Below are 57,671 nucleotides of genomic sequence, written 5' to 3'. Positions count from 1 at the left end.
CCGCGACCCGTCACGTGACCTTCACGGTGCTGGGCAACGACCGCCCGGGCATCGTCCGCGACGTCACCGGGACCCTTGCCGCGCGGGGTCTCAGCATCGACAGCTTGACCAGCCGCACCCTCGACGCACCGATGGCAGGGGGCACGCTGTTCGAAGCGATCCTCGCGGTACGGGTGCCGCCCGGCGTCGAGACCGCCACGATCACCGAGGACCTCGAGCGGCTCGCCGGGGAGATCCAGGTGGATCTCGCCGTCACCGACGTCTGACCCCGCGTCGGCCCCGTCGCGCACCCGGCTAGAATCATGCCCATGGAACTGAGCCGGACGACCGTTGCGACCGTCGTCGCGGCCACCGGCACGCGAACGCTTCAGGCCTGAGCGGGCAGGGCGCGCGTCGTCCGAAGCTGAGCAGCCATTGTTCCGAGCCACCTTCTGGAGAAGTTCCTGTGACTGACGTGTCTAGCCCCGTCGACGGTTTCGCCCTGTTCCCCGACCGCTCCGTCGTCGCGCTGCGCGTGAACGGCGAGCTCAAGGACCTCGCGACGGTCGTATCCGACAGCGACGATGTGGAACCGGTCCACATCGACAGTCCCGATGGCCTGGCGATCCTGCGCCACTCCACGGCGCACGTGCTCGCCCAGGCGGTGCAGCGGATCAACCCGCAGGCCAACCTCGGCATCGGCCCGCCGATCGAGAACGGCTTCTACTACGACTTCGGTGTCGCCGAGCCCTTCACCCCGGAAGACATCAAGGCCATCGACAAGGAGATGCAGCGCATCGTCCGCGAGGGCCAGCGGTTCGTCCGCCGTGTCGTCACCGACGAGGAGGCCCGTGTCGAACTCGTCGACGAGCCGTTCAAGCTCGAGCTGATCGGCCTCAAGGGCGGATCGAAGGATGCCGCCGAGGGCGCGTCCGTCGAGGTCGGCGCCGGCGAGCTGACGATCTACGACAACGTCAACCGCGACGGCGAGACGGTCTGGAAGGACCTCTGCCGCGGCCCGCACCTGCCCAGCACCCGCATGATCGGCAACGGCTGGGCACTGCAGCGCATCGCCGGCGCCTACTGGCGCGGCAGCGAGAAGAACCCGCAGCTGCAGCGCATCTACGGCACCGCGTGGCCGACCAAGGACGAGCTGCGCGCGTATCAGCAGCGCCTCGAAGAGGCCGCCAAGCGCGACCACCGCAAGCTCGGCAAGGAGCTGGACCTGTTCTCGTTCCCCGACGAGATCGGGTCGGGCCTGTCGGTGTGGCATCCCAAGGGCGGTGTCATCCGCGGCGAGATGGAACAGCACGCCCGCCGCCGGCACATCGAGGGCGGCTACACCTACGTGTACACCCCGCACATCTCCAAGGAAGACCTCTTCCTGCAGTCCAATCACCTCGTCACGTACCGCGAGGGGATGTTCCCGCCCATCCACATGGATGAGGAGCGGGATGCCGACGGCAACATCACCAAGCACGGCCAGGACTACTACCTGAAGCCGATGAACTGCCCGATGCACATCCTCATCTACAAGGAGCGGGCACGCAGCTACCGCGACCTGCCGATGCGGCTCGCCGAGAACGGCACCGTCTACCGCAACGAGCTCTCCGGGGCGCTGCACGGCCTCACCCGGGTGCGCGGGTTCACGCAGGACGACTCGCACCTGTTCGTCACGCCCGACCAGCTCGAGTCGGAGACGACCCGCGTGCTGGAGTTCGTCATCTCGATGCTGCGCGACTTCGGTCTGACCGATTTCGAGCTCGAGCTGTCGATGCGCGACGACGAGAAGGAGAAGTGGATCGGCAGCGAGGAGTTCTGGGAGTACTCCACCAACGCCCTCCGCAACGTCGCGCTGGCCAGCGGGCTCAAGCTCACCGAGGTCCCCGGCGAAGCCGCGTTCTACGGCCCCAAGATCGATCTGAAGACCCGCGATGCGATCGGCCGCACATGGCAGCTGTCCACCGTGCAGGTGGACCCCAACCTGCCCGAGCGCTTCGGCCTGGAATACACCGGGCCCGACGGCGAGAAGCACCGCCCGATCATGATCCACCGCGCCCTGTTCGGGTCGATCGAGCGCTTCTTCGCGATCCTGCTGGAGCACTTCGCCGGAGCCTTCCCGGTGTGGCTGGCTCCCGTGCAGGTCGTGGGCATCCCCGTCGCCGCCGAGTACGGCGACTATCTCGGCGGAATCGTCGACCAGCTGCGCCTGCAGGGCGTGCGGGCCGAGGTCGACCACTCCGACGACCGGATGCAGAAGAAGATCCGCACCCACACCACGCAGAAGGTGCCGCTGCAGCTGATCGCGGGGGAGCAGGACCGCTCCGCAGGCACCGTGTCGTTCCGCTTCCGCGACGGCACGCAGACCAACGGGGTCCCCGTCGACGACGCGATCGCCCTGGTGCTGCGCGCCATCGCCGAGCGGACCCTCGTCGACACGGCGGAGGACCTGGCGTGAGCGACGAGGAACTCGTCGACGCGGCGACCCTCCCGGGCGTGCCCGACGAGTTCCAGCGGCTGTGGACGCCGCACCGGATGGCGTACATCCGGGCCGGTGCCGACGCGATGCGCGCCGCGTGCCCCTTCTGCGCCGCCCCGGACATGTCGGATGCCGATGGCCTCATCGTGCACCGCGGGCGCACCGCGTACGTGCTGCTGAACCTGTTCCCGTACAACTCCGGTCACCTGCTGGTGTGCCCCTATCGCCACGTCGCCACGTACGACCAGGCGACGGCGGAGGAGGTCGCCGAGATCGCCGAGCTGACCCAGACGGGCATGCGGGTGCTGCGAGAGGTGTCGCGCTGCGACGGCTTCAACATCGGAATGAACCAGGGCGCCGTCGCCGGTGCCGGGGTGGACGAGCACCTGCATCAGCACATCGTGCCGCGGTGGGCGACGGATGCGAACTTCTTCCCGATCATCGCCAAGACCAAGGCCCTGCCACAGCTGCTCGGCGAGGTGCGCGAGGCGGTTTCCACAGCGTGGTCAAGCGGTAGCGGCGAACGCCGCTAGCCTGGCGGGACGCCCTCGAGAGGAAACCGCTTTCATGAAGTCCCACCGTCTACTCGCCACCGCGGCCGCCACGATGCTCGCGCTGTCGCTCGCCTCGTGCGCCTCGTTCCCCACCGAAGGTGCCGAGCGCGTCGACGGGCCCGGCAGCGATGCCGCCACGCCGACGGCCGAGGCGCCCGAGACCGAGGCCACCCCCGAAGCGGGCGCCGACGACGGTCTCGGCGATGCCCTCGGGGAGCGCGATCAGTTCTTCGTCGACCAGCAGCAGCCGCTGGACGGCTCGGCGCTGGTGGCCAAGACCCCCGAGCAGACGGAACTCGTCGCGCAGCAGCGCGCGTACGTCGAGTCGCAGGGCGGTACCTGGAATGCGGAGGCCGAGACGATCACCCTCGCCCTCGCCCTGGACGCCTGCGAGACGTCGATCCTCAACGGCCACGCGGTGGACCTGGACGTCTTCCGCACCCACGTCACGTCATCGCCGCTCGTCTCCGCCGTCTCCGGTGGCGACCCCGGAGCCATCGAAGGCGCCGTGAGCATCATGGTCTTCGGCACCGGGTTCATCTGCCCCGACGACGCACCGCAGTGGGAAGCCGCCTGGAGCGAATCCGGCGGGGTCTACTGACCCGCCTCTGACGGCGTCTCCGGTCAGCGCAGCTGACGCACCTCGAACTGCATGCGCGGGTGGGCATAGAACTCCTGCGCAGGAACGAGTGCCAGTTCGCGCTGACCGGATTCGTGCGTCGCCTGCAGCAGGTCGTACACACTCGACGTGGTGCGGGCCAGTGCCTCGGCGGCGCTGCCGGTGCGGCGGTAGTGCGCAGTGAACAGCGCCGCCGTGACATCGCCCGACCCGTTGGCCTTCATCGGCAGCAGCGGGGTCTGCACGATCCACGCGCCCGCGTCGTCGACGACAAGCATCTCGATGGTGCCCGCCTCCCGGTCGGGCCGCTCGACGCTCGTGACGAGGACCGTCCGCGGTCCCATCGCGCGTGCGCGGTCAGCGGCATCCAGTGTCTGCTCGATCGTCGCCGGCTCCGTGCCGGTGAGAAAGCCCAGTTCGAACTGGTTCGGCGTGATGATGTCGGCAACCGGCACCACCTTCTCCCGCAGCAGCACCGGGATCGACGGGGCCACGAAGCAACCCGACTTGGCGTTTCCCATCACCGGGTCGCAGGCGTAGACGGCACCCGGGTTGGCTGCCTTCACGCGCGCCACGGTGTCGATGATGACCTCGCCGATACCCTCGCCGCCCTGGTAACCCGACAGCACGACATCGATCTCGCCGAAGACACCGCGCTCCTCGATGCCGGCGATGACGTCCCTGACGTCGTCGGGGGAGATGAGGGGTCCGCGCCACGAGCCGTAACCGGTGTGGTTGGAGAAATTGACGGTGTACACCGGCAGCACCTCGACGCCGATGCGCTGCAGCGGGAACACAGCCGCGGAGTTGCCCACATGGCCGTAGGCGACGGCGGACTGGATCGACAGGATCTTCACGGCAGGGAACCTTCTCTCATCGGGTTGCCATCGCACGGACGGCGGCGGCGATGTCGGTGGCGAGCGTCTCGGCGTCGGCATCGGACAGGGTGTGGACGGTCAGGCGCAGCCGATGGGCCGCGCTCTCATCGGCGAGCACGAACTCGTCGCCGGGACGGGCGAGCCAGCCGCGGCGCATGAGCTGCTCGGTGACGGCGCGCGCCGGGGAGCCCACCTCGACCCACAGGCTCAGCCCGTCGCCGGGCGCGCAGGGGACCCCGTGCGCGGTGAGCCGGTCGGCGAACGCCCGGTTGCGCGCCAGGTAGTGCTCGCCGGCGGCATCGATCGCCGCCATCACGTCGGGATCGGTCACGAGCGCCACGGTCAGCCGCTGCAGCAGATGGCTGACCCAGGTGCTGCCGGGGCTCAGCCGCATCGCGAGGCGGTCGGCGGTGTCGGGGTCGGAGGCGAGGATCGCCAGGCACATGTCGGGCCCGAGGAACTTCGACACCGACCGCACCAGCGCCCAGCGCCGATGCGTCGGGCCGATGATCGAGTGGTACGGGCGCCGCGTGAGCAGTGACGAGTGATCGTCGATGATCACCAGGACATGCGGATGCTCGGCCATCACCTCCCGCAGGTCGGCGGCGCGGCGGGCCGAAAGGCTGACACCCGTGGGGTTCTGTGCCCGCGGGGTGCAGATGACGGCGCGTACGCCTTCGGCGAGCGCGGCGCGCAGCCCCTCGACGGTCATCCCTTCCTCATCGACCGGCACCGCCACCGGGCGGTAGCCGCCCAGGCGCACGGTACGGATGCTGGAGAGGAAACAGGGATCCTCCATGGCCACCGCATCGTCACGGACCAGCGCCTGCGCGAGCAGACGCTCCATCGCGTCGACGGCGCCGCCGGTGACCGTCACGCGCAGCGCGTCCGGGTCGGCGACGTCGGGAGCCATCCAGGCGCGAGCCCATCGCTCCAGGTCGGGGTCGATGACCGGCTCCCCGTACAGCACCGGACGGCCGCCGAGCGCGGCGAGGGCGCGCGAGAGGTCGGGGATGAGTGCGGGGTCGGGGTTGCCGTCGCCGACATCGCGCAGCACGCTGTTCTGCGCGTATCCCTCTGCCGGCATCGGCCCGGGGGCAGCCACGCGCGTGCCGCCCCGACCGAGCGAGGCCACCAGGCCGGCCTGGCCGAGCAGCCGGTACGCCGCGACGACGGTGTTGCGATTGACACCCAGGCGGTCGGCGAGCGCACGCACCGAGGGGAGTGCGTCGCCGGGGGACACCCGGCCGCTGTCGACGAGGTCCCGGATGCTCTCTGCGATCTCTGCCGCAGAGGCTCCCGTGATCGCCTCGTCCACGCCCGTGTTCTCCATCCCTCTGAACCTACAGCTCAGGACATGCTAGCTTCTGGCATAGGTCAAAGATCAAGCGGTGCGTCGACGCGCCGGAGGGGAGCCGGCCATGTCCACCACCACCACCGGGAGTGCCCGCGTCAAGCGCGGTCTCGCCGAAATGCTCAAGGGCGGCGTCATCATGGATGTCGTCACCGCGGAGCAGGCCCGCCTGGCCGAGGATGCCGGCGCCGTCGCCGTGATGGCCCTCGAGCGCGTCCCCGCCGACATCCGCGCGCAGGGGGGAGTGGCCCGCATGAGCGACCCCGACCTCATCGACGACATCATCGCGTCGGTGTCCATCCCGGTGATGGCCAAGGCCCGCATCGGCCACTTCGTCGAGGCGCAGGTCCTGCAGCACCTCGGTGTCGACTACATCGACGAGTCCGAGGTGCTCTCACCCGCCGACTACGCCAACCACATCGACAAGTGGGGCTTCACGGTGCCGTTCGTCTGCGGCGCGACGAACCTGGGCGAGGCGCTGCGACGCATCACCGAGGGTGCGGCGATGATCCGGTCCAAGGGTGAGGCGGGCACCGGCGACGTATCAGAGGCCACCAAGCACATCCGCAAGATCAAGGGGGAAATCGCCGCGCTGCGTTCGATGAGCCGGGATGAGCTGTATGTCGCGGCGAAGGAGCTGCAGGCACCGTACGACCTGGTGGCCGAAGTCGCCGAGACGGGGCAGCTGCCCGTCGTGCTGTTCGTCGCCGGTGGCGTGGCCACCCCTGCCGACGCCGCGATGATGATGCAACTGGGCGCCGACGGCGTGTTCGTGGGATCCGGCATCTTCAAGAGCGGCAACCCGGCAGAGCGGGCAGCGGCGATCGTCAAGGCCACGACGTTCTACGACGACGCCAAGGTCGTCGCGGAGGTGTCGCGGGGCCTGGGTGAGGCGATGGTGGGCATCAACGTCGCCGACCTGGCGGCGCCGCACCGCCTGGCCGACCGCGGCTGGTAGTCGTGGCCCGACCCCGCGCCGGCGTGCTCGCCCTGCAGGGCGACGTGCGCGAGCACCTGCGGGTGCTGACTCTCCTGGGAGCGGAGGCGGTGCCGGTGCGGACCCCCGCCGAACTGGCATCCGTCGACGGTCTCGTGGTGCCCGGCGGCGAATCGAGCGTCATCGACAAGCTGTCGCGGGCGTTCGGCCTCTTTCAGCCGCTGCGTGAGCGCATCGCCGAGCGGATGCCGGTGTACGGCACGTGCGCCGGGCTGATCCTGCTGGCCGATCGCATCACCGACGGCGCCCCGGGGCAGCAGACCTTCGGCGGCATCGACGTGACGGTGCAGCGCAACGCGTTCGGTGGTCAGGTCGACTCCTTCGAGACCGACCTCGACGTGCCGGCGCTGGGGGACCGCCCCGTGCACGCGGTGTTCATCCGCGCGCCGCGGGTGACCCAGGCGGGCCCGGGGGTGGAGCCGCTGGCGACGCTCGAGGACGGCAGCGTCGTCGCGGTGCGCCAGGGCACGCTGCTGGGCACCGCGTTCCACCCCGAGATGACGGGGGAGCACCGCTTCCACGCACTGCTGCTGGAGCTGATGCGCGCCGCCTGACCCGCACCGGGCTCAGGCGCCCGCGGCGACCTCCCGCGCGAGGCGCGCGATCGCAGCGAGGGTGCGATCGACGTCTTCGGGGGTGGTGGCCCAGCTCGACATCGAGCAGCGCAGCACGGCCCTGCCGCGCCACTGCGCGCCGGTGAGCGCCGCGGTGCCATCGGCGAGGATCGCGGCCCCGAGTGCGCGGGTGGCCTCGTCGGCATCGAGGCGGAACATCACCTGCGTGTAGACCACGTCGTTGATGACGGTGATCCCAGGGATGGCGCGCAGCCCCTGCTCAAGCTGCTTGGCGCGGCGATGCAGCCGCTCGACGAGCTCCGCCACACCGCGCCTGCCCAGCGCACGCAGCGCGGCCCACGCCGGCACGCCCCGGCCGCGACGTGACAGCTCGGGCGTGACGTCCCACGGGTCCAGGCTCGTGTGTATGAGGTAGTCACCGCCGGCGTGGAACATCGCGATCGAGTCGGCCGAGTCCCGCACGATCGCCATGCCGCAGTCATACGGCACGTTGAGGGTCTTGTGCGCGTCGGTCGACCACGAGTCGGCGCCGCCGACACCGGCAGTCAGGTCCCGCAGCGCCGGGGCGGCAGCCGCCCACAACCCGAACGCGCCGTCGACGTGCACCCAGGCACCCGACCGGCGCGCGATCGGGATGAGCTCAGCGAACGGGTCGAACGCGCCGGTGTGCACCTCACCGGCCTGCAGGCACACCACCGCCGGTCCGTCCCCTGTCGCGAGCGCCTCGGCAAGCGCGTCGGGGAGCATCCGTCCTTCCTCGTCGGATGCCACGACGGTGATTTCGTCCGAGCCGACTCCGCCGAAGCGCAACGAGCGATCGACGGCCCCGTGTCGATCGGCTCCCACGACGAACCGCACCGGCGGTGCCCCGCGCAACCCCTGCCGGGCCATGTCCCACCCGGCATCGCGCAGCACGGCGTTGTGAGCCGCGGCCAGACACACGTAGTTCGACATCTGCGCCCCGGTGACGAATCCCACCGACGATGCCGGCGGCAGTCCCAGCAACTCGCACACCCACAACCCCGCGGTGCGCTCCAGCGCCACGATGGACGTGGTCATGGTGGAGGAGCCGGAGTTCTGGTCCCACACCGACACCAACCAGTCCGCGGCCAATGCAGCCGGAAGCGTCGCCCCGATCACGAATCCGAAGAACCGCCCGCCGGGGATCGCTACCAGACCGGGATCGGCCTTGGCCGCGAGCTCGGCCACGACATCGGCGGCATCCGTCCCGTCCTCCGGCAACGGGCCGGAGAACGTCTCGAGCATCTCGTCCAGGCTCGCCCGCGGCCACACCGGTCGCTCGTCCAGTCCGTCGAAGAAGGCGTCCGCCGCGGCGTGCGCGGCGGCAAGGGCCCGCTGCCTCTCGTCCATGACGAAAGTGTCCTCCGGTCGGGGCAGCGCCACCACCCTCCCGGTTGCGCACGGATGGGCGATGCGGTGACGGCCGCGCCCCGTAGACTTGGCGCATGTCCGGCCACTCCAAGTGGGCGACGACGAAGCACAAGAAGGCCGTCATCGACAGTCGCCGCGCCAAGTCGTTCGCCAAGCTCATCAAGAACATCGAGGTCGCTGCCAAGCTCGGCGGTGCGGATCTCGCAGGCAACCCGACGCTCTACGACGCCATTCAGAAGGCGAAGAAGACGTCCGTCCCCAACGACAACATCGACCGCGCCATCAAGCGCGGTGCGGGCATCGGGGGAGAGGCCGTCGAGTACACCTCGATCATGTACGAGGGCTACGGCCCCAACGGGGTGGCACTCATGATCGAGTGTCTGACCGACAACAAGAACCGCGCCGCGGCCGAAGTGCGCACGGCACTGTCGCGCAACGGCGGCAATCTCGCCGACCCCGGCAGCGTCGCCTACAACTTCACCCGCAAGGGCGTCATCGTGGTGTCCTCGGAGAACACGTCCGAGGACGACGTCATGCTGGCCGTCCTCGACGCCGGCGCCGAGGAGATCCTGCCCCACGGGCAGGGGTTCGAGGTCATCACCGAGGCCTCCGACCTCGTGAAGGTGCGCACGGCGCTGCAGGACGCCGGCATCGACTATGAGTCGGCCGATGTGGAGTTCGTCCCGAACCTCAAGGTCGAGATCGACGCCGACACCGCACGCAAGGTCTTCCGCCTCATCGACGCGCTCGAAGACAGCGACGACGTGCAGAACGTGTTCAGCAACTTCGATCTGACCCCCGAGGTGCAGGCGGAGCTGGAGAGCGCGCACGAGGAGTGATCGCACCTGGGCGCCTGCGGTGCGCCTGGAACGGATGCCGAGACGGGCGGGTTAGCGTGATCCGGTGGCATCCTCCGGCATCCTCCGCGTGCTCGGCGTCGACCCCGGCCTGACCCGCTGCGGCGTCGGTGTCGTCGACGTGGCGCGCAACCGCTCCGCGACGCTCGTGCACGTGGGCGTCGTGCGCACCGAGCCGTCGATGCCGATCGAGCAGCGCCTCGCGGCGATCGCGGCGGGGCTGCGCGCCGTCATGGACGAGCACCTGCCCGATGTCGTCGCTGTGGAGCGCGTCTTCGCGCAGCAGAACCGCAGCACCGTCATGGGCACTGCGCAGGCCAGCGGCATCGCGCTCCTGCTGGCGGGGGAGCGGGGCCTGCCCGCCGCCACCCATACGCCCTCCGAGGTGAAGGCAGCCGTCACCGGCTACGGCTCCGCCGACAAGCTGCAGGTGCAGACGATGGTCGCCCGCGTCCTGCGGCTGGACGCGCTGCCGCAGCCCGCCGACGCCGCCGACGCCCTCGCGCTGGCGCTGTGTCACGCGTGGCGAGGTGGGGCATCGTCCGGCGGCGGCGCACCGGCGGCTGCGCTCACCCCGGCGCAGCGCGCCTGGGCGGATGCCGCACGCCTCGCGAAGCGGTAACCCCCAGGCGGCGGGTGTGCGTGTCGCTCGAACAAACGTCCGAACCCGGCCGTAGGCTCGGGGCATGATCTCCTCCGCCCGCGGCCGCGTGCTGCACCTCGATTCCGACACCGTCATCGTCGACGTCGGCGGCGTCGGCTTCTCCATCGCGGTGACCCCGCAGCTGTCCCGCGGATTCCATGTGGGTGACGAGATCGTGTTGCACACGCACCTGGTGGTGCGCGAAGACGCGCTGGCGCTGTTCGGGTTCCAGTCCCGCGACGAGCTCGCCGTCTTCCTGCAGCTGATCAGCGTCTCCGGCGTCGGGCCGAAGTCGGCGCTGGGTGTGCTCGCCGCCCTCACCGTGTCCCAGATCGCCCAGGCCGTCGCCGATGAGGACGATGCGCCGTTCCGCCGGGTGTCGGGCATCGGGCCGAAGACCGCGAAGCTCATCGTGGTGCAGCTGGCAGGCAAGCTGCAGGACATCGCCCTCGTGGCGGGAGCCACAGCCGCCCCGGGTGCCGGCACGCCGCACGAGAAGGTGCTCGCCCAGGTGGTGGCCGCCCTCGTCGGTCTCGGCTGGAGCGAGCGGATCGCGGCGGAAGCCGCCGGTCCCGTCGCCGATGCGGCATCCGATGGCGACCGCACCAATGTCTCCACCCTGCTGCGGCTGACTCTCGCCCACCTGGGTCCCGCCCGCAAGGAGCCTGCCGGTGGATGACGTGATCGACCCCGCCGAGCCGCAGGACGACATCGAACTCGCCGTCGAGGGCGCGCTGCGCCCGGCGTCACTGGCCGAGTTCGTCGGCCAGCAGAAGGTGCGCGGCCAGCTGCAGCTGCTGCTGGAAGCCGCGCGCATCCAGCAGCGCCCCGCCGACCACATCCTGCTTTCCGGGCCGCCGGGGCTCGGCAAAACGACGCTGGCGATGATCGTCGCGCACGAGAGCGAACGGCCGCTGCGGCTGTCGTCGGGTCCTGCCATCCAGCACGCCGGCGACATGGCGGCGCTGCTGTCGAGCCTCACACCAGGCGAAGTGCTGTTCATCGACGAGATCCACCGCATGGCCCGCTCCGCCGAAGAGATGCTGTACCTCGCGATGGAGGACTTCCGCATCGACATCATGGTGGGAAAGGGCGCCGGCGCCACCAGCATCCCGCTGGAGCTGGCGCCGTTCACCCTCGTGGGGGCGACCACCCGCTCCGGCATGCTTCCCAACCCGCTGCGCGACCGCTTCGGCTTCACCGCCCATCTGGAGTACTACGAGCCCGAAGAGCTGGAGCGCGTCATCGAGCGCTCCGCGATGGTACTGGGCCTGGGGCTGCCGCAGCAGGCGCGTTCCGAGATCGCCCGCCGTTCGCGCGGCACCCCCCGCATCGCCAACCGGCTGCTGCGCCGCGTGCGGGACTACGTGATCGTGCACGGCGAGTCGGGTCGCACCAGCGCCGCCGATGGGGGACCGGCTGCCACCCACGCCGATGTCCAGGCGGCGCTGGAGCTGTACGACGTCGACCCGATCGGTCTGGATCGACTGGACCGCGCGGTGCTCGACGCCGTCGTGCGACGGTTCCGCGGTGGCCCGGTGGGGCTGAGCACACTGGCGGTCACCGTCGGTGAAGAAGCCGAGACCATCGAGTCGGTCGTGGAGCCGTATCTCGTGCGTATCGGATTCATGGGACGCACCCCGCGTGGTCGCATCGCGACGCCCGAGGCATACGCGCATCTTCGTGTGCCGCACGCCGACGGGGTGCTGCGCGTCGATGACCTATAATCACTGAAGGCTCTCGCCGCATTCTCCCTTGCTGGGCTGCCCCCACCGGCAGACCCGAACCGAAAGTGATCCCACCTCCATGGACTTCGCTGTCTTTTTCGCCGAGTACGGCCTCATCATCCTCCTCGGCCTGCTGCTGGTCTTCATGTTCTGGAGCTCGCGTCGCCGCATGCAGAAGCAGAAGGCGGAGCAGGAGGCCAAGGCCCAGCAGACCGTCCCCGGTGCCGAGGTGCTGCTGCAGGGCGGCCTGTACGGCACGATCGTCGCGTACGACCCCGAGAACCTCGACCAGCCCGCGATCGTCGAGATCGCCCCCGGCGTCGACATCAAGGTCCACAGCCAGGCCATCCTGCGGGTCATCGATCCTGCCGACGGCGTCGTCACCGAAGACGAGTTCGCCGTAGCCGAGGCTGACGAGGCCGAGTACATCGCCGATGTCGCCGACGGCGAGATCACTTCGATCGACGACGACCGCAAGCGCGCTTCGGGTGAGTCGACCGACACCGACCCGGGCACCAAGCCCCAGGCCTGATCCGCCTCGCCGCCTCGGCGGCGTCCGAGAAAGCTGACCACTCGTGGCCACTCCCACTCCCGTCCGGCATGCCTGGCGCGCACTGACCGGACTCCTGGTCATCACCGCCATCATGTTCGGCATCAACGCGCTCGGCGTGCACGTGTTCGGCAAGAGCTCCTGGCTCCCCGAACTCGCCCTCGACCTGCAGGGCGGCACCCAGATCGTCCTGGAGGCGCAGACCGAGGACGGCGCCAATCCCACTGCCGAGCAGATGGACCAGGCGGTGACGATCATCCGTCAGCGCGTGGATGCCTCCGGCGTCGGCGAGGCGGATGTGACCACCGAGGGTGGCCGCAACATCGTGGTGCAGATCCCCGGTGAGGCCGACGAGGCGACACGGGAGCGCATCGAGCGCTCCGCTCAGCTGCAGTTGCGCGCCGTGCTGTACACCGGCGCGCCGGCGAACACGTTCGTCGGCGAAGACGGCGCCGAGACGCCCTATCCCACTCCGGACCCGGCACTGCCGTCCGAACCCACCACCGAGCCCACAAACGGTAGCGACATGGCGTGGGTGACCCCGGCCCTGGAGGCCGCGTTCCTCGCCTACGACTGCGCGGATCCGGCGAACGACCCCGCGTCGGCGCCGGCGAACGAGCCGCTGATCACCTGTGACCCGTCGGGCACGGTCAAGTACCTCCTGGGCCCGGTAGAGCTGGACGGTTCGGCGATCTCCGACGCGAGTCACGGCATCGTGCAGCAGAACGGCCAGTGGGCCGTGAACCTCGTCTTCGACAACGAGGGCACCGACACGTTCGGCAAGATCAGCCAGCGGCTGTACAACCAGACCGCACCGCTGAACCAGTTCGCGTTCGTGCTGGACGGCGACGTGCTGTCTGCTCCGTCGATGAACGCCGTGATCCTCGACGGCAAGCCGCAGATCACCGGCAGCTTCACGCAGGAGTCGGCCCAGACCCTCGCCGACCAGCTCAAGTACGGCGCCCTGCCGCTGAGCTTCGAGGTGCAAAGCTCCAGCACGATCTCGGCCACGCTCGGCTCGCAGCAACTGCAGATCGGTCTGATCGCCGGCCTGATCGGTCTGGCGCTCGTGGCGCTGTACTCGGTCGTGGTCTACCGCGCGCTCGGGTTCATCATCATCGCTTCCCTGCTGGTCATGGGCGTGCTCACCTACCTCGCCCTGTGCATCCTGGCGTGGCGGATGGGCTTCCGCCTGTCGCTGGCCGGCGTCGCGGGTGTGATCGTCTCGATCGGCTTCACCGCCGACTCGTTCATCGTGTACTTCGAACGAATCCGTGACGAGTTGCGCGACGGCAAGAGCATCACCGGCGCGGTGGAAGACGGCTGGGGCCGCGCGAAGCGCACGATCTACATCTCCAAGTCGATCAACATCCTCGCCGCCGTCGTGCTGTACGTGCTTGCCGATGCCACGGTCAAGGGCTTCGCCTTCACGCTGGGGCTGACCACCGTCATCGACATCGTCATCTTCATCCTGTTCACCCACCCGGTGCTGCAACTGCTCGCCCGCACCCGGTTCTTCGGGTCCGGCCATCCGCTTTCCGGGCTCGATCCCGAAGCGCTCGGCGCGGTCTACCGGGGGCGCGCGCAGTTCCGCAATCCCACGATCGCGGCCAAGGGCGCGGCCGGGAAGCGCGCGAGCCGCGCCAAGGGCGAGGCGGAGCGGCGGCAGACGATCGCCGAGCGCAAGCAAGCCGAGTTGGCTGCCAGCAAGCGCGGAAGCGATTCGATCCGCACGAAGGAGGGCGACCACTGATGCGCACCATGAGCAGCGTCGGCAACGACCTCTACACCGGCAAGACCTCGTTCCCGTTCGTCGGCAAGCGTCGCGTGTGGTTCATCCTCGCGGCCATCCTGGTGATCGGTTCGGCCCTCGTGCCGCTGCTGCGCCCCATCCAGTTCTCGATCGAGTTCACCGGCGGCTCGCAGTTCACCGTCTCCAACGTCGCCGAGACCGACCAGGCGCTGGCAACCGAAGCAGTGCAGTCGGTCGTCCCCGACGCCACGACGAAGGTCACGACCATCGGCGGCGAAGCGATCCGCGTGCAGACCGACCAGATGACGGATGCCGAGACGTTCGATGTCTCCGCCGCCCTCGCGCAGGCCTACGGCGTCGATGCGGCCGAGGTGACTTCCTCGTTCATCGGTCCCAGCTGGGGCGCCGATGTCACCCGCCAGTCGCTGTGGGGCCTGGCGATCTTCCTCGCGCTGACCTTCCTGATCCTCGCGCTGTACTTCCGCACCTGGAAGATGTCGGCCGCGGCCATCATCGGCCTGGTCGACGTGCTGATCATCACGGTGGGCGTCTACGCCCTCTGCGGGTTCGAGATCTCCCCGGCGGCGGTGATCGGGTTCCTCACGATCCTCTCCTACGCGCTGTACGACACGACGGTGGTGTTCGACAAGATCAGGGAGAACACGCTGGAGGACGGCGAGATGTCCGGGCGCCTCTTCGGCGAATCGGTCAACCTCGCGGTGAACCAGACCCTGGTGCGCTCGATCAACACCACGATCGTGGCGATCCTCCCCACCGGCGCGATCCTGTTCATCGGTGCGCTGTGGCTCGGTGCGCAGACCCTCACCGACATCTCGCTGTCGATCTTCGTCGGCACGATCGTCGCGGCATACTCCACCCTGTTCGTCGCTGCTCCGCTTTACTCGCTGCTGCGCGAGAGCGAGCCGGCGATCAAGGAACGCGATGCCCGGACGCGCGCAGCGCGTGCCCTCGCTCTCGGCGAAGAGTGACGTTCAGGCGTTCGCCAACCGGCCGGACGTAGAATAAGCGGGTTGACAGTTAACCGGAGGTGAGCACATGACAGAGACGGTGCCTGCCGCCCAAACGTCGTCACTGCGCCGCCTCGTACCCCGCATCTTCTCGCGCGCGGCGCGTCGCGATGACGTCAACCAACTGCTGCGCACGGTGCGGACGCATCACCCCAAGGGTGATCTGGCGATCATCGAACGCGCCTACGCGACCGCCGATCAGGCCCACGAGGGTCAGAAGCGGCAGAGTGGCGAGCCGTACATCACCCACCCCCTCGCCGTCGCGCAGATCCTCGCCGACCTGGGTCTAGGACCTCGCGCGATCGCCGCCGCCCTGCTGCACGACACCGTCGAGGACACCGACTACCCGCTTGACCAGCTCACCGCCGACTTCGGCGACGAAGTCGCGATGCTCGTGGACGGCGTCACCAAGCTCGACAAGGTCAAGTACGGCGATGCGGCACAGGCCGAGACCGTGCGCAAGATGATCGTCGCGATGTCGCGCGACATCCGCGTGCTGCTGATCAAGCTGGCCGACCGCCTGCACAACGCGCGCACGTGGGGGTTCGTCCCGCCCGAGAAGGCGCAGAAGAAGGCGACCGAGACTCTCGAGATCTACGCTCCGCTGGCACATCGGCTCGGCATCCAGGCTGTGAAGTCAGAGCTGGAAGACCTCTCGTTCGCGGTGCTGCACCCGAAGCTCTACGCCGAGATCGACAGTCTCGTCAAACAGCGCACCCCGCAGCGCGAGCAGTACGTGCAGTCCGTGATCGAAGCCGTCGAGTCGGATCTGCGGGAACTGCGCATCCGCGGCCGCATCATGGGCCGCCCCAAGCAGCTGTACTCCGTGTACCAGAAGATGGTCGTCCGAGGTCGCGAGTTCGACGACATCTACGACCTCATCGGCATCCGCGTTCTGGTGAACACCGTGCGCGACTGCTATGCCGTGCTCGGCGCCCTGCATGCCCGCTGGACGCCGCTGCCCGGCCGGTTCAAGGACTACATCGCCACGCCCAAGTTCAATCTCTATCAGTCGCTGCACACGACCGTCATCGGTCCTGGCGGACGCACGGTGGAGATCCAGATCCGCACCAACGAGATGCACCAGCAGGCCGAGTACGGCGTTGCGGCGCATTGGAAGTACAAGGAGCGGATGGCCGGCGGGAAGATCGACCCCAAGTCGGTCGAATCCGACATGGCGTGGCTCGCCCACATCTCCGACTGGCAGGCCGAGACGGCCGACCCGGGGGAGTTCCTGGACTCGCTGCGCTTCGAGATCGGCGCGAAAGAGGTCTACGTCTTCACGCCCAAGGGTCGTGTGATCGGACTGACCGCCGGGGCCACCCCGGTCGACTTCGCGTACGCCGTGCACACGGAAGTGGGCCACCGCACCATGGGTGCGAAGGTCAACGGCCGCCTGGTGCCGCTGGAGTCCGAGCTCAAGAGCGGCGACGTGGTCGAGGTGTTCACCTCGAAGAACCCCGATGCCGGCCCCAGCCAAGACTGGCTGAGCTTCGTCAAGAGCACGCGTGCGCGCAGCAAGATCCGCGGCTGGTTCACCAAGGAGCGCCGCGAAGAGGCGATCGAGCAGGGCAAGGAGGCCATCGCACGGGCGATGCGCCGCCAGAACCTGCCGCTGCAGCGTCTGATGAGTCAGGACTCGTTCGCCGATGTCGCGCACCAGCTGCGCTACGAGGACGTGTCGGCACTGTACGCCGCTGTCGGCGAGGGGCATGTCTCCACCCAGTCGGTGATCGAGAAGGTCACCTCGCTGGTCAGCCACGACACCACGACCGGTCCCATCGACCTACCGCACGTCGGTCGGTCCCGCCAGCCGCGCAGCAGTGACTCCGGCATCCTCGTACGCGGCGCACCGGACATCCTCGTCAAGCTGGCGAAGTGCTGCACTCCGGTGCCCGGCGATCAGGTCATCGGCTTCGTCACGCGCGGCAGCGGGGTCTCGGTGCACCGGGCGGACTGCACGAACGTGCAGGCGCTCATGGCCGATCGCGAGCGACTCATCGATGTCGAGTGGGCCCCCACGACCAAGAGCCTGTTCCTGGTGCACATCCAGGTGGAGGCCCTCGATCGCTCCGGCCTGCTCAGCGACGTGACCCGTGTGCTCAGCGAGCATCACGTCAACATCCTCTCGGCGAGCGTCTCGACGACCAACGACCGGCTGGCGATCAGCCGCTTCGTGTTCGAGATGGGCGACACCGTGCATCTGGACCGCGTACTGAACGCGGTTCGCCGCATCGACGCCGTCTACGACGTCTACCGCGTCACCTCGTCCTGACCATCGGGCACCCGACGTTCGCGTCCTCCCGACGCTCGCGCAGGAACTGAGCTGCCGGTCGTTTGTCGTGCACCGGTCCGCTCAGGGCCAGCCACGCCAGCGCGGCGTCGATGAGGGCGGGTCGATGGGCGATCATGCGCAGCGCTCCGGCACGGTCGGCGTCGTCGCGGGAGCGGACGAGGTCCGCCAGCGTGCGCGCGGGAGTGGTGACGGCGACGCCGCAGATGACCGTGACGTCCTCGGGCGGCAGCCGCAGGTCACGGTAACGCACCCGCAGATCGATCACCTGCGACAGGCGACGCACCGTGATGCGCTGCACGGCGTGGCGGGTCGGCGGGTCGTCCAGTGCACCGTGCACCCAGGCCGCGCTGAGGTGGGTCGCGGCGAGAGCGTCGCCCACCAGCGGGGCGAGCGAACCGGCACGCAGTTCGTAGGTCTCGACAGCATCGGCGGGCATGTAGCCCTCGCCGACTTCCACGACGTCGCCGTCCAGGCGCGCCGCCGCCAGTTCGGCAGCCGACAGCGGCCCACCGGGGAAGTAGAGGAACGGCGACGCCATGTCGCCATCGTCGCGCATCGGGCCGCTGCCCGGACGCGCAACGGCCCCGACTGTGGACAGTCGGGGCCGTGTGAGCGCTGTGCGGGAAGCGTCAGCCGCCGAGTGCCGACAACCACGCCTTGCGGGCGGCCAGCGCCTCGGTGGCGGCGGCCTCGGCACGGGCGTCGCCGGCCTTGCGGGCAGCCTCGACCTCGGCCTCGAGCTTCTCGATGGCGTCGTTGAGCTGACGCGTCATGTCGTTGGCACGCGCCTTCGTCTCGGGGTTGTTGCGCTTCCAGTCGGTCTGCTCGCGGGTCTGCAACGCCTGCTCGATCTTGCGGAGGTCGTCGTCGAGGGCCCGTTCCGCTTCGCGCGGGAAGATGCGCCCGATGTCGTCCCAGCGGCGCTGGATGGCGGTGAGCAACTGGCGGGCCTTGGCGATGTTCTTCTCGTCGGACACCGCTGCAGCCTCGACCAGCAGGGCGCGACGGGCGTCGATCTTCTCCCGCGATGCCTCGACATCCGCGTGCTCACGCTCGGCGCGGGCGCCGTACAGCGCGTCACCGGCGGCCTTGAACCGTGCCCACAGCGCGTCGTCGACCTTCTTGCCGGCACGACCGGAGTTCTTCCACTCGTCGAGCAGGTCGCGGTAGGCGGCGATGCCGTCTTCACCACGCGGGGCGAGCGCTTCGGCGCGCTCCACCAGCCGGGTCTTCCGGTCGCGGGCGACCTTGTGCGTCTCATCGAGCTCGGCGTAGAACTCGCGGCGGTGCTTGTCGACGATCGCACGTGCGTCGCGGAATCGCTTCCACAGGGCCTGCGCCTGCGACTTGGGAAGCCGCGGACCGGTCTGCTGGTGCGCCTGCCACTTGTCGAACAGCTCCGACATCTCGCTTGTGGCCTGCTTCCACTGCACCGACCGGGGGTCGCGGGCAGCGAGGGCCTCGGCCTGCTCCACGAGATGGGTGCGGTGGACCACCGCCTGATCGACGGCTTCGCGGGCTGCGGCGACTTCGGACTCGGATGCCTCGGCCAGCTCGGCATCCAACGCGTCCACGCGGGCGTTCAGCGCGGCGAGGTCGCCGACGGCCATGGCATCGGTCAGCTTGCCGCGCACCAGCGCCACGGCCGAGCGCAGGTCAGCAGCGGATGCGCCGCCGCGGCGGTGACGCACCTCCAGCAGCGTGACTTCGCTGGCCAGGTCGGTGAACTTGCGCTCGAAGTAGGCCAGGGCCTCTTCGTGCGTGCCGTCAGGGTACTGGCCGACGACGCGCCAGGATTCGCCCTCGCGCACCGACACGGTGCCGTCATCGTCGACGCGGCCCCACGCGGCGGCCGGAGCCGACGGGGTGGTGACGGGCTTGACGGCCGTCTGGGGTCCGCGGGGCATCGGACGCGGTCCCGGAGCAGGAGTCGGGGCGGGCGCTGCCGACTCGTCAGCCGCGGGCTCTTCGGCTGCGGGCTCTTCAGCCGCAGGCTCTTCAGCCGCAGGCTCTTCGGCTGCGGGCTCGTCGCCTGCGGGCTCTTCAGCCGCGGGCTCGTCGGCGGCGGGCTCTTCAGCCGCGGGCTCTTCAGCCGCGGGCTCTTCAGCCGCAGGCTCTTCAGCCGCAGGCTCTTCAGCCGCAGGCTCTTCAGCCGCGGGCTCTTCGGCGGGCGTTTCGGCGACCGCGGCTTCCACGGTCTGAGGAGGCTCGGTGGCTTCGGGCTCGGCCACAGCCGGCGCCTCGGGCGCGACGGCTTCACCCGTCTCGGGTGCGTCACTGGTGGGCGCGTCGGTGTCGGGGGTGTCGGTGGGCTCTGCTGCGGCGTTCACGGAATAGTCCTCGTCGCGGCTTACGCCGCCTTCGCTGGTGGTCGGCTCACAGCCTAGTACGGCAGGGGGCCCGGGTCAGGGGGTGGTTGTCGGCTCAGGGGTAGGCGTCGGCTCGGGCGTCGGCGGCATGGGGGTCTGTGTCGGGGTGGGGGTCGGCTCCGGCTCGGGTACGCCGGGGCCTGCGGTGTAGTACAGCACCTGTCCGCCGATGATGGCCAGCACGAGGGCGCCGCCCGCGACGCCGGCGATCACGTTGTCGCGAACACGGCGGCGAGCCTGCCCGCGGTGGTACTCCTGGCGTGCCTGATAGACCCGCGCTCGCTCCCGTGCGGCACGATCGACGTGCCCCTTCGCCGCAGCTGCCACGGAACCCTCCCTCTATCCCGGGTGCCCGGGCTGCGCCTGAGCCTACGCGGCCCTGAAAGCGTGCCGCAAAACGGCGCGCGGCGCCGGCGTCGGCGGGCGCGATTAGCCTGGAGGAGTGACAACCCCCACGGCGCTCTTCCAGGGCCAGACGCCGCTGCCCGTCCGCATGCGCCCTATCTCGCTCGACGAGGTCGCCGGGCAGCGCCATCTGCTGCGCCCCGGCTCGCCGCTGGTCGCGCTCGCATCGACGGAGACCCGCGGCGCTGCGGCATCCTCCGTCATCCTCTGGGGCCCTCCCGGCACCGGCAAGACGACGCTTGCGCAGGCGGTGGCCCGGTCCTCCGGCCGCCGCTTCGTGGAGCTGTCGGCCGTGACCGCCGGCGTCAAGGACGTGCGCGAGGTGATGCAGGAGGCGCTGACCCAACGCGACCTCTACGGCCAGTCCACGATCCTGTTCCTCGATGAGATCCACCGCTTCACCAAGGCGCAGCAGGACGCGCTGCTGCCCGGCGTGGAGAACGGCTGGGTCGTGCTCATCGCGGCGACCACCGAGAACCCGTCGTTCTCGGTGATCTCGCCGCTGCTGTCGCGGTCGCTGCTGCTGACCCTGCAGCCGCTTACCGACGAGGACCTCGGGCTGCTCGTGGACCGCGCCGTGACCGACGCGCGCGGGCTCGCCGGGGCCGTCACGCTGAACGACGACGCCCGCGCCGCGCTCATCCGGCTGGCCTCAGGCGACGCACGCCGCGCGCTGACGGCGCTGGAGGCTGCGGCATCCATGGCTGAGCCCGACGGTGACGGCCCTGCCGAGATCACTTCCGAGCACGTCGCGCAGGCGGTCGACCGGGCGCTGCTGCGGTACGACCGACAGGGCGACGAGCACTACGACGTCATCAGCGCGTTCATCAAATCGATCCGCGGCTCCGATGTGGATGCCTCGCTGCACTACCTCGCCCGCATGATCGAGGCGGGGGAGGACCCCCGGTTCATCGCGCGGCGGCTGGTGATCTCCGCCGCCGAGGACATCGGCCTGGCCGACCCGCAGGCGCTGCGCATAGCGGTCGCCGCCGCCGACGCCGTCGCCTTCATCGGGATGCCGGAAGGCCGCATCCCGCTCGCCGAGGCGACCGCGTACCTTGCGACCACGGCGAAGTCCAACGCGGCATACCTCGCGATCGACAAGGCCATCGCGGACGTCCGCGCCGGCGGGTTCGGCCGGGTGCCGCTGCACCTGCGCGACGCCCACTACCCCGGCGCCAAGCGCCTCGGCCACGGCAAGGGGTACGTGTACCCGCACGACACCGAGGTGGGGGTGGCCCGCCAGCAGTACCTGCCCGATGAGCTGCGAGGGCGGCGCTACTACGAGCCGACCGCCCGCGGCCAGGAACGCGACATCGCCGCGCGCGTGGAGAAGATCCGCAAGATCCTCGGCGAGTAGCCGCTGGCCCGCGCGCCGTGGCATCCGCCCGCCGCTCGCGCTCAGGTGGCAGTTCGTGCCGCTTGCGCGCACGACAAGCGACCACAACTGCCACCTGAACCGGGTCCTGCATTGTTCAGGTGGCAGTTCGTGCCGCTGCCGCGCGCCCGCAGCGACAACAGCTGCCACTCGAAGCGCGGGCACTAACCGCGCCAGCCGTGGCGACGCAGGACGCCGGCCACGATGTCGACGGCGCGAGGATGCCGCCCGCGGATGTGCAGGGACGTGAGCCTGACCACCTCCCACCCCTCGGCGACGTAGGCCGCGTACTTCTCGATGTCGCGGTTCCACTGCCGGCGATTGGTGCGGTGGTGGTCGCCCTCGACCTCCACGACGGTACAGAACTGCGGATACGCGAACTCGCTGATGCCGAGCAGGCGCCCACGCCGGTCGCGGATCTCGACGTCCAACTCAGGCTCGGGAAGCCCCGCCGCGGCGGCATCGAGGCGGAAGTCGGTCTCCAGCGGTGAGCTGCTGCCCACCCGGATGAGCGTCAGCGCCTCCCGCAGGCTGGCCGCGCCGCGTCGCCGGCCTGCGGCCGCCGCGGCGGTCAGTTGCGCCAGGCTGCCGAGGCGCTCCTGCGGCAGGGGAGCGCCGCCCGCGTCGCGGGGGACCCGCACGATCGCGTCGCCCAGACGCACGAGCTCGCGCACACCCAGTTCGGCACCGAGCATGGCCCAGGTCGATGCGGGACTGGTGACCCGCAGCCCGGCGTGCTCGCGCACCGCGACCAACGCGGCATCCACCTTCGTGCCGCGGATGCCGCGCCGCCGCGGCGCCCGGTGCGGGGCGACGACGGCGACGTCGAGGTCCTCGCCGGGCTCCAGCGGGAGCCCGTGGATCACCGCCGCGGTGCGGGCCGCGAAGAACGCGTGCGGCGCCATGACCGGCACGTAGGCGCGAGCGCACCGCAGCACCTGCTCACGAAACACGACGTCCAGCGTCGCTGGTTCGACCTCGGATGCCGCCGCCTCGCGGTCGGGCGCCGGCGGCATCCGTTCCCGGCTGCCGCGAAAGGGCGCCTGCAGATCCCTCGCCCGCAGGCGGCGCGCGGTGACTCCCGCTGCGACGGCGTCGGCGCGCGCGAACACGTCCCCGAGGCCGGGTGGGAGCGGTGCGGGGAGTGGCATCCGCCCACTCTCGTCGGCCGGGCGACCCACCCGTCACCCGAGCACCCCGCATCGTGGAGAACCTGTCACATCCTGCCCCTGTGCAGAGCACGCCCGCACTCAGATCGCTCCGCGGGCTGATCTGTTAGGCTTGACCGGCTCGAAACCCAGTTTTCGGGCATCCCCTCTTCTCTTGAACACCTACCGGCGTGCCCCGGCGTGCAGTCCGGATAGGGCGAGGAGAGGCGATACGTCCGTGAGCCGCGAAAGACGCGGCCACGTCATCGGAAGGATCACTTCGTGGCTACGAAGTCCCAGGACCGCCGTAAGGTGCGTCTGTCACGCGCCCTCGGCATCGCTCTGACCCCGAAGGCCGCCCGCTACCTCGAGAAGCGTCCCTACGCTCCCGGTGAGCACGGCCGCACCAAGCGCAAGCAGGACAGCGACTACGCCGTCCGTCTCCGCGAGAAGCAGCGTCTGCGCGAGCAGTACGGCATCCGCGAGAAGCAGATGCGCAACACGTTCAACGAGGCCCGTCGCAAGGACGGCCTGACGGGTGAGAACCTCGTCGAGCTGCTCGAAATGCGACTGGATGCCCTCGTCGTGCGTGCCGGCTTCGCCCGCACCACCGCACAGGCCCGCCAGCTCGTCGTGCACCGCCACATCCTGGTCGACGGCCAGACCGTGGACCGCCCGTCGTTCCGCGTGAAGCCGGGTCAGCTCATCCACGTCCGTGCCAAGAGCGAGAGCATCGAGCCTTTCCAGGTCGCTGCCGCCGGCGGCCACGCCGAGGTTCTGCCCCCCGTTCCGGGCTACCTCGAGGTTGAACTCGACAAGCTGCAGGCGCGCCTCGTGCGTCGCCCGAAGCGCGCTGAGGTGCCCGTCACGTGTGACGTGCAGCTCGTCGTCGAGTACTACGCCGCGCGCTGACCCCCGGTCAGACCGCGAAGGTTACGAGTGGAGGGCGTCGGGGCAACCCGGCGCCCTTCGCCGTTTGCACCTAACATTGAACCGCGCCACCGAACGCGGCGCGTAAAACGAGGATGTGGTGACGTGAAGAAACTGGTGTGGTTCGTCCTGGGAATCGCCGGTGGCTTCGTCCTGGCGCACCTGATCGACAAGGACCCGCGCGGGCACGAGGTGATGGCCGACCTCGACGCCCGCGTCTCGGAGTTCACCGACCGCATCGGCGACGCCTACCGCGAGCAGGAGGCGCGCCTGACAGAGGTCGTCGACGCCGCCACGTCCGCCGCCGTCTCCGCCGTCTCTGCCGCAACGCCTGCTGCCGCCACGCCGGCCGCTGACTGACTTCCCCCACCCGTCCGACCTCCGTTGCGGGGCTGGACCCTGCCTTCGAGGACACCCGAATGAAGACCGCTGAGATCGCCCAGCGTTACCTCGACTACTTCGAGAAGAACGGCCACGTCATCGTGCCGTCCGCCTCGCTCGTGACCGACGACCCCGCCCTGCTGTTCACCGTGGCGGGAATGGTGCCGTTCATCCCGTACCTCAGCGGTGACGTCCCCGCTCCGTACACGCGCGTCGCCGACGTGCAGAAGTGCCTGCGCACGAACGACATCGAAGAGGTCGGCAAGACTCCTCGTCACGGCACGTTCTTCCAGATGCTCGGCAACTGGTCGTTCGGCGACTACTTCAAGGAAGGCGCGATCCGCTACGCCTGGGAGCTGCTGACGACGTCTGAGGCCGACGGCGGCCTGGGTTTCGACGCGAAGGACCTCTGGGTCACCGTCTACGAAGAAGACGACGAGGCGTTCGCCCTGTGGCAGCAGATCGCCGGCCTGCCCGCGGATCGCATCCAGCGGCTGGGCAAGGACACGAACTACTGGAGCACGGGCCTGCCCGGTCCGGCCGGACCCTGCTCGGAGATCTTCTTCGACCGGGGCCCCGCCTACGGGATCGACGGCGGCCCCGCCACCGATGACGACCGGTACGTGGAGATCTGGAACCTCGTGTTCATGCAGTACGAGATCACCAACGTCCGCTCGAAGTACGACTTCGATATCGTCGGCGACCTGCCCAACAAGAACATCGACACCGGCATGGGCCTGGAGCGCATCGCGTTCATCAAGCAGGGCGTCGACAACATGTACGAGACCGACCAGGTCCGTCCGGTGCTCGACAAGGCGGTCGCCCTGTCGGGCCGCACGTACGGCGCGAACCACGAGGACGATGTGCGCTTCCGCGTCATCGCCGACCACGTCCGCTCGTCGCTCATGCTGCTCGCCGACGGGGTCACCCCCGCCAACGACGGCCGTGGCTACATCCTGCGCCGGCTCATGCGCCGCGCCATCCGCTCGATGCGCCTGCTGGGCGTCGAAGGTCCCACCTTCGCCGACCTGTTCGCCGCCTCCCGCGACGCGATGAAGGACGCCTACCCCGAGGTCCAGACCGACTGGGCTCGCATCTCGCAGTACGCCCTCGCCGAAGAGGCGACGTTCCTGCGGACGCTGGCAGCGGGGGAGAGCATTCTCGACGACTCGCTCGCGCAGACCCGCGCGGCCGGCGGCACGACGATGGCCGGTGCCGAGGCGTTCCTGCTGCATGACACCTACGGCTTCCCGATCGACCTCACCCTCGAGGTCGCCGAAGAGGCGGGGCTGACCGTCGACCGTGCCGCGTTCGACTCCCTCATGAAGGAGCAGCGCGACCGTGCCAAGGCAGACGCGCGGTCCCGCAAGCGCCTCCTGGCGGACACCAGCATCTACCGCAGCTTCCGTGCGCACGGCGAGACGGTCTTCACCGGCTACACGGACCTCGAGACGGAGTCGAGCGTGCTCGGCATCCTCGTCGACGGCACCTCGGTCGACCGCGCCACCACCGGTCAGATCGCGGAGGTCATCCTGGCCGAGACGGCCCTGTACGCCGAGTCCGGCGGTCAGGTCGCCGACAAGGGCGTCATCGTCGGGCCGGGCTACGAACTCGACGTGATCGACGTGCAGCGCCCCGTGGCGGGCCTCATCAGCCACACCGTCGAGGTGACCACAGGCGAGGTCGGTGTCGGACAACCGGCGACGACGATCGTGGATGCCGCCAACCGGCGGGCCGCGCGTCAGGCCCACTCCGCGACGCACCTCGTGCACGCCGCACTGCGCGACACCCTCGGCACCTCCGCCACCCAGGCGGGTTCACTCAACCGTGCCGGGTACCTCCGCTTCGACTTCACGTGGGGTCAGTCGCTGTCTCCCGAAACGCGCAGCGAGATCGAAGAGATCGCCAACAACGCGGTGCGCGACAACCTCGAGGTCACCACGCGCGTGCTGCCGCTGGGCGAGGCCAAGTCACTGGGCGCCCAGGCGCTGTTCGGTGAGAAGTACGGCGACGTGGTGCGCATGGTCGACATCGGGGGGCCGTGGTCACGCGAGCTCTGCGGTGGCACGCACGTTTCCTCCAGCGCGGAGATCGGGCTGGTGAACCTCGTCGGCGAGTCGTCGGTGGGTGCCTCCAACCGCCGCGTGGAAGCGCTGGTGGGCTTGGACGCGTTCCGCGAACTGGCCGCCGAGCGCGCCATCGTGTCGCAGCTGACGACCACGCTGAAGACCCCGCGTGATCAGCTGCCGACCCGCATCGCCGAACTCGCCGCAAATCTCAAGGCCGCGGAGAAGAAGATCGCGCAGTTCGAGGCACGCGCCCTGGGCGAGCGGCTGCCGCAGCTGGTGGCATCCGCGCAGCGCATCGGCCGGTTCCAGGTCGTCGCGCAGTCTCTGGGCACCGCCGGATCCGCCGACGACGTCCGCTCGCTCGCGCTGCAGGTGCGCGACCGCCTGGGCTCCGACGCTGCCACCGTGGTCGCGCTGGGCGCCGACGTCGGCGGCCGCGCCGTCGTGATCGTGGCGACCAACGACACCGCGCGCGCCGCCGGTGCCAAAGCAGGCACCCTTGCCAAGGCGGCGGCGGCAGCACTGGGCGGCGGCGGCGGCGGCCGCGATGACGTCGCGCAGGGCGGCGGAACGGATGCCGCGGCGCTGCCGACCGCACTGACGGCGATATCCAGCGCGCTGGAGTCGCAGGCGGCGTGAGCGGCTTTCGGCGGGGAGTGCGGATCGGCGTCGACGTGGGCAAGGCCCGCGTGGGCGTTGCACGCAGCGACCCCGACGGCATGCTGGCGGTCCCGGTGGAGACGGTGCCGCGCGATGAGCGAGCGGTGACGCGCGTGCGGGAGATCGCCGCCGAGTACGGCGCGGTCGAACTGCTCGTCGGGTTGCCGCTGAATCTCAGCGGCAACGACACCCCCTCCACGGCGGATGCGCGGGCGTTCGCGGCGGAGCTTGCGGCGGCGGATGCCACGGCGGTGCGGCTCGTCGATGAGCGGCTCAGCACCGTTTCGGCCCATGCGGCTTTGCGACAAAGCGGGCGTTCCCAGCGAGATTCTCGTAGCATTGTCGATCAGGTCGCCGCGGTCGTGTTGCTGCAGCATGCACTCGACGTCGAGAAGAGCACGGGGCGACCGCCCGGAACCCCGATACCGCCGGCCCAGGAGCCCGCCTGATGCCCTCACCTTCCACACCGTTCGACGATCCGTTTGCCGACCTGTTCGGCAAGCTGCCCGACCCCCGGCACCGTATCGGCGCCGCCCGGGCGACGGAATCGCCGGCGGCGGGAGGCCCCACGGCCGGCCCCGCGGCGGATGACCGGGTGGCCGAGCCGCCCGTGGCAGACGGCGCCAGCGGGAGCGCTCCCGCGAGGGGATCGGACGCCACCACCGGCGCGAACACGACGCTCGGCAGCGCCATCTCGCGCCGCGCGGCCCGCGCCGCCACGCGCGACACCACGGCCGCCGCACCGGTGCCCGCGGAGTCACCCGAGTCGACGCCGGCACCCGTGCCCGCCGCGGCATCCGTGCCGGCAACGGACGCACCTTCCGCTTCGGCTGCCGTCACGGCCAGCGGCGATCCCGCGCCGCTGCGCGCTGCGCCGCGCCCCGCCGCGACCGCCACGCTCGACGCACTGTTCACCGGCGAGGTGTCCACCAACGAGGTGGGCGCCCCACCACCGCCACCGAACAAGCGCCGCCGCCGCATCGGCGGCTGGGTCGCCCTGGGCATCGTCCTGCTGCTGCTGGGCGGTATCGCCGCCGGCGGGCTGTGGGTGTGGAACACCTACGAAGAACCCATCCGCGAGCTCATGGGGTGGGAGGAGCCGAAGGACTACCTCGCCGGTGAGGCCACCGGCGAGGCCACCGTCGCGATCATCTCCGGCGACACCGGAGAGCCGATCTCCCAGAAGCTCTTCGAAGCGGGCGTCACCAAGACCCCCGACGCGTTCTACGACCATCTCATCGAGACGGGCCAGAACCCCGAGTTCCAGCCCGGCGTCTTCCAGCTGCAGCAGCGGATGACCTCCGCCGCCGCCCTCGAGGCGCTGCTGGATCCGGCCAACAAGCTCTCCGACACCGCACAACTGCGCGAAGGGCTCACCGTCGAGGACTCGCTGCAGGCGCTGGCCGACGGGCTGCAACTTCCCATCGAAGATTTCCAGGCCGCCGTGGCCAACCCCGCCGACTACGGCGTACCCGGCGACAGCCTCGAGGGCTGGCTGTTCCCGGCGACCTACACGTTCGACCCGGGAGTCACCGCGCCCGACGTCATCCGCACGCTCGTCGATCGCACGGTGCAATCGCTGGACAACGCGGGCGTGCCGGTGGAACGCCGGCACGAGATCCTCACGATCGCATCGATCATCGAACGGGAAGCGCGTTTCGAGGACGACTTCTACAAGGTGTCGCGCGTCATCCAGAACCGGCTCTCGCCCGACAACACCGAGACCTCGGGCCTGCTGCAGATGGACTCCACCGCGCAGTACGGCTTCAACGAGATGCACGACGGCACCGTCAGCTCCTCGCAAGAGGCGCTCGAGGATGACAACCCGTGGAACACGTACGTGCACCCCGGTCTGCCGGTCGGGCCCATCGCCAACCCGGGCGATCTGGCTATCGATGCGGCCATGCATCCTGCCGACGGCCCCTGGATGTACTTCGTCACGGTGAACCTCGATACCGGTGAGACGGTGTTCACGAACACCGGCGCCGAGCACGAAGCGGCTGTCAAGCAGTGGCAGCAGTGGTGTGCCGACCACCCCGACTCAGGCTGCTGAGGGTGACTGAACGCACCGCACTGGAGGTCTGGGGCGACCCGATCGCGCACAGCCGGTCGCCGCAACTGCACACCGCGGCGTACCGGGCGCTGGGCCTGGATTGGACCTTCGAGCGCCGGCGGGTACCCGAAGCGGCGTTCGTCGACACCCTCGCCGCCCGCGGCTCCGGCTTGCGCGGGCTGTCACTGACCATGCCCCTCAAGGGTGCCGCGTTCGCCGCGGCGAAATGGCGGGATGACTGCGCGGAAGTGACCGGCGCGGTGAACACGCTGCTACTGGACGCCGATGGACCGCGCGGGTTCAACACCGATGCCGGCGGCATCGTGCGTGCCCTGCGCGAAGCGGGCGTCGACTCGCTCGACGGGGCGCGCATCGTCGGCGCCGGCGCGACGGCCACCTCGGCGCTGGCCGCGCTGGCCGAACTCGGCGCCCGCCACGTCGAGATCGTCGCGCGGCGCCCCGCCGCCGTGGCCCCGCTGCAGGCGCTGGGACACCGGCTCGGGATCGTGGTGGTGCCGGTGCCGATGGATGCCGCCGCTCACGCGCCCATGCCCGTCACCGTCGCCACGATCCCCGGGGACGCGCGGGTGGCCGCGGCATCCGCCAACGCACTCGCGGCGGCAGGGGGTCTGCTGATGGACGTCGTCTACGGCCACTGGCCGACGGCATTGTCGGATGCCTGGACGCGGGCAGGGCACCCGACCCTGTCGGGCGAAGGGATGCTGCTGCACCAGGCCCTGCTGCAGGTCCGGGTGTTCACCGGCGGCGACACCGGAGCGGTGCTGCCCGGCGAACAGGCCGTGCTCGCCGAAATGCGCCGTGCGCTCGTGGGAGGATAGGCGAATGCTCCGCGTGCTCACGGCCGGCGAATCCCACGGCCCCGAACTCGTCGCCATCATGGAGGGCCTGCCCGCAGGCGTGCCCATCTCACGCGACGCGATCCAAGCCGACCTCGCCCGCCGCAAGCTCGGCTACGGGCGCGGCTCGCGCATGAAGTTCGAGCAGGACGAGCTGACGATCTCGTCGGGGGTGCGCCACGGCTCCACCCTGGGCAGCCCGATCGCGATCCGCATCGGCAACACCGAGTGGCCCAAGTGGGTCGAGGTCATGAGCCCGGACCCGGTCGACCTGACCGACATGTCCCGCGGCCGCGGCGCCCCGCTCACCCGTCCCCGCCCCGGTCACGCCGACCTGGTCGGCATGCAGAAGTACGACTTCGACGAAGCCCGTCCCATCCTGGAGCGTGCGAGCGCCCGAGAGACGGCTGCACGCGTCGCGCTGGGAGCGGTCGCCCGGGCGTTCCTCGGCGAACTCGGCATCCGCTTGGTCAGTCACACGCTCTCGATCGGGCCGGTCCGCGTGCCCGATGACGCGAGACTTCCCACTCCCGGCGACGTCGACGCGCTCGACGCCGACCCGCTGCGCTGCTTCGACGAGGCCACCAGCGCCGCGATGGTCGCCGAAGTCGACGACGCCCGCAAGGACGGCGACACGCTCGGCGGCGTCGTGGAAGTACTCGCCTACGGACTGCCGCCCGGGCTGGGCTCCCACGTGCACTGGGACCGCCGCCTGGACGCAAAGCTCGCGCAGGCGCTGATGAGCATCCAGGCGATCAAGGGCGTCGAGGTCGGCGATGGCTTCGAGACCACGCGCCGTCGCGGTTCGGCCGCTCACGATGAGCTGTTCGCGACGAGTGCCGGCATCACCCGTGCCAGCGACCGTGCCGGCGGCACCGAGGGCGGCATGTCCACCGGCACCGTGCTGCGCGTGCGAGCCGGGATGAAGCCGATCGCCACCGTGCCGCATTCGCTGCGGACCGTCGATGTGACCACCGGCGACGCCGCATCGGCGCACCACCAGCGCTCCGACGTGTGCGCGGTGCCTGCCGCCGGCGTCGTGGCTGAGGCGATGACCGCGATCGTGCTGGCCGAAGTGGTGCTGGAGAAGTTCGGCGGCGACAGCGTCGGCGAGACCCGCCGCAATCTTCAGGCCTACCTCGCCGCGATCCCCGAGACCCTGCGCACGACGACAGCCAGCGACTCCGCGCTGGCATGAGCGCCCTGGTCCTCATCGGCCCGATGGGTGCCGGCAAGACGAGCGTCGGGCGCCGGGTCGCGAAGCGGCTGGGCATGCCGTTCGCCGACACGGATGCCGCGGTGGTGCGCGACCACGGCGCCATCGAGCAGATCTTCGCCGACTACGGCGAGCCGCATTTCCGTGCCCTCGAGCGGGAGGCGGTGCACCGCGCCCTCGCCGCGGGCGGGGTCGTCGCCCTCGGCGGCGGGGCCGTGGTGCACCCCGACACCCGCACCGAACTCGCCGGCCACCGCGTCGTGCTGCTGACGGTGGACCCGGAGACCATCGCGGCGCGACTGCGCAGCTCGTCCCGACGCGTGACCTCGCGCCCGCTGCTGCAGGGCGACGACGCCATCGCCCAGTGGCAGGCGATCTACCAGGCACGGCGCACGCTGTACGAATCGACCGCCGACGTGACCTTCGACACCTCGCACGGACCACTGCAGGACGTCGTCGACGCCGTCGTCCGCTGGGCCAGCGACACCGAGCCGAACCAGGAGCAGTCATGACCGACACCACCACCATCTCGGTGACCGGGAACGCCGAGTACGACATCGTGGTCGGGCGTGGCATCCTCTCGCGCCTCCCCGAATTCGTACCAGCCGAGGCGCAGAAGCTGCTGATCGTGCACCCGCCGACACTGCGGGATGCCGCCGAGGCCCTGCGCCTGTCCCTGGCCGACGCGCTCGGCGGGGGCCGGCAGGTGCTGCTGGCGGAGATCCCCGACGCGGAGGCAGGTAAGCGCATCGAGGTGGCCGCCTTCTGCTGGCAGGTGATGGGGCAGGCCGACTTCACCCGCACCGACATCGTCATCGGGTTCGGCGGGGGAGCGGTGACCGACGTCGCCGGCTTCGTCGCGGCGACGTGGCTGCGGGGCGTGAAGGTCGTGCTGGTGCCGACCACGGTGCTCGGGATGGTCGATGCCGCCGTCGGCGGCAAGACCGGGGTCAACACCGCCGAGGGCAAGAACCTCGTCGGCGCCTTCTGGGCGCCGCACGCGGTGCTGTGCGACCTGGAGCTGCTGGACACCCTTGCCACGAACGAACGGGTGGCAGGGTTCGCCGAGGTCGTGAAGGCCGGTTTCATCTGGGCACCCGAGATCCTCGATCTCATCGAGGCCGACCCGGTGGCCGTCGTCGACCCCGCCAGCGCTTCGTTCCGCCGCAGCATCGAGCTCGCGATCGACATGAAGGCCCGCATCGTCAGTGAGGACTTCCGCGAGGCGGGGCTGCGCGAGATCCTCAACTACGGCCACACCCTGGGCCACGCGATCGAACACGCCGAGCGGTACCAGTGGCGTCACGGTGCGGCGGTCTCGGTGGGCATGATGTTCGCCGCCGAGCTGTCGCGGCTGGCAGGGCGCCTGCCGGATGCCGCGGTGCAGCGGCACCGGGACATCCTCGGCATCCTGGGCCTGCCGCGCAGTTACCGCCCCGGCGCGTTCCCACAGCTGCTGGCGACGATGCAGCGCGACAAGAAGACCCGCGGCGGCATGCTGCGCTTCATCGTGCTCGACGACATCGCCCGCCCCACCGTCCTGCAGGCGCCCGACGACTCGCTGCTGTTCGCGGCGTATCAGGAACTCGCGGAGTGAACCGGGCTCCCGACCCTCGCCTGTCGGTGCGGCGCATCCGCGCCGACGAATGGCGTGAGGTGCGTGCGCTGCGGCTGGCGGCCACCGCGGACCCCGACGCGGCGATCGCGTTCCTGGACAGCCACGCCACGACCGCGGCACGCAGCGACGAGTTCTGGCAGTCGCGCACCGCGGATGCCGCGCTCGGCGAGACCGCTGCCCAGTTCATCGCGACCCTCGGTGACGAACCGGTGGGAAGCGTCGTCGTGCTGGTGCGGGCCACCGGGCAGACCGATCACCTGGGCCGGTTCGTCGACGACCGCCGCGCCGATGTCGTCGGCGTGTGGGTGCGGCCGGACAGTCGCGGCTCCGGCGCGATCGACCTGCTGCTGGACACCGCGGCGGATTGGGTGCGTTCGGTCGGGCTGCGCCGCGTGCACCTGGACGTGCACCGCGACAACGCGCGCGCCCAGGCCGCCTACCGGCGGGCCGGGTTCATCCCCACCGGGGAGACCCTGGACGGCCCGATCGGGCCGGAGATCGTCATGGCACGGGACCTGCCGGTCGCACGCGACCCCCACTGAGACTTCCCAGCACAGGAGAACTCCCCAGAACAGGACGTTTCGGCGTGGATCGTCCTGTGCCGGTGAGATCGCCTGTCTCCGGGAGGGCAGTAAGGTGCCAGGGTGACCACCCCCACCCCCCGCAGACTCCTGCTCGTCAACGGCCCGAACCTCAATTTGCTGGGAACCCGCGAACCCGCCCTGTACGGCCGGGAGACCCTCGCCGACGTCGAGAGGATCGCAACGGATGCCGCGGCCGCGCGTGGCTTCGAGCTGCGCGCCGTGCAGAGCAACCACGAAGGGGTGCTCATCGACGCCATCCACGCCGCGCGTGAGGATTGCGCCGGCATCGTGATCAACCCCGGTGGGCTCACCCACACGTCCATTGCACTGCGGGACGCGCTGAGCGGTGTGGCGCTGCCGGTCGCCGAGGTGCATGTCTCGGACATCTACGCCCGCGAACAGTTCCGTCACCACTCCTACGTCGCCGACGTCGCCGCTGTCCACGTGATCGGGGAAGGGGTCGCGGGGTACGCCCGCGCGGTGTCGCTGCTGCTGGATGTCATCACCGGTCACGCCGAAGGCTGAGAGCGCACCGCGCCGTATCCCGTAGAATCGACGCCGGGCCCGCACGCGGTGCCCGACTCCCTCACACGAATGGACCTTCCCTTCCCATGGCATCCACCGCAGACATCAGGAACGGCGTCGTCCTCAGCATCGACGGCCAGCTCTGGAACGTCATCGAGTTCCAGCATGTCAAGCCGGGCAAGGGGGGCGCCTTCGTGCGCACCAAGCTCAAGAACGTCGTGTCGGGCAAGACCGTCGACCGCACGTACAACGCCGGCGCCAAGATCGAGATCGAGAACGTCGATCGTCGCGACTTCACCTACCTGTACAACGACGGCGAGAGCTTCGTGTTCATGGACGTGGCCGACTACGACCAGATCAACGTGCCGGCCACAGTCGTCGGCGACGCGAAGAACTTCCTGCTGGAGAACCAGCAGGTGCAGATCGCGATGAACAACGGCAACCCGCTGTACGTCGAGCTGCCGGCATCCGTCGTGCTCGAGATCACCTACACCGAGCCGGGCCTGCAGGGCGACCGTTCGTCGGCCGGCACGAAGGCCGCGACCGTGGAGACCGGCTACGAGATCCAGGTGCCGCTGTTCGTCGAGCAGGGCACGAAGGTCAAGGTCGACACCCGCACGGGTGACTACCTCGGCCGCGTCAGCTGAGCGCCGCCGTTTCATGAGTGCACGCACCAAGGCACGCAAGCGCGCCCTCGACATCCTGTACCAGTCCGACATCCGCGGTGACGACCTCGGGGTGACCCTGGCCGCCGAGGCCAAGCGCGCCGCGAACGAACCCGCCCGCGAGGCATCCTGGCTGTACGCCCGTGAGATCGTCGACGGTGTCATCGACAACCGCGACGAGATCGACGAGCAGATCACCACCGTCTCGAAGGACTGGACTCTCGCCCGCATGCCCGCCGTCGACCGCGCGATCCTGCGGATGGCCGCGTGGGAGATCCTGCACAACGACGAGGTCCCCGCCGCCGTCGCGATCGACGAGGCCGTTGAACTGGCCAAGGAGTTCTCCACCGACGACTCCGGGTCGTTCGTCCACGGCGTGCTCGCCCGCATCGCACGCGCGTCCTGACCGGGCGGATGCCGCGGTTCACCTGCCGACCCTGCCGGCCATGTCGGCGGGGTCGGTGAGGATGAGGCCATGACCTCGCGCGCGACGCCCGACTGGCGCGAGGTGCTCACCGCGCCGGCGCCCGCCGGCGCCGTGCCCGGGCTCGCGCTCGGTGTGGAACTGCGCCAGCGGGTGCGGCGTGCCGAGTCGCGGTGGGCGCCCACTCGCGTCGAGACGGCGACAGCACGCGGACTGCACCACTCCAGCGACGACCTGTCACTGGCGCTGCGACCGCTGGAGCGCAGCGTGCGCGGCTGGATCAAGGCCCAGGTGTCCTGGGATGCGCTGCGCCGCCCTGGGCACCGATACGACCCCGCGCAGGGGCGCTGGTTCGTGGAGCTGTACAGCATCGCCCGCGACGCGCGCACCCTCGGCACCATGCCGGACGGGTCGGAGTGGCTCACGCTGGACGACGTCGAATCCCACCTGCTGTGGGCTCACCTGGCCGCCGCGCAGACGCTGGGGATCCCGCTGACCGCACCCAAGCCACACCAGACGGTGGCCCTCGCCCGGGAGGCGGCGGTCTCCCTCCACGCCGAGCGCAACGGCCACGGGCTGGCGGTGGCCGCACAGGTGATGATCGACGGCGCCCCGGTGGATGCCGGCACCGTCCGCACGATCGGTCACGTCGGCCTGTACCGGTTCGATGCGGTGGGGGAGCGCATCGCGGTGACGCTCGCACCGGCTGCGGTGCCGGACGCCGCTCACGCACTGCTGCAGTCGCGGTCTCCCGTGATCGTTCCGGCGGCAGAGGCCGACGAGTTCCTGCGCGACCACCTGCCGCGGCTGACCCGACAGACGCCCGTGAGCCTCGGCCGTGGCATCCACCCCCCACCCGCGCTGCCGCCCCGGCTGGAGGTCGCGGTGCGGTTCCAACCGGCCGACCGGGTGGAGGTGGCGCTGACCTGGCGCTACGCGGGGGCACCCCCGGTGCCGTACGGCTCCCCGGCGAGCGCCGATCGCGACGCCGCCTTCGAGCAGCAGCTGCAGGCCCGCGTCGAGGCGGCATGGCGCAGCGCCGGCGACCTGCCGTTCACGCCCGCCGGCTCCTTCACCGGGGCGGATGCCGCCGAGTTCGCCGCCGCGGTGCTGCCGGCGCTGGAGCGGATCGAGGGGGTCCACAGCGACGTCACCGGCATCCGCCGCACCTACCGGGAACTGACCGGCATTCCGGAGATCACCGTCACCACCGTGGAGAGCACCGATGCCGACTGGTTCGATCTCGGCATCCTGGTCACCATCGACGGGCGGCGCATCCCCTTCACCCCGCTGCTGACGGCCCTCACCCGGCGCCGACGCAAACTGCTGCTCAGCGACGGCGGGTACTTCTCCCTCGCCCACCCGGCGCTGGACCGACTGCGGGAACTGCTCGAGGAAGCCGCCGAACTGGACGAGTGGGACACCGGCCCCCGCATCAGCAGGTACCAGACGGCGCTGTGGTCCGACTTCGAGGACCTCGCCGACCAGGCCCAACCCGCCGTCGCGTGGCGGGCCACCGTCGAGGCGCTGCGGGAGACCACCACCGTGCCGCCGACGCCCGTCCCGGCGCAGCTGCGGGCCGAGCTGCGCCCCTACCAGCAGGAGGGGCTGGACTGGCTGGCGTTCCTGTGGCGGCAGCGCCTGGGCGGCATTCTCGCCGACGACATGGGGCTCGGGAAGACCCTGCAGACCCTCGCGCTCATCGCCCACACCCGCGAAGCGGGGGAGGGGCGGCCCTTCCTCGTCGTCGCGCCCACCTCGGTGCTGGCCACGTGGCGCACCGAAGCCGAGCGGTTCGCCCCGGACCTCGTGGTCCGCACGATCGACGCCAGCGCCGTCAGGCGCGATGTCACGGTGGCCGATCTCGCCGCCGGGGCGGACATCGTCGTCACCTCCTACACGCTGCTGCGCCTGGGCGACCAGGAGTATGCCGCGGTGGAGTGGGCGGGGCTCATCCTCGACGAGGCCCAGTTCGTCAAGAACCCGGCCACCAAGCTCCACCGCGCGGTGAAGGCTCTGCACGCCGACGTGACGTTCGCCATCACCGGCACCCCGCTGGAGAACACCCTCACCGAACTGTGGGCGCTGCTGTCGCTGACCGCACCCGGGCTGTTCCCCTCGGCGCGGCAGTTCCGCCAGGAGTACGTCGGGCCGATCGAGCAGGGCAAGACCCCCGAGAACGCGGAGGGCGCGCCCTATCGCGCCCGGCGCCTGGAGCGGCTGCGTCGCCGCATCCGGCCGTTCCTGCTGCGCCGCACCAAGGACCTCGTCGCCGGCGACCTGCCGCCCAAGCAGGAGCAGCAGCTGTGGGTGACGCTCAGCGACGAGCACCGCGCGCTGTACGACACCGTCCTGCAGCGGGAGCGGCAGAAGGTGCTGGGGCTGCTGGACGACCTCGACCGGCAGCGGTTCATCGTGTTCCGCTCCCTCACGCTGCTGCGGATGCTGAGTCTCGCGCCGGCCCTCATCGACGGCCGGCACACCCGGCTGGGCTCGAGCAAGCTCGACGCGCTCCTGGAACACCTCACCGAACTGGCCGCCGAGGGCCACCGCGCGCTGGTGTTCAGTCAGTTCACGTCTTTCCTGCAGCTGGCGGCACGCCGGTTGGATGCCGCCGGGATCGCGTATGCCTGGCTCGACGGCTCCACCCGGCGCCGAGAGGAGGTCATCTCCGCGTTCCGCGACGGCGACGCGCCGGTGTTCCTCATCAGCCTGAAGGCCGGCGGGTTCGGGCTCACCCTCACCGAGGCCGACTACGTGTTTCTCCTGGACCCGTGGTGGAACCCCGCCGCCGAGTCGCAGGCGGTGGACCGCACCCATCGCATCGGGCAAACACGCCCGGTGAACGTCTACCGCATGATCGCGGAGGGCACGATCGAGGAGAAGGTCATGGCACTGCAACAGCGCAAGGCGCGGCTGTTCCAGGCGGTCATGGACGACGACGACCTGTTTTCGCAGGCGCTCACCGCCGACGACATCCGCGGACTGTTCGACGTATAGCCGTTAGTCACGGCGGCGCTGATCATTCCCACGCCGGGCGCCACGTAGAATTGGGAGCTGTTCCACACGGGAGGATTCCATGCGCATCACGGGTCTGGGCCACGCTGGCATGTTCATCGAGACGGCAGGCGGCACGATCCTCTGTGACCCGGTGATCAAGTCGTCGTTCTATGGGTCGTGGTTCGTCTTCCCCGACAATCGGGCGCTGGACTGGGAGCGTTACGGCAACGCCGACTTCCTGTACATCTCGCACCGCCACCGCGACCACTTCGACCCGTGGATGCTGGAGAAGTACGTCCGCAAGGACATCGAGGTGTTGCTGCCGGATTACCCCACCGACGACCTCGAGCAGGATCTGCGCCGGCTCGGCTACGACAACATCACCTACACGCGCGCAGGTGAGGTCATCGAGCGCGGCGCACTGCGGCTCATGATCACGCCGCTGCGCGCCCCCAGCGACGGCCCCATCGGCGACTCCAGCCTGTCGGTCGACGACGGCACCGCGTCGATCCTGAACCAGAACGACTCGCACCCGCTGGATCTCGAGAAGCTGCTGAGCTTCGGCAAGCCGGAGGCGTACTTCACCCAGTTCTCCGGCGCCATCTGGTGGCCGATGGTCTACGACCTGCCCCAGGATGCCAAGGTCAACTTCGCCGCCCTCAAGCGCGAGGCGCAGCACAAGCGGGCGATGTTCTACATCGAGAAGGTCGACGCCCCGCACGTGTACCCGATGGCCGGCCCGCCGATGTTCCTGCGGGACGACCTGTTCCGCTACAACGGGCTGGGCGAGCAGAACGACTCGATCTTCACCGACCAGGCGCAGTTCCTGGCCCGGATGAAGCAAGAGGCCCCGCAGTACGACGGCCACATCTTCATCCCCGGCACCGTGGTGACCATCGAGCACGGGCAACAGACGGTCGAGCAGACCCTGTACACCGAAGCCGAGATCGAGCAGATCTTCGCCGACAAGTGGGGCTATCTCGAGCAGCAGCGCGCGACGCGCCAGGAAGAGATCCGCGCCGAAGAGGCCTCCCGCGCCCCGGTGCTGCCGCCGCAGGAGATGCTCGCCGAGCTCAAGGCCTGGTGGGAGCCGCTGCTGCGCCGCGGCCGCATCTTCCGCGAGGGCGTGGGCGGGCCGGTGCGCATGACCATCGGCGACCTGGATGTGTGCATCGACTTCCCCAAGGCCAAGGTGCGCGAGTATGCGGGGGAGGAGACCAACTACTGGTTCACGATTCCCGCCGACCTCGTCTCGACCAACATCGCCGAGCGCGAGATCGACTGGTCGAACTCGATCTTCCTGTCGATGCAGTTCCAGGCCGGCCGGGTGGGCAAGTTCAACGAGTTCATCTACACATTCTTCAAGTGCCTGTCCCGTGACCGCATCGAGTATGTGGAGAACTGGTACGCCGAACAGTCCGACGTGTCGGAGGATATCCAGCTCGGCGACTGGACCGTGCAGCGCCGCTGCCCGCACCTGCGGGCCGATCTGTCCAAGACCGGCAAGATCGAGGGCGATGTGCTCACCTGCTCCCTCCACGACTGGAAGTGGGATCTGACGACCGGCAAGTGCCTGTCGACGCTCGGTCACCCGATCCGTGCCAGCCACGTCGAAGAGGACGATCTGCACCGGGCCGCCGTCACCCCCGCCGCGTGACGATAGGCTGAGCAGCACACACACCCAGCAACCTTTAACCCCGTCCTGTGAGGCGGAGAAGGGAGCGGCGGATGAGCACGCGCACTGTGCTGCACGAAGCCGATATCGCCCGAGCGCTGACTCGGATCTCTCACGAGATCCTGGAGTCCAACCGAGGGCCCGAGGATCTGGTCATCCTCGGCATCCCCACCCGTGGCGTCACCCTCGCCGAACGCGTCGGCGCGCTCGTCACCGAATTCGGCGGCCGGAGCGTCCCCGTCGGCGCGCTGGACGTGACGATGTACCGCGACGACCTGCACCGCAACCCCACCCGCGCGCCGCAGCCGACCCAGATCCCCGCCGGGGGTGTGGACGGCAAGACCGTGGTGCTGGTGGACGATGTGCTGTTCTCGGGGCGCAGCATCCGCGCCGCGCTCGACGCCCTGCAGGACATCGGGCGTCCCGCAGCGGTGCGTCTGGCGATCCTGGTGGACCGCGGTCATCGGGAACTGCCCATCCGGCCGGACTTCGTCGGCAAGAACCTCCCCAGCGCCCGCGACGAGCGCGTCAACGTGCGCCTGGCCGAAGTCGACGGCGTCGAGGAGGTGACGATCGAGTCATGAGGCACCTGCTCGACACCCGCACCCTGACCCGCGACGACGCGTTGCGCATCCTCGACGTCGCCGAAGAGATGGCCGACACCCAGCGCCGTGAGGTCAAGAAGCTGCCGACCCTGCGGGGCAAGACGGTGGTGAACCTGTTCTTCGAAGACTCCACCCGCACCCGCATCTCGTTCGAGGCCGCCGCAAAGCGCCTCTCCGCCGACGTGATCAACTTCTCCGCCAAGGGCTCATCGGTGTCCAAGGGCGAATCGCTCCAGGACACCGCCCAGACGCTGCAGGCGATGGGGGCCGATGCCGTCGTCATCCGCCACGGCGCGTCCGGAGCGCCGCGCACCCTCGCCACGAGCGGGTGGATCACCGCCGGTGTCGTCAACGCGGGGGACGGCACGCACGAGCACCCCACCCAGGCGCTGCTGGATGCCTTCACGATCCGCAAGCGCTTCTTCGGCGCGGACAGCCGGGGCCGCGACCTCGCCGGGCTGCGGGTCGTGATCGTCGGCGACGTGCTGCACTCGCGTGTCGCCCGCTCCAACGTCTGGCTGCTGACGACCCTGGGGGCCACCGTCACCCTGGTCGCGCCGCCCACCCTGGTGCCGCAGGATGTGTCGGCCTGGCCGGTGGAGATCCGCTATGACCTGGACGAGGCGATCGACCAGGGCGTGGACGCGCTGATGATGCTGCGAATTCAGCTGGAGCGCATGAATGCGGCGTATTTCCCCACTGAGCGGGAGTATTCCCGCCGATGGGGGCTGGATGCCGCGCGTGTGGGTCGCCTGTCGGCCGATAGCATTGTCATGCACCCCGGTCCCATGAACCGGGGCCTGGAGATCTCCGCCGACGCCGCCGATTCGCCCCGTTCGACTGTGCTCGAACAGGTGACGAACGGCGTGTCCGTGCGGATGGCCGCCCTCTATCTGCTGCTGGCAGGCGAGCGCGCACGACACGAGGAGGACGGACGATGACCGAGGTCTTCCTCATCCGCGGCGCCAGCATCCACGACGGCACCGGCAACGAGCGCACCGCCGACATCCTGATCGACGGCGACCGCATCGCCGAGGTCGGCACGGGTCTCAGCCGCGCCGGCGCCACCGTGATCGACGCCGACGGGCTCGTCGCGCTCCCCGGTCTGGTCGACCTGCACACTCACCTGCGCGAACCCGGCTACGAGGCGTCCGAGACGATCCTCACCGGCTCCCGCGCCGCCGCCGCCGGCGGCTACACGGCGGTGTTCGCCATGCCCAACACCTCCCCGGTCGCCGACACCGCAGGCGTCGTCGAGCAGGAACTCGCCCTCGGCGAGGCCGCCGGGTACGTCACGGTGCAGCCGATCGGCGCGGTCACCGTGGGCCAGAAGGGTGAGCGCCTGGCGGAGTTGGGCGCCATGGCTTCCTCACGCGCCCGGGTGCGGGTGTTCAGCGACGACGGCTTCTGCGTGTGGGATCCGCTCATCATGCGCCGGGCACTGGAGTACGTGAAGGCGTTCGACGGCGTCATCGCCCAGCACGCGCAGGATCCCCGCCTCACCGAGGGCGCCCAGATGAACGAGGGCACCGTGTCGGCCGAGCTGGGCCTGGCCGGGTGGCCCGCCGTCGCCGAGGAGTCGATCATCGCGCGCGACGTGCTGCTTGCCGAGCACGTCGGCTCCCGGCTGCACGTGTGCCACCTGTCCACGGCCGGCTCGGTGGACATCATCCGCTGGGCGAAGAAGCGCGGCATCGCCGTGACCGCCGAAGTCACCCCGCACCACCTGCTGCTGACCGAAGAGCTCGTGCGCGACTACGACGCCCGTTACAAGGTGAACCCGCCGCTGCGCCGCGCAGAGGACGTGCAGGCGGTGCGGGAAGGCCTCGCCGACGGCACGATCGACATCGTCGCGACCGACCACGCCCCGCATCCCACCGAGGCGAAAGCCTGCGAATGGCAGGCGGCCGCCAACGGCATGGTGGGGCTCGAGAGCGCGCTGCGGGTCGTCCAGCAGGCGATGGTCGACACCGGCCTGCTCGGCTGGGACGACGTCGCCCGCGTCATGTCGACCGCACCGGCCCGCATCGGGCGGCTCGCCGACCACGGCACCCCGATCGCCGCCGGCGAGGCCGCATCGCTCACCCTCTACGACCCCGCCCCGGTGCGCCGGTTCGGTCGCGAGGACCTCCGCGGACGCAGCGTCAACTCTCCCTACATCGACCGCGAGCTTCCCGGTGAGGTGCGCTGGACGATCCACCGGGGAGCGGCGACCGTCGCCGACGGTGTGCTGCGCGAACGCGGCGAGGTGACGGCATGACGCAGGAAGGCGCGCTGCTGGTCGTGGTGGCCGTGGCACTGGGACTCCTCGGGCTCGTCGCCTGGGGCTGGCGACGACGCACGCGGCGCGACGCGGGGCTGGTCGCGCCCGAGGGCGAGGTGCCCGAAGCGGCATCCGTCATCGGCGTCTTTCCGGTGCTGTACGTGGCGACGACCCGGCACGGCGAGCCGCTGGAGCGTCTCGCGATCCGCCGGCTCGGGTTCCGCTCCAAAGCCGATGTCACCGTCACCGATGCCGGCATCGCACTGGACCTCGTGGGCCAGCCGCGTCTGTTCATCCCCCGCGGGCAGATCGCCGGCGCGGCGCAGGCGACGGTGACGATCGACCGCGTCGTCGAGCGTGACGGCCTGGCCCGCCTCGACTGGCGCATCCCCACCCACGACGGCGGCGACGCCCTCGTCGATTCCTACTTCCGACCCCAGGAGACCTCTGCACGCGCCCTCGTGGACGCACTGCTGCAGCTTTCCGATCCCGCTCCCACGACAGGAGACGACGCGTGACCACCTTCACTCGCGACCCCGCTGTGCTCGTCCTCGAGGACGGCACACGCCACACCGGACGCGCCTACGGCGCCCAGGGCACGACCCTCGGCGAGGTGGTGTTCGCCACCGGCATGACCGGCTACCAGGAGACCCTCACCGACCCGTCCTACGCCGGCCAGATCGTGCTGCAGACCGCACCGCACATCGGCAACACCGGCATGAACGACGAAGACCCCGAATCCCGCCGCATCTGGGTGGCCGGGTACATCGTGCGCGACCCCTCCCGCGTCGTATCGAACTGGCGCGCCGACTCGTCGCTGGACGACGCGCTCGTCGCCGACGGCGTGGTGGGCATCAGCGGCATCGACACGCGTGCCGTCACGCGCCACATCCGCGCCGCCGGCAGCATGCGCGGCGGCATCTTCAGCGGCGCTGCCGCGGCGATCGACCCCGACGAGCAGCTGCGCATCGTGCGCGAGGCGCCCGAGATGGCCGGTCAGAACCTCTCCGCGCAGGTCTCCGTCGCCTCCGCCGAGGTCACCCCCGCCGTCGGCGACCGGATCGGCGCCGTGGCGGTGCTGGACCTCGGCGTCAAGCAGTCCACCGTCGTCAACCTCGCCGCCCGCGGGTTCGACGTGCATGTGCTGCCGCAGAACGTCACGATCGACGACATCCTCGCGATCGACCCGGTGGGGGTGTTCTACTCCAACGGACCCGGCGACCCCGCGGCATCCGACGATCACGTCGTGCTGCTGCGTTCGGTGCTGGATGAGAAGCTGCCGTTCTTCGGCATCTGCTTCGGCAACCAGCTGCTGGGCCGCGCGCTCGGCTTCGGCACCTACAAGCTGCCGTTCGGCCACCGCGGCATCAACCAGCCCGTGCTGGACAAGCAGACCGGCCGCGTCGAGATCACCGCGCACAACCACGGCTTCGCCGTCGACGCGCCGATCGAGGGCGTCACCGACAGCCCGAGCGGCTACGGCCGGGTGGAAGTGAGCCACGTCGACCTCAACGACAACGTCGTGGAGGGGCTGCGGGCCCTGGACATCCCGGCGTTCTCGGTGCAGTACCACCCCGAGGCGGCCGCCGGACCGCACGACGCCAACTACCTTTTCGACCGCTTCCGCGACCTCGTCGTCGCGACCCTGGAGACGAAGAATGCCTAAGCGCGAAGACATCACCTCCGTCCTGGTCATCGGCTCCGGCCCGATCGTCATCGGTCAGGCGTGCGAGTTCGACTACTCCGGCACCCAGGCCTGCCGCGTGCTGCGCGAAGAGGGCGTACGCGTCATCCTCGTCAACTCCAACCCGGCGACCATCATGACCGACCCCGATTTCGCCGATGCCACCTACATCGAACCGATCACGTGGCAGGTCATCGAGACGATCATCGCCAAGGAGCGCCCGGACGCCATCCTGCCGACCCTGGGCGGCCAGACCGCGCTGAACGCGGCCATCGACCTGCACAACAACGGCGTCCTCGAGAAGTACGACGTGGAGCTGATCGGGGCGAGCTTCGAGGCGATCAACAAGGGCGAGGACCGGCAGATCTTCAAGCAGCTGGTGCTGGACGCCGGCGCCGACGTCGCCGCCTCCCGCATCGCCCACACGCTGGACGAGGCTCTCGCGGCCGCCGACGAGCTGGGCTACCCGCTGGTCGTGCGCCCCTCGTTCACGATGGGGGGCCTGGGTTCGGGCTTCGCCTACGACGAGCGGGACCTGCGCCGCATCGCCGGCGCGGGCCTGCGCGACTCGCCCACGACCGAGGTGCTGCTGGAGGAGTCCATCCTCGGGTGGAAGGAGTACGAGCTCGAGCTCATGCGCGACACCGCCGACAACACGGTGGTCGTCTGCTCGATCGAGAACGTCGACCCCGTCGGCGTGCACACCGGCGACTCGATCACCGTCGCGCCGGCGCTGACTCTCACCGACCGCGAATACCAGAAGCTGCGCAACATCGGCATCGACATCATCCGCGCCGTGGGCGTTGACACCGGCGGCTGCAACATCCAGTTCGCCGTCGACCCCGCCACCGGCCGGATCATCGTCATCGAGATGAACCCGCGCGTCTCGCGGTCCTCCGCGCTGGCATCCAAGGCCACCGGCTTCCCGATCGCCAAGATCGCCGCGAAGCTGGCGATCGGTTACCGCCTCGACGAGATCCCCAACGACATCACGAAGGTGACGCCGGCCAGCTTCGAGCCGACGCTGGACTACGTCGTGGTGAAGGTGCCGCGGTTCAACTTCGAGAAGTTCCCGGCCGCCGATGTCACCCTCACCACCACCATGAAGTCCGTGGGCGAGGCGATGGCGATCGGCCGCAACTACACCACCGCGCTGCAGAAGGCGCTGCGGTCCCTGGAAAAGCGCGGCTCCAGCTTCCACTGGGGCGACGAGCCGCGCTCCCGGGACGAGCTGCTCGAGGTTGCGCGTACCCCCACCGACGGGCGCATCGTGGTGCTGCAGCAGGCGCTGCGCAAGGGTGCGACGATCGAGCAGGCGTTCGAGGCCACCGGCATCGATCCCTGGTTCCTCGACCAGATCGTCCTCATCAACGAGGTCGCCGACTTCGTGCACGCCGCCGGCGAGCTGGATGCCGACACCCTCCGCACCGCGAAGGACCACGGGTTCAGCGACGCGCAGATCGGCCAGCTGCGGGGCATCCCGGAAGCCGAGGTGCGCGGCATCCGCCACGCCCTGTCGATCCGACCGGTGTACAAGACCGTCGACACCTGCGCGGGGGAGTTCCCGGCGCAGACGCCGTACCACTACTCCAGCTATGACTTCGAGACCGAGGTCACCGCGTCGGAGCGCACGAAGGTCGTCATCATCGGCTCCGGCCCCAACCGCATCGGCCAGGGCGTGGAGTTCGACTACTCCTGCGTGCACGCGTCGTTCGCGCTGTCGGATGCCGGGTACGAGACGGTCATGGTCAACTGCAACCCCGAGACGGTGTCCACCGACTACGACACCAGCGACCGGCTGTACTTCGAGCCGCTGACGCTGGAGGACGTGCTGGAGGTGCTGCACGCCGAGGCGAAGTCGGGCACCATCCTCGGTGTCGTGTGCCAGCTGGGCGGGCAGACCCCGCTGGGCCTGGCGAAGGGCATCGAAGACGCCGGCTACACGATCCTGGGCACCCAGCCCGCCGCGATCGACCTGGCCGAGGAGCGCGAACTGTTCTCGCGGCTGCTCGATCAGGCCGGGCTGGTGGCGCCGCGCAGCGGCACCGCGATCGATGCGGACGGCGCCGTCGCGGTGGCCGAGGGCATCGGCTACCCGGTGCTGGTGCGGCCGAGCTTCGTGCTCGGTGGCCGCGGCATGGAGATCGTCTACGACACCCCGAGCCTGCACGACTACTTCGTCCGCATCGCCGACCAGGCCATCATCGGCCCCGGCATGCCGCTGCTGGTGGACCGGTTCCTCGACGACGCTGTGGAGATCGACGTCGACGCGCTGTACGACGGCACCGAGCTGTACATCGGCGGCGTCATGGAGCACCTCGAAGAAGCCGGCATCCACTCCGGAGACTCCAGCTGCACGCTGCCGCCGATGTCGCTCGGCCGGAACGAGATCGACCGCGTCCGCGAGGCCACCCGGCTGATCGCCGAGGGCGTCGGCGTGCTCGGGCTGCTGAACGTGCAGTTCGCGGTCAGTGCCGGGGTGCTCTACGTCATCGAGGCCAACCCCCGCGCCAGCCGCACGGTGCCGTTCGTCTCCAAGGCGCTCGGCATTCCGATGGCCAAGGCCGCCAGCCGCATCATGGTCGGAGCCACGATCGCCGAGCTCATCGCCGAGGGGATGCTGCCCGAGCAGGACGGCTCTCGCGTGCCGCTGGACGCGCCCATCGCGGTGAAGGAGGCGGTGCTGCCGTTCAAGCGGTTCCGCACCAAGGACGGCCGCATGGTCGACTCCGTGCTCGGCCCGGAGATGCGCTCCACCGGCGAGGTCATGGGCATCGACCGCGACTTCCCGACGGCGTTCGCCAAGAGCCAGGCCGCCGCGTACGGCGGGATGCCGCTGACCGGGACCGTGTTCATCTCGGTCGCCGACGACGACAAGCGCGCCGTGATCCTGCCCGCCCACCGGCTGCAGGAGCTCGGGTACACGATCGCAGCGACCGAGGGCACCGCCGAGATCCTCGCACGCAACGGCATCCGCGTGAAGGTCGTCCGCAAGTACTCCGAGACGCTCGACAGCGGTGAGACGAACATCGTCGATCTCATCAACGCCGGCGAGATCGACATCGTCGTGAATACGCCGTCGGGTGGGCTGTCCCGTGCCGACGGGTACGAGATCCGTGCGGCGGCGGTCGCCGCCGACAAGGCGCTGTTCACCACGATGGCCGTGCTCGGTGCCGCCGTCAGCGCACTGCCGGTGCTGCGCGAGGGGTTCCGCGTGCGGAGCCTGCAGGAGTACGCCGCCGACCGGGCCGCGCGATGACCACGTTCGGCCGGCGGCTGCGCGAGGCGCTCACGGCGCAGGGACCCCTCTGCGTCGGGATCGACCCGCACGAGCAGCTGCTGGCCGAGTGGGGCCTGCCCGCCTCCGCGGCGGGCACCCGGGAGTTCGGACTGCGGGTGGTGGATGCCGCGGCCGGCCGGGTCGGTGTCATCAAGCCCCAGGTGTCGTTCTTCGAGCGGTGGGGGTCGGCCGGCTTCGCAGCCCTGGAAGACGTGCTTGCGGCGGCGCGAGCGGCCGGGCTGCTGGTGATCGCCGACGCCAAGCGCGGCGACATCGGCACCACGATGGACGCCTATGCGCGCGCCTGGCTGACTCCGGGGTCGCCCCTGGAGGCCGACGCGGTGACCCTCAGCCCTTATCTCGGCGTGGGTGCGCTCACCGGGACGCTGGAATACGCCGTCTCGGTGGGTAAAGGTGGGTTCGTGCTCGCCGCCACCAGCAACCCCGAAGCCCGCGTCCTGCAGTCCGCCCTCGTCGAGGAGCGCACCGTCGCCGCTCGGGTGACCGAAGAGGTCTCGGCCTTCAACGCTCGCACGACGCCCGACGGCGAGTGGGGGAGTGTCGGCCTCGTCGTCGGCGCCACCGTCGACCTGGATCTCGCGGGGCTCGGCAGCGCCGTGACGCCGCCCGCGCCGATCCTCGCGCCGGGCTACGGGGCGCAGGGCGCGCAGCCGGGGGATCTCGACGACCAGTTCCGGGTTCTCCGCTCGCCGGTCGTGGCGAGCGAGAGCCGCAGCATCCTGTCGGCGGGGCCGACGGGGATCGCCCAGCGCATCGCCGAACGCGCCGCGCTCTATTCGAAAGTGGACCATGGCTGACGCTCAGCACCCACCCGAGGTCGACCGTGCCGCGGCATCCCGCCGCGCCGTCGCCGCCCGCCGCGAACGCGCCGCGCTCAAGCGCGATGTCGCAACGCGCGTGATCACGCCGCAGGAACTGCTGCGCCGCGGCCTTGCCGAGCCTGGCTCGCCCGCCGGTGCGATGCGCGTGCCGGAGTTCCTCACCGCCATCCCCGCGATCGGTGAGGGCAAGCGCGACCGCATCCTGGCGGATCTGGGCATCTCGCCGGTCAAGCGCCTCGGGGGCCTCGGCAGCCGCCAGCGCACCGCGTTGCAGGGCTTCCTCGACGACCGCTGGCCGGAGCCGACCCCGCGGGACGGACGCAGCCGGCTGATCGTGCTGGCGGGGCCGACCGCCGTGGGCAAGGGCACGGTGGCCGCGGAGATCAAGGAGCACCACCCCGAGATCGTGCTGTCCGTCTCGGCGACGACCCGTGCCCCGCGCCCCGGGGAGGTCGAAGGCGAGCACTATTACTTCGTCGGGGATGCGGAGTTCGACCGCATGATCGCCGACGGCGAGCTGCTCGAGCACGCCACCGTGCACAACCGGTTCCGCTACGGCACCCCGCGCGCGCCCATCGAGGCGGCGCTGGCCGAGGGGCGCACGGTGCTGCTGGAGATCGATCTGCAGGGCGCCCGTCAGGTGCGCGCCGCGGAGCCCAGCGCGACGCTGGTCTTTCTGCTGCCGCCGAGCTGGGACGAACTGGTGCAGCGCCTGGTGGGCCGCGGCACCGAGGACGATGAGGAGCGTGCCCGGCGCCTGCGCACCGCGAAGAAGGAACTCGCCGCGCAGGGGGAGTTCGACTTCCACGTCGTCAACGACGACGTGGCCCGCGCCGCCGACGAGGTCGCCCAGCTCGCCGACTGACCCGCGCGCCACGCGGCATCCCTCGGTCGTCGCGAACGCCCCCAGACCCCGGTCAGGCAGGGCCCTTCGTGACGACCGAGCGCGCGCGCCGCGCACGCGGCATCCCTCGGTCGTCGCGAACGCCCCCACACCCGGGTCAGGCAGGGCCCTTCGTGACGACCGAACGCGCGCGCAGGATGCCACCAGCTCGCCGGCTGACCCCGCGCGCCACGCGGCGTCCCTCGGTCGCCGCGAACGCCCCCACACCCGGGTCAGGCAGGGCGCTTCGTGACGACCGAAGGCGGGGGCAGGATGCCACCAGCTCGGGGGCCGACGGACCAGGTAGACTGGGCTGATGCCTCGGCTCTGCCGGGCACCACGACTTTCCCCGACGACGACCTCAGGAGGTCCCGCATGGCCACTCGCGACCAGGGCATCATCGACCCGCCCATCGACGCACTGCTGGAGAAGGTCGACTCCAAATACCAGCTTGTGATCTACGCATCCAAGCGGGCGCGTCAGATCAACGACTACTACTCCGACCTGCACGAGGGCAACCTCTTCGACAACGTCGGGCCGCTGGTGGACTCGACCGTCGAGGACAAGCCCCTCACGATCGCCCTGCACGAGATCCACGAAGACAAGCTGCGCCTGCGCCACGTCGAGTAACACCTGCAGACACCTGTGACGCCGTGCGGCGGCCCGCTCTCGAGCGTGTCCGCCGCACGACGCATACTGGTGCCGATTCCCGCCGCATTCGACCTGGAGCATCGATGACCGACCTGCGTCTGTTCACTTCCGAGTCCGTCACCGAGGGTCACCCCGACAAGATCTGCGACCAGATCTCCGACAGCATCCTCGACGCGATCCTCACCGAAGACCCGCAGGGCCGCGTCGCCGTCGAGACGCTGGTGACCACCGGCCTCGTGCACGTGGCCGGCGAGGTCTCCACCAGCGCGTACGTCGAGATCCCCGCCATCGTGCGGGAAGTGGTCAATCGCATCGGCTACACCTCCAGCGACGCCGGCTTCGACGGCAACTCGTGCGGGGTGAGCGTGTCGATCGGCGCGCAGTCCTCCGACATCGCCGCCGGCGTCGACAAGGCGTTCGAGCGCCGTGAAGACGGCTCGGAAGACCCGCACGACCTGCAGGGTGCCGGCGACCAGGGCATCATGTTCGGCTACGCGACCGACGAGACGCCGCAGCTCATGCCGATGGCCATCTGGACGGCCCACCGCATCGCGGAGCGCCTCGCCGCCGTGCGCCGCTCGGGCGCGCTGCCGTTCCTGCGCCCCGACGGCAAGACCCAGGTCACCCTCGGCTACGACGGGCACACCCCGAAGACCGTCGAGTCGGTCGTGCTGTCCACGCAGCACCAGGCCGACATCTCACAGAAGGCGCTGCGCGCCGCCGTCCGCGCCGAGGTCATCGACCCGGTGCTGGAGGAGACCGGGCTCGAGCTTCCCGACGTGTCCTACTACATCAACCCGGCCGGCCCGTTCGTCACCGGCGGCCCCAAGGGCGACGCCGGCCTGACCGGCCGAAAGATCATCATCGACACCTACGGCGGCGCCGCCCGCCACGGCGGCGGCGCGTTCAGCGGCAAGGACCCGTCGAAGGTCGACCGCTCCGCCGCGTACGCGATGCGCTGGGTCGCCAAGAACGCCGTCGCCGCAGGGCTGGCCGAGCGCCTCGAGGTGCAGGTGGCCTACGCCATCGGCAAGGCCAAGCCGGTCGGCCTCTACGTCGAGACGTTCGGCACCGGCCGGGTCTCCGACGAGGCGATCCGCCGCGCCATCCGCGAGGTGTTCGACCTGCGCCCCAAGGCGATCATCGACCAGCTCGACCTGCTGCGACCCATCTACGCCAAGACGGCCGCCTACGGACACTTCGGGCGGGAACTGCCCGAGTTCACGTGGGAGCGCACCGACCGCGTCGAGGAGCTGCGCGCGGCCGCAGGGCTCTAGTGGAACCAACGGGTGCCGGCATGACCACCCGTCGGGTCGCGCGAGTGCTGATCGACTCGCCCCTGCCGCAGCTGGACCGGCTGTTCGACTACGAGGTCCCCGACGAGCTCGCCGACACGGTCGTCCCCGGCATCCGCGTGCGGGTGCCGCTGCGCACCGCCGGGCGGCTGGTCGACGCGTACGTCATCGAGACCGACCGGGCGGATGCCGCGGGTCGCCCGCTGTCGCTGGTGGACTCGGTCATCTCCACCGTCGAAGTGCTGCCGCCGGGCCTGTACGCCCTGGCACGGCGAGCCGCCGACCGTGCCGCCGGCTCGGCATCGGACATCCTGCGCCTGGCCGTGCCCAAGCGCATGGTGCGCGCCGAGAAGGTGTGGTTCGCCAGTGACCCGGTGCCGGCGCCGACGGTGAGCGAGTCGGATGCCGCGTGGGCGGGCGACGTGCTGGCCGCCTTCCCGGGGCTGTCCGAGGCGATCACGGCGGGGGAGCGGCTCGCGCTGGACGCCCCACCGCGCCCCGCCCGGCTCTCATCCGGCGAGGACGTCGGCGCGTGGGCGGAACTGCTGGCCGCCGCCGCTGTGCGCACCCTCGCCGCCGGGCGCAGCGCCGTACTGGTGGTACCCGATCACCGCGACCAGTCGCAGCTCGAACTCGCCCTGGCCGCCCGCGTGCCCGCCGACGCGCTCGTACGCGACGACGCCCGCCGGTCGGGTCCGGAGCGGTACGCGTCGTACCTGCGGGTGCTGGCGCCGCAGCCGTGCATCGTGGTCGGCAACCGCTCCACCGTCTACGCGCCGGCGCACAACCCCGGCCTCATCGCGATCTGGGACGACGGCGACCCGCTGCTCGCGGAGCCGCTGAGCCCTGGCGTGCATGCTCGCGATGCCGGGCTGGTGCGGCAGGAGCTCGACGGCGCGGCGCTGCTGTTCGCCGGTCACACCCGCACCACCGACGTCGAGCGGCTCGTCGCGATCGGCTGGGTGCGCGAGGTGCCCGCCCGGCGCCGCACCAGCCCCCGCGTCGTCCTCTCCGCCACCCGCGAGGGTGAGTCGCACGGCGCCCGGGTGCCGTCCTCGGCGTTCGCGGCAGCCCGCGAGGGCCTGGGGTCCGGCCCCGTGCTGGTGCAGGTCGCCCGCCCCGGTTACGCACCCGTGCTGGTCTGCGCCGACTGCCGCACCCCGGCGCGGTGCCCTCATTGCACCGGACCGCTGCGCGCCCGCCGGCCCGGCGCCGTGCCGGAGTGCGGCTGGTGCGGACGCAGCGCGCCGGCATGGCGGTGCCCGAAGTGCGACAGCACCAAGCTGCGCATGGCGTCCTCCGGCAGCGAGCGCACCGCCGACGAGCTCGGCCGGGCGTTCCCCGGCACCCGGATCATCGTCGCCGACGGCGAGCACAAGGTCGCGCGGGTGGATGCCAAGCCGGCGCTGGTCATCGCCACGCGCGGTGCCGAGCCGATCGCCGAGGGCGGCTACCGCGCCGTGGTGCTCTTGGACGCCGACCGCATGCTGATGGCCGACGAGCTGCGCATCGGCGAATCGTGCCTGCGCTGGTGGTCCAATGCCGCGGCCCTGGCCGCCCCCGGCGCCCCCGTGCATCTGGTGGGCGTCACCGGCGCGGTCGCGCGGGCGCTGGCGACGTGGACGCAGCCGGCATACGCGCGCAGCGAGCTGGCGGAGCGCACCCCGCTGCACATGCCACCGGTGGTGCGCGTGGCCACGGTCGACGGCGCCGCCGCCGCGGTGCGCACGTGCCTGGACACCCTGCGCGAAGACGTCCCATCGCTCGGCGAACAGGCCGTGCTGGGCCCCGTCACCACCGAAGCCGGCTCCCGGGCGGTGGTGCGCTTCGACTACGGCGCCGGCCGCGCCGTCGCCGAGAGCCTGCGTTCGTCGGTCATCGCCGACGCCCTCCACGCCCGACGCTCCGCGAAGGGACGCCCGGGCCCGGCCCGTGCGACCCTGAGAGTGCGCGTCGACGTCCCCGATCTGGATCTGTAAGGAAACACCATGCGCCTCGTTTTCGCGGGCACCCCCGAGCCCGCCGTCCCCTCGCTGCGTGCCCTCGCGGCATCCGGCCACGACCTCGTCGGCGTCGTCACCCGCACCGACGCGCCCCTCGGGCGCAAGCGCGTGCTCACGCCGTCGCCGGTCGCGCAGGCAGCCGCCGACCTCGGCATCCCCACCATCAAGACCGACCGGCTGGATGCCGCCGCCACCGAGGCGATCGCCGCTCTCCGCCCGGACCTCGGCGTGATCGTCGCGTACGGCGGCCTGGTGCGCGAGCCGCTGCTGTCGCTGCCGCCGCACGGGTGGATCAACCTGCACTTCTCGCTGCTGCCGCGGTGGCGCGGCGCTGCTCCGGTGCAGCACGCCCTCATCGCGGGGGACCGCACCACCGGGGCGAGCGTCTTCCGCCTCGTCGCCGAACTCGACGCCGGTGACGTGTTCGGTGAGATCACGTACGACGTGCCCGAGACGGCGACCGCCGGCGACGTGCTGGGGGATCTCGCCGTATCCGGCGCGGGCCTGCTGAGCGACATCGTCGACGCCATCGCCGCCGGCACCGCACGAGCCGTGCCGCAGCAGGGCGAACCGAGCTTCGCCGGCAAACTGACCCTCGCCGACGGCGCCCTCGATTGGAACCAACCCGCGGTGCGCGTCGTCGACCGCGTACGCGGGACCACCCCCGAACCCGGCGCACACACCACGATCGAAGGACAACGGTTGAAGATTCTCGCAGCGAGCGCGGTGGCCGATGCCGCCGGCCTCGCACCCGGTCGCATCCGACTGATCGAGCGCGAGGTCGTGGTCGGCACCGGCGACGGCGGCGTGGTGCTGCACCGCGTGCAGCCAGCCGGCAAGCCGGCGATGGCCGCCGCCGACTGGTGGCGCGGCGCGCGCCTGACCGATGCGGTGGCCGGCTCATGAGCGGTGCGACGCTGGCGCGACGGGTCGCCTTCGAGACGCTGCGGGGAGTGCACGAGGCAGACGAGTACGCCAACCTGCTGCTGCCTCGGGAGATCCGCGCCGCGGGGCTGTCCACCGCCGACGCGGGCCTTGCCACCGAGCTGACCTACGGGACGCTCCGCCGCCAGGGCACGTACGACGCGATCATCGCGGATGCCGCGAGCCGCTCGGTCGACGACATCGACCCGCCGGTGCTCGACGCGCTGCGGCTCGGTGTGCACCAGCTGCTGTCCACCCGTGTCGCCTCGCACGCCGCCGTGAACGAGTCGGTCGCGCTGGCGCGGGATGCCGCGGGGCAGGGGGCTGCCGGCTTCGTCAACGCCGTGCTGCGCCGAGTCTCCCGCGAGACGCCGGGGGACTGGATGCAGCGCATCACCGCTTCGGCGCGCTCCGACGACGAACGCCTCAGCCTCACCTACGCCCACCCGGTGTGGGTGATCCGCGCGTTCCGCCGGGCGCTGGCCGCCGAGGGCCGCGTCGACGAGCTGGAGCAGCTGCTGGCCGCCGACAACGTCTCACCCCAGGTGACGATGACGGCGCTGCCCGGATTGGCCGAGATCCCCGAGGACGCCCAGCCCACCCCGTATTCACCGTTCGGCTTCCGGCTCGGCGGCGGCGCCCCCGATGCGATGATCACCGCGGCGGGTGGCCGCATCCGCGTGCAGGACGAGGGGTCCCAGCTGGCCGCCCTCGCCCTCATCGGCGCCACGCCCGTGCAGCCGGGGGAGCGGTGGCTTGACCTGTGCGCCGGACCGGGGGGCAAGACCGCGATCCTCGCCGCCGAGGCGCTCCTGCGGGGCGCGCACCTCGAAGCCAACGAACCGTCGGCGATCCGCGCCCGCCTCGTGCGGGACTCCGTCTCGGGTGTGCCGGTGGAGGTTCCGGTGAGCCAGGTCGACGGCCGCGACCGCGCCGCGAACGCACCGGGCCAGTACGACCGGGTCCTCGTCGACGCCCCCTGCACGGGGCTCGGGGCACTCCGCCGTCGCCCCGAGGCACGCTGGCGCAAGAGCCCGGCCGACGTGCCCGAGCTGACGACGCTGCAGCTGGGGCTGGCATCCGCAGCCGTCAAGGCGCTGCGCCCGGGCGGCATCCTCGCCTACGTCACGTGCTCGCCGCACCTGGCCGAGACGGCGGCGATCGGCGCCGAGCTGCTGCGCGAGTTCGGTGACGACGTCGAGGAGCTCGATGCCCGCGCGGTCGTCAGCGCCATCTCCCGCACCCCGCTGGATCTGCCGGCGCAGACCGACGGGTCGGGTCGGGCGCAGCTGTGGCCGCACCGGCACGGCACCGACGCGATGTCGATCACGCTGCTGCGGCGCCGCTGACCCGCCCGCCGCGATAATGGGACGGTGACCGACACCACTGACGTCCGCATCAACCCGAGCATCCTCGCCGCCGACTTCGTGAACATGCAGGCCGAGCTCGCCCGCATCGCCACGGCCGACTTCGTGCACGTGGACGTCATGGACAACCACTTCGTGCCGAACCTCACGTTCGGCCCGCAGATGGTCCAGCGCATCCAGGCGACGAGCCCCGTGCCGCTGGACGTGCACCTGATGATCGACGAGCCCGAACGGTGGGCGCCGGAGTACGCCGAGCTGGGCGCGGCATCGGTCACCTTCCACCTCGAGGCGGCCACCGACCCGATCTCCCTCGCCCGGCGCCTGCGCCAGATCGGCGCCAGGGCGGGCATCGCGGTCAAGCCCGACACACCCGTCGAGGGCCTGTTCGACTCGCTCGACGAATTCGACCAGATCCTGGTGATGACCGTCGAGCCCGGCTTCGGGGGACAGTCGTTCATGCCCGAGACCATGCCGAAGCTGCGCCTACTGGCCGACGAGGCCCGCAAACGCGGCAGCGCGGTGTGGCTGCAGGTCGACGGCGGCATCGGCGAATCCACGATCGCGCAGGCCGCAGAGGCCGGCGCCAACACGTTCGTGGCCGGTTCCGCCGTGTTCGGCGCGCACGATCCCGAGGCGGCGATCGCAGCGCTGCGCACCACCGCGGCCCGCGCCCACCGGCACTGACCGGTAACCTGTCATGGTGAAGACGTTCGACGCGCTGTACGCCGAGCTGTCCGCCAAGGCGGAGCAGCGCCCCGAAGGCTCGGGTACCGTCGCGGAGCTCGATGCCGGTGTGCACGCGATCGGCAAGAAGATCGTCGAAGAGGCCGCCGAGGTCTGGATGGCGGCCGAGTACGAGTCGCAGGATGCCGCAGCGGAGGAGATCTCCCAGCTGCTGTACCACGTGCAGGTGATGATGATCGCGAAGGGGCTGAGCCTCGCAGACGTCTACCGACATCTCTGAGCGCTCCTGTTCACCCCTGCCGCCCCCTCACCGAAAGCCACCCATGCTGCGAATCGCCGTGCCGAACAAGGGCTCGCTCGCCGACACCGCCGCCGAGCTGCTCGCCGAAGCGGGCTACACCGGCCGTCGCGACCCGAAGGTCCTGCACGTGACCGACCCGATCAACGAGGTCGAGTTCTTCTACCTGCGCCCCAAGGACATCGCCACCTATGTCGGCTCCGGCGCGCTGGATGTGGGCATCACCGGCCGTGACCTGCTGCTGGATGCCCGGATGCCGGGTGCGCGCGAGATCGAGCCCCTCGGTTTCGGCGGGTCGACGTTCCGCTTCGCCGGTCCTCCCGGACGCTTCACCACACTGGCCGACCTCGAGGGCCTACGGGTGGCCACCGCCTACCCGGGCCTGGTGGACAGCTACCTCGACGAGCACGGCATCGCCGTGGACCTGGTGCCCCTGGACGGCGCGGTCGAATCCGCCGTGCAGCTGGGCGTGGCCGATGCGGTGGCCGACGTGGTGTCCACCGGCACGACGCTGCGCCAGGCGGGTCTGGAGATCTTCGGCCCGGTGCTGCTCGAATCAGAGGCTGTCCTCATCGGCGCCCCCGTAGAGGCCGACGGCACCGAGACGCTGCTGCGTCGCCTGCGAGGCGTCCTGGTCGCCCGCCGCTACGTGCTCGTCGACTACGACCTGCCCGCCGCGCTCGTCGACGACGCCGTGCAGATCGCCGCCGGCATCGAGTCGCCCACGATCTCGCCGCTGCGCGACCCCGCGTGGGTGGCGGTACGCGTGATGGTCGAACGCAAGCGGGTGAACCAGATCATGGACGCCCTGTACGGAATCGGCGCCCGCGCCATCCTCGTCACCGCGATCCACAACGCGAGGCTCTGATGACCCTCGCCTGCCGCGTCATCCCGTGTCTGGACGTCGCCGCCGGGCGCGTGGTGAAAGGCGTCAACTTCGCCAACCTGCGCGACATGGGCGACCCGGTCGAGCTTGCCCGCCTGTACTACGAGCAGGGCGCCGACGAGATCACGTTCCTCGACGTCACCGCCACGGTGGACCAGCGCGCCACGACCTACGACGTGGTGCGTCGCACCGCCGAAGAGGTCTTCATCCCGCTGACCGTCGGCGGGGGAGTGCGCTCCACCGAAGACGTGGCCCGGCTGCTGGGGGTGGGTGCCGACAAGATCGGCGTCAACTCCGCCGCCATCGCCCGCCCGGCGCTCATCGACGAGATCGCCGACCGCTTCGGCGCGCAGGTGTTGGTGCTCTCG

54 protein-coding genes (2 of these 54 cut by a window edge) are annotated in these 57,671 nt (G+C 70.4%); 47 read left to right on the top strand and 7 right to left on the bottom strand.

Annotation, left to right across the window (positions count from 1 at the left end; all coding sequences use genetic code 11):
• The 4 genes from NQ151_RS01385 to NQ151_RS01370 form a co-directional block, all read left to right on the top strand.
• Positions 1-266, top strand: partial view of a glycine cleavage system transcriptional repressor gene (locus NQ151_RS01385; protein ID WP_257526784.1) — the 3' portion only. 247 nt of this gene lie to the left of the window's left edge; 266 of the gene's 513 nt are visible here — the last part of the coding sequence; the start codon falls outside the window, past its left edge; it ends in the stop codon at positions 264-266.
• A gap of 179 nt (positions 267-445) precedes the next feature.
• Positions 446-2,437 (top strand): threonine--tRNA ligase, encoded by a 1,992-nt coding sequence (gene thrS, locus NQ151_RS01380; RefSeq protein ID WP_257509799.1) that lies wholly within the window; start codon positions 446-448, stop codon positions 2,435-2,437.
• On the top strand, positions 2,434-2,991 hold the full coding sequence (locus tag NQ151_RS01375) for an HIT family protein (protein WP_257509800.1): 558 nt from the start codon (positions 2,434-2,436) through the stop codon (positions 2,989-2,991). The genes thrS and NQ151_RS01375 overlap by 4 nt, the downstream gene beginning before the upstream one ends.
• Positions 2,992-3,025: 34 nt before the next feature.
• The gene (locus tag NQ151_RS01370; RefSeq protein WP_257526783.1) at positions 3,026-3,613 is read left to right on the top strand and encodes a hypothetical protein; all 588 of its coding nucleotides are present in this window, start codon (positions 3,026-3,028) and stop codon (positions 3,611-3,613) included.
• A gap of 23 nt (positions 3,614-3,636) precedes the next feature.
• On the opposite strand, the gene pdxY is transcribed toward NQ151_RS01370, so the two are convergent.
• A complete protein-coding gene (gene pdxY, locus NQ151_RS01365; protein ID WP_257526782.1) occupies positions 3,637-4,488 on the bottom strand; it encodes a pyridoxal kinase PdxY in 852 nt (283 codons plus the stop codon).
• 16 nt (positions 4,489-4,504) lie between these two features.
• Positions 4,505-5,842, bottom strand: coding sequence for an aminotransferase class I/II-fold pyridoxal phosphate-dependent enzyme (locus tag NQ151_RS01360; protein ID WP_257526781.1), 1,338 nt, complete (start codon positions 5,840-5,842; stop codon positions 4,505-4,507).
• An 88-nt stretch (positions 5,843-5,930) separates the two neighbouring features.
• Between NQ151_RS01360 and pdxS the strand changes: the two genes are divergently transcribed.
• Together pdxS and pdxT are read left to right on the top strand one after the other, a co-directional pair.
• Positions 5,931-6,821: a pyridoxal 5'-phosphate synthase lyase subunit PdxS gene (gene pdxS, locus NQ151_RS01355; RefSeq protein WP_257509804.1), complete on the top strand. Its 891-nt coding sequence runs from the start codon at positions 5,931-5,933 to the stop codon at positions 6,819-6,821.
• Between the two features lie 2 nt (positions 6,822-6,823).
• Positions 6,824-7,414 carry a pyridoxal 5'-phosphate synthase glutaminase subunit PdxT gene (gene pdxT / locus NQ151_RS01350; protein ID WP_257526780.1) on the top strand — a complete coding sequence of 197 codons (591 nt, stop codon included), beginning with the start codon at positions 6,824-6,826 and terminating at the stop codon, positions 7,412-7,414.
• A 12-nt stretch (positions 7,415-7,426) separates the two neighbouring features.
• On the opposite strand, the gene NQ151_RS01345 is transcribed toward pdxT, so the two are convergent.
• Positions 7,427-8,806 carry a pyridoxal phosphate-dependent decarboxylase family protein gene (locus tag NQ151_RS01345; RefSeq protein WP_257526779.1) on the bottom strand — a complete coding sequence of 460 codons (1,380 nt, stop codon included), beginning with the start codon at positions 8,804-8,806 and terminating at the stop codon, positions 7,427-7,429.
• 95 nt (positions 8,807-8,901) lie between these two features.
• Here NQ151_RS01345 and NQ151_RS01340 point away from each other — a divergent pair, with 95 nt between their 5' ends.
• From NQ151_RS01340 to NQ151_RS01305, 8 genes are all read left to right on the top strand, one after another.
• Entirely contained in the window at positions 8,902-9,666 is a 765-nt protein-coding gene (locus NQ151_RS01340) for a YebC/PmpR family DNA-binding transcriptional regulator (RefSeq protein WP_257526778.1), read from the top strand.
• Between the two features lie 64 nt (positions 9,667-9,730).
• Positions 9,731-10,306 (top strand): crossover junction endodeoxyribonuclease RuvC, encoded by a 576-nt coding sequence (gene ruvC / locus NQ151_RS01335; RefSeq protein WP_257526777.1) that lies wholly within the window; start codon positions 9,731-9,733, stop codon positions 10,304-10,306.
• Positions 10,307-10,370: 64 nt separating this feature from the next.
• Positions 10,371-11,006, top strand: coding sequence for a Holliday junction branch migration protein RuvA (ruvA, locus tag NQ151_RS01330; protein ID WP_257526776.1), 636 nt, complete (start codon positions 10,371-10,373; stop codon positions 11,004-11,006).
• Complete coding sequence (gene ruvB / locus NQ151_RS01325) at positions 10,999-12,054, top strand: Holliday junction branch migration DNA helicase RuvB (protein WP_257509810.1); 1,056 nt, start codon at positions 10,999-11,001, stop codon at positions 12,052-12,054. The genes ruvA and ruvB overlap by 8 nt, the downstream gene beginning before the upstream one ends.
• A 79-nt stretch (positions 12,055-12,133) precedes the next feature.
• Positions 12,134-12,586, top strand: coding sequence for a preprotein translocase subunit YajC (locus NQ151_RS01320; protein ID WP_257509811.1), 453 nt, complete (start codon positions 12,134-12,136; stop codon positions 12,584-12,586).
• Between the two features lie 43 nt (positions 12,587-12,629).
• The gene (gene secD, locus NQ151_RS01315; RefSeq protein ID WP_257509812.1) at positions 12,630-14,357 is read left to right on the top strand and encodes a protein translocase subunit SecD; all 1,728 of its coding nucleotides are present in this window, start codon (positions 12,630-12,632) and stop codon (positions 14,355-14,357) included.
• Positions 14,357-15,346, top strand: coding sequence for a protein translocase subunit SecF (secF, locus tag NQ151_RS01310; RefSeq protein WP_257509813.1), 990 nt, complete (start codon positions 14,357-14,359; stop codon positions 15,344-15,346). Before secD ends, secF begins: the two co-directional genes overlap by 1 nt.
• 67 nt (positions 15,347-15,413) lie before the next feature.
• Positions 15,414-17,660 (top strand): RelA/SpoT family protein, encoded by a 2,247-nt coding sequence (locus NQ151_RS01305; protein WP_257509814.1) that lies wholly within the window; start codon positions 15,414-15,416, stop codon positions 17,658-17,660.
• On the opposite strand, the gene NQ151_RS01300 is transcribed toward NQ151_RS01305, so the two are convergent.
• The 3 genes from NQ151_RS01300 to NQ151_RS01290 all read right to left on the bottom strand — a co-directional run bounded on the left by NQ151_RS01300 (position 17,647) and on the right by NQ151_RS01290 (position 20,377).
• Positions 17,647-18,219: a type IV toxin-antitoxin system AbiEi family antitoxin gene (locus NQ151_RS01300; protein ID WP_257526775.1), complete on the bottom strand. Its 573-nt coding sequence runs from the start codon at positions 18,217-18,219 to the stop codon at positions 17,647-17,649. The genes NQ151_RS01305 and NQ151_RS01300 overlap by 14 nt on opposite strands.
• Positions 18,220-18,310: 91 nt before the next feature.
• Positions 18,311-20,011 (bottom strand): DUF349 domain-containing protein, encoded by a 1,701-nt coding sequence (locus NQ151_RS01295; RefSeq protein ID WP_502883545.1) that lies wholly within the window; start codon positions 20,009-20,011, stop codon positions 18,311-18,313.
• A 75-nt stretch (positions 20,012-20,086) separates the two neighbouring features.
• A complete protein-coding gene (locus NQ151_RS01290; RefSeq protein WP_257526774.1) occupies positions 20,087-20,377 on the bottom strand; it encodes a dioxygenase in 291 nt (96 codons plus the stop codon).
• Positions 20,378-20,543: 166 nt separating this feature from the next.
• Here NQ151_RS01290 and NQ151_RS01285 point away from each other — a divergent pair, with 166 nt between their 5' ends.
• Entirely contained in the window at positions 20,544-21,815 is a 1,272-nt protein-coding gene (locus tag NQ151_RS01285) for an AAA family ATPase (protein WP_285891737.1), read from the top strand.
• Between the two features lie 182 nt (positions 21,816-21,997).
• On the opposite strand, the gene NQ151_RS01280 is transcribed toward NQ151_RS01285, so the two are convergent.
• Positions 21,998-22,984, bottom strand: coding sequence for a putative endonuclease domain-containing protein (locus NQ151_RS01280; protein ID WP_257526772.1), 987 nt, complete (start codon positions 22,982-22,984; stop codon positions 21,998-22,000).
• 279 nt (positions 22,985-23,263) lie between these two features.
• Here NQ151_RS01280 and rpsD point away from each other — a divergent pair, with 279 nt between their 5' ends.
• The 32 genes from rpsD to hisF form a co-directional block, all read left to right on the top strand.
• A complete protein-coding gene (rpsD, locus tag NQ151_RS01275) occupies positions 23,264-23,893 on the top strand; it encodes a 30S ribosomal protein S4 (RefSeq protein ID WP_257509820.1) in 630 nt (209 codons plus the stop codon).
• A 123-nt stretch (positions 23,894-24,016) separates the two neighbouring features.
• Positions 24,017-24,271: an ATPase gene (locus NQ151_RS01270; protein WP_257509821.1), complete on the top strand. Its 255-nt coding sequence runs from the start codon at positions 24,017-24,019 to the stop codon at positions 24,269-24,271.
• Between the two features lie 59 nt (positions 24,272-24,330).
• Positions 24,331-27,000: an alanine--tRNA ligase gene (alaS, locus tag NQ151_RS01265; protein WP_257526771.1), complete on the top strand. Its 2,670-nt coding sequence runs from the start codon at positions 24,331-24,333 to the stop codon at positions 26,998-27,000.
• On the top strand, positions 26,997-27,470 hold the full coding sequence (gene ruvX / locus NQ151_RS01260) for a Holliday junction resolvase RuvX (RefSeq protein ID WP_257526770.1): 474 nt from the start codon (positions 26,997-26,999) through the stop codon (positions 27,468-27,470). The genes alaS and ruvX overlap by 4 nt, the downstream gene beginning before the upstream one ends.
• Positions 27,470-29,074: an endolytic transglycosylase MltG gene (mltG, locus tag NQ151_RS01255; protein WP_257526769.1), complete on the top strand. Its 1,605-nt coding sequence runs from the start codon at positions 27,470-27,472 to the stop codon at positions 29,072-29,074. The genes ruvX and mltG overlap by 1 nt, the downstream gene beginning before the upstream one ends.
• 2 nt (positions 29,075-29,076) lie before the next feature.
• The gene (locus NQ151_RS01250; RefSeq protein ID WP_257526768.1) at positions 29,077-29,913 is read left to right on the top strand and encodes a shikimate dehydrogenase; all 837 of its coding nucleotides are present in this window, start codon (positions 29,077-29,079) and stop codon (positions 29,911-29,913) included.
• A 4-nt stretch (positions 29,914-29,917) separates the two neighbouring features.
• The gene (aroC, locus tag NQ151_RS01245) at positions 29,918-31,129 is read left to right on the top strand and encodes a chorismate synthase (protein ID WP_257526767.1); all 1,212 of its coding nucleotides are present in this window, start codon (positions 29,918-29,920) and stop codon (positions 31,127-31,129) included.
• Complete coding sequence (locus NQ151_RS01240; protein ID WP_257509827.1) at positions 31,126-31,659, top strand: shikimate kinase; 534 nt, start codon at positions 31,126-31,128, stop codon at positions 31,657-31,659. Before aroC ends, NQ151_RS01240 begins: the two co-directional genes overlap by 4 nt.
• Positions 31,656-32,744 (top strand): 3-dehydroquinate synthase, encoded by a 1,089-nt coding sequence (gene aroB, locus NQ151_RS01235; protein ID WP_257526766.1) that lies wholly within the window; start codon positions 31,656-31,658, stop codon positions 32,742-32,744. The genes NQ151_RS01240 and aroB overlap by 4 nt, the downstream gene beginning before the upstream one ends.
• Positions 32,741-33,307: a GNAT family N-acetyltransferase gene (locus NQ151_RS01230; RefSeq protein ID WP_257526765.1), complete on the top strand. Its 567-nt coding sequence runs from the start codon at positions 32,741-32,743 to the stop codon at positions 33,305-33,307. Before aroB ends, NQ151_RS01230 begins: the two co-directional genes overlap by 4 nt.
• 102 nt (positions 33,308-33,409) lie before the next feature.
• Positions 33,410-33,874 (top strand): type II 3-dehydroquinate dehydratase, encoded by a 465-nt coding sequence (gene aroQ, locus NQ151_RS01225; protein ID WP_257509830.1) that lies wholly within the window; start codon positions 33,410-33,412, stop codon positions 33,872-33,874.
• 86 nt (positions 33,875-33,960) lie between these two features.
• Positions 33,961-34,521, top strand: coding sequence for an elongation factor P (gene efp, locus NQ151_RS01220; protein ID WP_257509831.1), 561 nt, complete (start codon positions 33,961-33,963; stop codon positions 34,519-34,521).
• Between the two features lie 13 nt (positions 34,522-34,534).
• The gene (gene nusB / locus NQ151_RS01215; protein ID WP_257509832.1) at positions 34,535-34,945 is read left to right on the top strand and encodes a transcription antitermination factor NusB; all 411 of its coding nucleotides are present in this window, start codon (positions 34,535-34,537) and stop codon (positions 34,943-34,945) included.
• A 69-nt stretch (positions 34,946-35,014) separates the two neighbouring features.
• Positions 35,015-37,963, top strand: a complete 2,949-nt coding sequence (locus NQ151_RS01210) for a DEAD/DEAH box helicase (RefSeq protein WP_257526764.1) — start codon at positions 35,015-35,017, stop codon at positions 37,961-37,963.
• Between the two features lie 79 nt (positions 37,964-38,042).
• Positions 38,043-39,620, top strand: coding sequence for a Rieske 2Fe-2S domain-containing protein (locus NQ151_RS01205; protein ID WP_257526763.1), 1,578 nt, complete (start codon positions 38,043-38,045; stop codon positions 39,618-39,620).
• Positions 39,621-39,691: 71 nt separating this feature from the next.
• On the top strand, positions 39,692-40,222 hold the full coding sequence (gene pyrR, locus NQ151_RS01200) for a bifunctional pyr operon transcriptional regulator/uracil phosphoribosyltransferase PyrR (protein WP_257509835.1): 531 nt from the start codon (positions 39,692-39,694) through the stop codon (positions 40,220-40,222).
• On the top strand, positions 40,219-41,184 hold the full coding sequence (locus NQ151_RS01195; protein ID WP_257526762.1) for an aspartate carbamoyltransferase catalytic subunit: 966 nt from the start codon (positions 40,219-40,221) through the stop codon (positions 41,182-41,184). The genes pyrR and NQ151_RS01195 overlap by 4 nt, the downstream gene beginning before the upstream one ends.
• On the top strand, positions 41,181-42,503 hold the full coding sequence (locus tag NQ151_RS01190; protein ID WP_257526761.1) for a dihydroorotase: 1,323 nt from the start codon (positions 41,181-41,183) through the stop codon (positions 42,501-42,503). Before NQ151_RS01195 ends, NQ151_RS01190 begins: the two co-directional genes overlap by 4 nt.
• The gene (locus NQ151_RS01185) at positions 42,500-43,024 is read left to right on the top strand and encodes a PH-like domain-containing protein (protein ID WP_257526760.1); all 525 of its coding nucleotides are present in this window, start codon (positions 42,500-42,502) and stop codon (positions 43,022-43,024) included. The genes NQ151_RS01190 and NQ151_RS01185 overlap by 4 nt, the downstream gene beginning before the upstream one ends.
• Entirely contained in the window at positions 43,021-44,172 is a 1,152-nt protein-coding gene (carA, locus tag NQ151_RS01180) for a glutamine-hydrolyzing carbamoyl-phosphate synthase small subunit (protein WP_257526758.1), read from the top strand. Before NQ151_RS01185 ends, carA begins: the two co-directional genes overlap by 4 nt.
• Complete coding sequence (carB, locus tag NQ151_RS01175; RefSeq protein ID WP_257526757.1) at positions 44,165-47,449, top strand: carbamoyl-phosphate synthase large subunit; 3,285 nt, start codon at positions 44,165-44,167, stop codon at positions 47,447-47,449. The genes carA and carB overlap by 8 nt, the downstream gene beginning before the upstream one ends.
• Positions 47,446-48,288, top strand: coding sequence for an orotidine-5'-phosphate decarboxylase (gene pyrF / locus NQ151_RS01170; protein ID WP_257526756.1), 843 nt, complete (start codon positions 47,446-47,448; stop codon positions 48,286-48,288). The genes carB and pyrF overlap by 4 nt, the downstream gene beginning before the upstream one ends.
• Positions 48,281-49,177 (top strand): guanylate kinase, encoded by an 897-nt coding sequence (gene gmk / locus NQ151_RS01165; RefSeq protein ID WP_257526755.1) that lies wholly within the window; start codon positions 48,281-48,283, stop codon positions 49,175-49,177. The genes pyrF and gmk overlap by 8 nt, the downstream gene beginning before the upstream one ends.
• A gap of 393 nt (positions 49,178-49,570) precedes the next feature.
• Positions 49,571-49,825 (top strand): DNA-directed RNA polymerase subunit omega, encoded by a 255-nt coding sequence (gene rpoZ, locus NQ151_RS01160; RefSeq protein WP_257509843.1) that lies wholly within the window; start codon positions 49,571-49,573, stop codon positions 49,823-49,825.
• A 104-nt stretch (positions 49,826-49,929) separates the two neighbouring features.
• Positions 49,930-51,123, top strand: a complete 1,194-nt coding sequence (metK, locus tag NQ151_RS01155; RefSeq protein WP_257509844.1) for a methionine adenosyltransferase — start codon at positions 49,930-49,932, stop codon at positions 51,121-51,123.
• Positions 51,124-51,143: 20 nt separating this feature from the next.
• The gene (locus NQ151_RS01150; protein WP_257526754.1) at positions 51,144-53,120 is read left to right on the top strand and encodes a primosomal protein N' family DNA-binding protein; all 1,977 of its coding nucleotides are present in this window, start codon (positions 51,144-51,146) and stop codon (positions 53,118-53,120) included.
• Between the two features lie 9 nt (positions 53,121-53,129).
• Positions 53,130-54,050, top strand: coding sequence for a methionyl-tRNA formyltransferase (gene fmt / locus NQ151_RS01145; protein ID WP_257526753.1), 921 nt, complete (start codon positions 53,130-53,132; stop codon positions 54,048-54,050).
• Positions 54,047-55,417, top strand: a complete 1,371-nt coding sequence (locus NQ151_RS01140) for an RsmB/NOP family class I SAM-dependent RNA methyltransferase (RefSeq protein ID WP_257526752.1) — start codon at positions 54,047-54,049, stop codon at positions 55,415-55,417. Before fmt ends, NQ151_RS01140 begins: the two co-directional genes overlap by 4 nt.
• Positions 55,418-55,441: 24 nt before the next feature.
• Entirely contained in the window at positions 55,442-56,119 is a 678-nt protein-coding gene (gene rpe / locus NQ151_RS01135) for a ribulose-phosphate 3-epimerase (protein WP_257509848.1), read from the top strand.
• A gap of 16 nt (positions 56,120-56,135) precedes the next feature.
• Positions 56,136-56,399 carry a phosphoribosyl-ATP diphosphatase gene (locus tag NQ151_RS01130; protein WP_257509849.1) on the top strand — a complete coding sequence of 88 codons (264 nt, stop codon included), beginning with the start codon at positions 56,136-56,138 and terminating at the stop codon, positions 56,397-56,399.
• Positions 56,400-56,442: 43 nt separating this feature from the next.
• On the top strand, positions 56,443-57,285 hold the full coding sequence (gene hisG / locus NQ151_RS01125; RefSeq protein WP_257509850.1) for an ATP phosphoribosyltransferase: 843 nt from the start codon (positions 56,443-56,445) through the stop codon (positions 57,283-57,285).
• A protein-coding gene (gene hisF, locus NQ151_RS01120) for an imidazole glycerol phosphate synthase subunit HisF (protein WP_257526751.1) crosses the window boundary here: on the top strand, positions 57,285-57,671 show its start. 393 nt of this gene lie beyond the right edge of the window; only the first 387 of its 780 coding nucleotides appear in the window; the start codon lies at positions 57,285-57,287; the stop codon falls past the right edge of the window. The genes hisG and hisF overlap by 1 nt, the downstream gene beginning before the upstream one ends.

The organism is Microbacterium sp. zg-YB36, assembly GCF_024623575.2.
In the GTDB taxonomy this organism is placed as follows: domain Bacteria; phylum Actinomycetota; class Actinomycetes; order Actinomycetales; family Microbacteriaceae; genus Microbacterium.
The sequence above is the reverse complement of the archived record's forward strand: the minus strand, read 5'-3'. Positions and strand labels throughout refer to the sequence as shown.

Excerpts from the sequence above, each read along its gene's own strand:
- alaS (WP_257526771.1), top strand. The coding sequence starts at position 24,331 with ATGAAGACCGCTGAGATCGCCCAGCGTTACCTCGACTACTTCGAGAAG.
- NQ151_RS01340 (WP_257526778.1), top strand. The coding sequence starts at position 8,902 with ATGTCCGGCCACTCCAAGTGGGCGACGACGAAGCACAAGAAGGCCGTC.
- mltG (WP_257526769.1), top strand. The coding sequence starts at position 27,470 with ATGCCCTCACCTTCCACACCGTTCGACGATCCGTTTGCCGACCTGTTC.
- NQ151_RS01320 (WP_257509811.1), top strand. The coding sequence starts at position 12,134 with ATGGACTTCGCTGTCTTTTTCGCCGAGTACGGCCTCATCATCCTCCTC.
- nusB (WP_257509832.1), top strand. The coding sequence starts at position 34,535 with ATGAGTGCACGCACCAAGGCACGCAAGCGCGCCCTCGACATCCTGTAC.
- efp (WP_257509831.1), top strand. The coding sequence starts at position 33,961 with ATGGCATCCACCGCAGACATCAGGAACGGCGTCGTCCTCAGCATCGAC.
- aroC (WP_257526767.1), top strand. The coding sequence starts at position 29,918 with ATGCTCCGCGTGCTCACGGCCGGCGAATCCCACGGCCCCGAACTCGTC.
- pyrR (WP_257509835.1), top strand. The coding sequence starts at position 39,692 with ATGAGCACGCGCACTGTGCTGCACGAAGCCGATATCGCCCGAGCGCTG.
- gmk (WP_257526755.1), top strand. The coding sequence starts at position 48,281 with ATGGCTGACGCTCAGCACCCACCCGAGGTCGACCGTGCCGCGGCATCC.
- NQ151_RS01305 (WP_257509814.1), top strand. The coding sequence starts at position 15,414 with ATGACAGAGACGGTGCCTGCCGCCCAAACGTCGTCACTGCGCCGCCTC.
- fmt (WP_257526753.1), top strand. The coding sequence starts at position 53,130 with ATGCGCCTCGTTTTCGCGGGCACCCCCGAGCCCGCCGTCCCCTCGCTG.
- rpoZ (WP_257509843.1), top strand. The coding sequence starts at position 49,571 with ATGGCCACTCGCGACCAGGGCATCATCGACCCGCCCATCGACGCACTG.
- NQ151_RS01370 (WP_257526783.1), top strand. The coding sequence starts at position 3,026 with ATGAAGTCCCACCGTCTACTCGCCACCGCGGCCGCCACGATGCTCGCG.
- secF (WP_257509813.1), top strand. The coding sequence starts at position 14,357 with ATGCGCACCATGAGCAGCGTCGGCAACGACCTCTACACCGGCAAGACC.
- ruvA (WP_257526776.1), top strand. The coding sequence starts at position 10,371 with ATGATCTCCTCCGCCCGCGGCCGCGTGCTGCACCTCGATTCCGACACC.
- NQ151_RS01205 (WP_257526763.1), top strand. The coding sequence starts at position 38,043 with ATGCGCATCACGGGTCTGGGCCACGCTGGCATGTTCATCGAGACGGCA.
- NQ151_RS01195 (WP_257526762.1), top strand. The coding sequence starts at position 40,219 with ATGAGGCACCTGCTCGACACCCGCACCCTGACCCGCGACGACGCGTTG.
- NQ151_RS01240 (WP_257509827.1), top strand. The coding sequence starts at position 31,126 with ATGAGCGCCCTGGTCCTCATCGGCCCGATGGGTGCCGGCAAGACGAGC.
- hisG (WP_257509850.1), top strand. The coding sequence starts at position 56,443 with ATGCTGCGAATCGCCGTGCCGAACAAGGGCTCGCTCGCCGACACCGCC.
- NQ151_RS01345 (WP_257526779.1), bottom strand. The coding sequence starts at position 8,806 with ATGGACGAGAGGCAGCGGGCCCTTGCCGCCGCGCACGCCGCGGCGGAC.
- carB (WP_257526757.1), top strand. The coding sequence starts at position 44,165 with ATGCCTAAGCGCGAAGACATCACCTCCGTCCTGGTCATCGGCTCCGGC.
- NQ151_RS01300 (WP_257526775.1), bottom strand. The coding sequence starts at position 18,219 with ATGGCGTCGCCGTTCCTCTACTTCCCCGGTGGGCCGCTGTCGGCTGCC.
- NQ151_RS01185 (WP_257526760.1), top strand. The coding sequence starts at position 42,500 with ATGACGCAGGAAGGCGCGCTGCTGGTCGTGGTGGCCGTGGCACTGGGA.
- pyrF (WP_257526756.1), top strand. The coding sequence starts at position 47,446 with ATGACCACGTTCGGCCGGCGGCTGCGCGAGGCGCTCACGGCGCAGGGA.
- NQ151_RS01140 (WP_257526752.1), top strand. The coding sequence starts at position 54,047 with ATGAGCGGTGCGACGCTGGCGCGACGGGTCGCCTTCGAGACGCTGCGG.
- metK (WP_257509844.1), top strand. The coding sequence starts at position 49,930 with ATGACCGACCTGCGTCTGTTCACTTCCGAGTCCGTCACCGAGGGTCAC.
- NQ151_RS01210 (WP_257526764.1), top strand. The coding sequence starts at position 35,015 with ATGACCTCGCGCGCGACGCCCGACTGGCGCGAGGTGCTCACCGCGCCG.
- aroB (WP_257526766.1), top strand. The coding sequence starts at position 31,656 with ATGACCGACACCACCACCATCTCGGTGACCGGGAACGCCGAGTACGAC.
- NQ151_RS01285 (WP_285891737.1), top strand. The coding sequence starts at position 20,544 with ATGCGCCCTATCTCGCTCGACGAGGTCGCCGGGCAGCGCCATCTGCTG.
- NQ151_RS01150 (WP_257526754.1), top strand. The coding sequence starts at position 51,144 with ATGACCACCCGTCGGGTCGCGCGAGTGCTGATCGACTCGCCCCTGCCG.
- pdxS (WP_257509804.1), top strand. The coding sequence starts at position 5,931 with ATGTCCACCACCACCACCGGGAGTGCCCGCGTCAAGCGCGGTCTCGCC.
- NQ151_RS01190 (WP_257526761.1), top strand. The coding sequence starts at position 41,181 with ATGACCGAGGTCTTCCTCATCCGCGGCGCCAGCATCCACGACGGCACC.
- NQ151_RS01360 (WP_257526781.1), bottom strand. The coding sequence starts at position 5,842 with ATGGAGAACACGGGCGTGGACGAGGCGATCACGGGAGCCTCTGCGGCA.
- NQ151_RS01280 (WP_257526772.1), bottom strand. The coding sequence starts at position 22,984 with ATGCCACTCCCCGCACCGCTCCCACCCGGCCTCGGGGACGTGTTCGCG.